This is a genomic window from Ramlibacter aurantiacus, from assembly GCF_016722895.1.
GTDB classification, from domain to species: Bacteria; Pseudomonadota; Gammaproteobacteria; order Burkholderiales; family Burkholderiaceae_C; genus Ramlibacter; species Ramlibacter aurantiacus.
Genome location: NZ_JAEQNA010000011.1, coordinates 1 through 47,737, shown reverse-complemented (window position 1 = coordinate 47,737; position 47,737 = coordinate 1). Strand labels below are relative to the sequence as shown.

The 47,737-nt window shown below is 68.6% G+C and carries 55 protein-coding genes and 2 pseudogenes; 22 read left to right on the top strand and 35 right to left on the bottom strand.

The features are described 5' to 3' along the window. Nucleotides 1-539, top strand: a 539-nt coding sequence (locus JI739_RS22125) for a hypothetical protein (protein WP_201686191.1), incomplete at its 5' end; no start/stop codon positions are given. A gap of 102 nt (nucleotides 540-641) precedes the next feature. After that, nucleotides 642-1,799 carry a hypothetical protein gene (locus JI739_RS22120; protein WP_201686190.1) on the top strand — a complete coding sequence of 386 codons (1,158 nt, stop codon included), beginning with the start codon at nucleotides 642-644 and terminating at the stop codon, nucleotides 1,797-1,799. 72 nt (nucleotides 1,800-1,871) lie between these two features. Here the strand turns inward: JI739_RS22120 and JI739_RS22115 are convergent, their stop codons facing one another. The 8 genes from JI739_RS22115 to JI739_RS22080 all read right to left on the bottom strand — a co-directional run bounded on the left by JI739_RS22115 (nucleotide 1,872) and on the right by JI739_RS22080 (nucleotide 8,933). After that, nucleotides 1,872-2,279 (bottom strand): hypothetical protein, encoded by a 408-nt coding sequence (locus JI739_RS22115; RefSeq protein WP_201686189.1) that lies wholly within the window; start codon nucleotides 2,277-2,279, stop codon nucleotides 1,872-1,874. After that, nucleotides 2,276-3,130, bottom strand: a complete 855-nt coding sequence (locus JI739_RS22110) for an alpha/beta hydrolase family protein (protein ID WP_201686188.1) — start codon at nucleotides 3,128-3,130, stop codon at nucleotides 2,276-2,278. The genes JI739_RS22115 and JI739_RS22110 overlap by 4 nt, the downstream gene beginning before the upstream one ends. A 52-nt stretch (nucleotides 3,131-3,182) precedes the next feature. Next, a complete protein-coding gene (locus tag JI739_RS22105; RefSeq protein ID WP_201686187.1) occupies nucleotides 3,183-4,223 on the bottom strand; it encodes a serine hydrolase domain-containing protein in 1,041 nt (346 codons plus the stop codon). 441 nt (nucleotides 4,224-4,664) lie between these two features. Next, nucleotides 4,665-5,960 (bottom strand): TRAP transporter large permease, encoded by a 1,296-nt coding sequence (locus JI739_RS22100; RefSeq protein ID WP_201686186.1) that lies wholly within the window; start codon nucleotides 5,958-5,960, stop codon nucleotides 4,665-4,667. A 1-nt stretch (nucleotide 5,961) separates the two neighbouring features. Then, nucleotides 5,962-6,456 (bottom strand): TRAP transporter small permease, encoded by a 495-nt coding sequence (locus tag JI739_RS22095; protein WP_201686185.1) that lies wholly within the window; start codon nucleotides 6,454-6,456, stop codon nucleotides 5,962-5,964. A gap of 18 nt (nucleotides 6,457-6,474) precedes the next feature. Continuing rightward, entirely contained in the window at nucleotides 6,475-7,470 is a 996-nt protein-coding gene (locus tag JI739_RS22090) for a DctP family TRAP transporter solute-binding subunit (protein WP_201686184.1), read from the bottom strand. 159 nt (nucleotides 7,471-7,629) lie between these two features. Beyond that, a complete protein-coding gene (locus JI739_RS22085; protein WP_201686183.1) occupies nucleotides 7,630-8,502 on the bottom strand; it encodes an alpha/beta hydrolase in 873 nt (290 codons plus the stop codon). Nucleotides 8,503-8,516: 14 nt separating this feature from the next. Beyond that, nucleotides 8,517-8,933 carry a cupin domain-containing protein gene (locus tag JI739_RS22080; RefSeq protein WP_201686182.1) on the bottom strand — a complete coding sequence of 139 codons (417 nt, stop codon included), beginning with the start codon at nucleotides 8,931-8,933 and terminating at the stop codon, nucleotides 8,517-8,519. A gap of 183 nt (nucleotides 8,934-9,116) precedes the next feature. On the opposite strand from JI739_RS22080, the pseudogene JI739_RS24630 reads away from it, so the two are divergent. The 5 genes and pseudogenes from JI739_RS24630 (at nucleotide 9,117) to JI739_RS22050 (ending at nucleotide 12,891) form a co-directional block, all read left to right on the top strand. Further along, a pseudogene (locus tag JI739_RS24630) lies at nucleotides 9,117-9,881 on the top strand (SDR family oxidoreductase). A 9-nt stretch (nucleotides 9,882-9,890) separates the two neighbouring features. Continuing rightward, nucleotides 9,891-11,234, top strand: coding sequence for an aromatic ring-hydroxylating dioxygenase subunit alpha (locus JI739_RS22065; RefSeq protein WP_201686180.1), 1,344 nt, complete (start codon nucleotides 9,891-9,893; stop codon nucleotides 11,232-11,234). Between the two features lies 1 nt (nucleotide 11,235). Further along, nucleotides 11,236-11,739: an aromatic-ring-hydroxylating dioxygenase subunit beta gene (locus tag JI739_RS22060; protein WP_201686179.1), complete on the top strand. Its 504-nt coding sequence runs from the start codon at nucleotides 11,236-11,238 to the stop codon at nucleotides 11,737-11,739. Further along, nucleotides 11,726-12,559 (top strand): DODA-type extradiol aromatic ring-opening family dioxygenase, encoded by an 834-nt coding sequence (locus JI739_RS22055; protein WP_201686178.1) that lies wholly within the window; start codon nucleotides 11,726-11,728, stop codon nucleotides 12,557-12,559. Before JI739_RS22060 ends, JI739_RS22055 begins: the two co-directional genes overlap by 14 nt. Then, complete coding sequence (locus JI739_RS22050; protein WP_201686177.1) at nucleotides 12,556-12,891, top strand: hypothetical protein; 336 nt, start codon at nucleotides 12,556-12,558, stop codon at nucleotides 12,889-12,891. The genes JI739_RS22055 and JI739_RS22050 overlap by 4 nt, the downstream gene beginning before the upstream one ends. Here the strand turns inward: JI739_RS22050 and JI739_RS22045 are convergent. Then, entirely contained in the window at nucleotides 12,803-13,483 is a 681-nt protein-coding gene (locus JI739_RS22045; RefSeq protein ID WP_201686176.1) for a GntR family transcriptional regulator, read from the bottom strand. The genes JI739_RS22050 and JI739_RS22045 overlap by 89 nt on opposite strands. Nucleotides 13,484-13,569: 86 nt before the next feature. Here JI739_RS22045 and JI739_RS22040 point away from each other — a divergent pair, with 86 nt between their 5' ends. Both JI739_RS22040 and JI739_RS22035 read left to right on the top strand, forming a co-directional pair. Beyond that, entirely contained in the window at nucleotides 13,570-14,286 is a 717-nt protein-coding gene (locus JI739_RS22040; protein WP_201686175.1) for an SDR family NAD(P)-dependent oxidoreductase, read from the top strand. Nucleotides 14,287-14,427: 141 nt separating this feature from the next. Beyond that, nucleotides 14,428-15,564, top strand: a complete 1,137-nt coding sequence (locus tag JI739_RS22035; RefSeq protein WP_236589976.1) for an ABC transporter substrate-binding protein — start codon at nucleotides 14,428-14,430, stop codon at nucleotides 15,562-15,564. Between the two features lie 65 nt (nucleotides 15,565-15,629). Here JI739_RS22035 and JI739_RS22030 read toward each other — a convergent pair whose 3' ends face one another. Continuing rightward, nucleotides 15,630-15,866 carry a PA2433 domain-containing protein gene (locus JI739_RS22030; RefSeq protein ID WP_201686174.1) on the bottom strand — a complete coding sequence of 79 codons (237 nt, stop codon included), beginning with the start codon at nucleotides 15,864-15,866 and terminating at the stop codon, nucleotides 15,630-15,632. Nucleotides 15,867-16,052: 186 nt separating this feature from the next. Between JI739_RS22030 and JI739_RS22025 the strand changes: the two genes are divergently transcribed. Continuing rightward, the gene (locus JI739_RS22025) at nucleotides 16,053-16,208 is read left to right on the top strand and encodes a hypothetical protein (protein WP_201686173.1); all 156 of its coding nucleotides are present in this window, start codon (nucleotides 16,053-16,055) and stop codon (nucleotides 16,206-16,208) included. Here JI739_RS22025 and JI739_RS24625 read toward each other — a convergent pair. Continuing rightward, nucleotides 16,170-16,429 (bottom strand): annotated as a pseudogene (locus JI739_RS24625) (hypothetical protein); the annotation flags it as partial. The gene JI739_RS22025 and the pseudogene JI739_RS24625 sit on opposite strands and share 39 nt — an antisense overlap. 292 nt (nucleotides 16,430-16,721) lie before the next feature. Here JI739_RS24625 and JI739_RS22020 point away from each other — a divergent pair. The 4 genes from JI739_RS22020 (at nucleotide 16,722) to JI739_RS22005 (ending at nucleotide 19,532) form a co-directional block, all read left to right on the top strand. Further along, nucleotides 16,722-18,080: a tannase/feruloyl esterase family alpha/beta hydrolase gene (locus JI739_RS22020; RefSeq protein ID WP_201686172.1), complete on the top strand. Its 1,359-nt coding sequence runs from the start codon at nucleotides 16,722-16,724 to the stop codon at nucleotides 18,078-18,080. 161 nt (nucleotides 18,081-18,241) lie between these two features. Further along, a complete protein-coding gene (locus JI739_RS22015) occupies nucleotides 18,242-18,658 on the top strand; it encodes an FKBP-type peptidyl-prolyl cis-trans isomerase (RefSeq protein WP_201686171.1) in 417 nt (138 codons plus the stop codon). Nucleotides 18,659-18,789: 131 nt separating this feature from the next. Continuing rightward, nucleotides 18,790-19,143, top strand: a complete 354-nt coding sequence (locus tag JI739_RS22010; RefSeq protein ID WP_201686170.1) for a DUF1428 domain-containing protein — start codon at nucleotides 18,790-18,792, stop codon at nucleotides 19,141-19,143. Next, entirely contained in the window at nucleotides 19,143-19,532 is a 390-nt protein-coding gene (locus tag JI739_RS22005) for a VOC family protein (protein WP_201686169.1), read from the top strand. Before JI739_RS22010 ends, JI739_RS22005 begins: the two co-directional genes overlap by 1 nt. 25 nt (nucleotides 19,533-19,557) lie before the next feature. Here the strand turns inward: JI739_RS22005 and JI739_RS22000 are convergent, their stop codons facing one another. From JI739_RS22000 to JI739_RS21990, 3 genes are all read right to left on the bottom strand, one after another. Beyond that, the gene (locus JI739_RS22000; protein ID WP_201686168.1) at nucleotides 19,558-19,926 is read right to left on the bottom strand and encodes a translation initiation factor Sui1; all 369 of its coding nucleotides are present in this window, start codon (nucleotides 19,924-19,926) and stop codon (nucleotides 19,558-19,560) included. Nucleotides 19,927-19,960: 34 nt separating this feature from the next. After that, on the bottom strand, nucleotides 19,961-20,629 hold the full coding sequence (locus tag JI739_RS21995) for a YceH family protein (RefSeq protein ID WP_201686167.1): 669 nt from the start codon (nucleotides 20,627-20,629) through the stop codon (nucleotides 19,961-19,963). A gap of 133 nt (nucleotides 20,630-20,762) precedes the next feature. Further along, nucleotides 20,763-20,981 carry a hypothetical protein gene (locus JI739_RS21990; RefSeq protein WP_201686166.1) on the bottom strand — a complete coding sequence of 73 codons (219 nt, stop codon included), beginning with the start codon at nucleotides 20,979-20,981 and terminating at the stop codon, nucleotides 20,763-20,765. A gap of 239 nt (nucleotides 20,982-21,220) precedes the next feature. On the opposite strand from JI739_RS21990, the gene JI739_RS21985 reads away from it, so the two are divergent. Next, on the top strand, nucleotides 21,221-22,030 hold the full coding sequence (locus JI739_RS21985) for a hypothetical protein (protein WP_201686165.1): 810 nt from the start codon (nucleotides 21,221-21,223) through the stop codon (nucleotides 22,028-22,030). A gap of 242 nt (nucleotides 22,031-22,272) precedes the next feature. Here the strand turns inward: JI739_RS21985 and JI739_RS21980 are convergent, their stop codons facing one another. Then, nucleotides 22,273-22,578 carry a GNAT family N-acetyltransferase gene (locus tag JI739_RS21980; RefSeq protein ID WP_201686164.1) on the bottom strand — a complete coding sequence of 102 codons (306 nt, stop codon included), beginning with the start codon at nucleotides 22,576-22,578 and terminating at the stop codon, nucleotides 22,273-22,275. Beyond that, nucleotides 22,578-23,543, bottom strand: coding sequence for a DUF5996 family protein (locus JI739_RS21975; RefSeq protein ID WP_201686163.1), 966 nt, complete (start codon nucleotides 23,541-23,543; stop codon nucleotides 22,578-22,580). Before JI739_RS21975 ends, JI739_RS21980 begins: the two co-directional genes overlap by 1 nt. Before the next feature lie 273 nt (nucleotides 23,544-23,816). Between JI739_RS21975 and JI739_RS21970 the strand changes: the two genes are divergently transcribed. Beyond that, nucleotides 23,817-24,374 carry an NADPH-dependent FMN reductase gene (locus JI739_RS21970; RefSeq protein ID WP_201686162.1) on the top strand — a complete coding sequence of 186 codons (558 nt, stop codon included), beginning with the start codon at nucleotides 23,817-23,819 and terminating at the stop codon, nucleotides 24,372-24,374. Nucleotides 24,375-24,548: 174 nt separating this feature from the next. Here JI739_RS21970 and JI739_RS21965 read toward each other — a convergent pair whose 3' ends face one another. From JI739_RS21965 to JI739_RS21950, 4 genes are read right to left on the bottom strand one after another with little or no spacing between them, the layout of a single operon-like run. Continuing rightward, nucleotides 24,549-24,983 (bottom strand): YciI family protein, encoded by a 435-nt coding sequence (locus JI739_RS21965; protein ID WP_201686161.1) that lies wholly within the window; start codon nucleotides 24,981-24,983, stop codon nucleotides 24,549-24,551. 41 nt (nucleotides 24,984-25,024) lie between these two features. Continuing rightward, a complete protein-coding gene (locus JI739_RS21960) occupies nucleotides 25,025-26,212 on the bottom strand; it encodes an AI-2E family transporter (RefSeq protein ID WP_201686160.1) in 1,188 nt (395 codons plus the stop codon). 35 nt (nucleotides 26,213-26,247) lie between these two features. After that, a complete protein-coding gene (locus JI739_RS21955) occupies nucleotides 26,248-26,991 on the bottom strand; it encodes a LytR/AlgR family response regulator transcription factor (RefSeq protein WP_201686159.1) in 744 nt (247 codons plus the stop codon). After that, on the bottom strand, nucleotides 26,991-28,028 hold the full coding sequence (locus JI739_RS21950; RefSeq protein ID WP_201686158.1) for a sensor histidine kinase: 1,038 nt from the start codon (nucleotides 28,026-28,028) through the stop codon (nucleotides 26,991-26,993). The genes JI739_RS21955 and JI739_RS21950 overlap by 1 nt, the downstream gene beginning before the upstream one ends. A gap of 77 nt (nucleotides 28,029-28,105) precedes the next feature. Here JI739_RS21950 and argH point away from each other — a divergent pair, with 77 nt between their 5' ends. From argH to JI739_RS21935, 3 genes are all read left to right on the top strand, one after another. Continuing rightward, nucleotides 28,106-29,515 carry an argininosuccinate lyase gene (gene argH / locus JI739_RS21945; RefSeq protein ID WP_201686275.1) on the top strand — a complete coding sequence of 470 codons (1,410 nt, stop codon included), beginning with the start codon at nucleotides 28,106-28,108 and terminating at the stop codon, nucleotides 29,513-29,515. Between the two features lie 76 nt (nucleotides 29,516-29,591). After that, nucleotides 29,592-29,978, top strand: a complete 387-nt coding sequence (locus JI739_RS21940; protein ID WP_201686157.1) for a response regulator — start codon at nucleotides 29,592-29,594, stop codon at nucleotides 29,976-29,978. 68 nt (nucleotides 29,979-30,046) lie between these two features. Further along, nucleotides 30,047-31,195: an alpha-hydroxy acid oxidase gene (locus tag JI739_RS21935; RefSeq protein WP_201686156.1), complete on the top strand. Its 1,149-nt coding sequence runs from the start codon at nucleotides 30,047-30,049 to the stop codon at nucleotides 31,193-31,195. A gap of 4 nt (nucleotides 31,196-31,199) precedes the next feature. On the opposite strand, the gene JI739_RS21930 is transcribed toward JI739_RS21935, so the two are convergent. The 10 genes from JI739_RS21930 to JI739_RS21885 form a co-directional block, all read right to left on the bottom strand. Beyond that, nucleotides 31,200-31,880 (bottom strand): class II aldolase/adducin family protein, encoded by a 681-nt coding sequence (locus JI739_RS21930; protein WP_201686155.1) that lies wholly within the window; start codon nucleotides 31,878-31,880, stop codon nucleotides 31,200-31,202. Then, nucleotides 31,877-32,794: a fumarylacetoacetate hydrolase family protein gene (locus JI739_RS21925; protein WP_201686154.1), complete on the bottom strand. Its 918-nt coding sequence runs from the start codon at nucleotides 32,792-32,794 to the stop codon at nucleotides 31,877-31,879. The genes JI739_RS21930 and JI739_RS21925 overlap by 4 nt, the downstream gene beginning before the upstream one ends. Beyond that, nucleotides 32,794-33,339: a VOC family protein gene (locus tag JI739_RS21920; RefSeq protein ID WP_236589974.1), complete on the bottom strand. Its 546-nt coding sequence runs from the start codon at nucleotides 33,337-33,339 to the stop codon at nucleotides 32,794-32,796. The genes JI739_RS21925 and JI739_RS21920 overlap by 1 nt, the downstream gene beginning before the upstream one ends. Nucleotides 33,340-33,368: 29 nt before the next feature. Continuing rightward, nucleotides 33,369-34,412: a CDP-6-deoxy-delta-3,4-glucoseen reductase gene (locus tag JI739_RS21915; protein WP_201686153.1), complete on the bottom strand. Its 1,044-nt coding sequence runs from the start codon at nucleotides 34,410-34,412 to the stop codon at nucleotides 33,369-33,371. Between the two features lie 11 nt (nucleotides 34,413-34,423). Then, complete coding sequence (locus JI739_RS21910; RefSeq protein ID WP_201686152.1) at nucleotides 34,424-35,290, bottom strand: VOC family protein; 867 nt, start codon at nucleotides 35,288-35,290, stop codon at nucleotides 34,424-34,426. Between the two features lie 24 nt (nucleotides 35,291-35,314). Beyond that, nucleotides 35,315-36,781, bottom strand: a complete 1,467-nt coding sequence (locus tag JI739_RS21905; RefSeq protein WP_201686151.1) for a 2-hydroxymuconic semialdehyde dehydrogenase — start codon at nucleotides 36,779-36,781, stop codon at nucleotides 35,315-35,317. Nucleotides 36,782-36,903: 122 nt separating this feature from the next. Then, nucleotides 36,904-37,935, bottom strand: coding sequence for a LysR family transcriptional regulator (locus tag JI739_RS21900; protein WP_201686150.1), 1,032 nt, complete (start codon nucleotides 37,933-37,935; stop codon nucleotides 36,904-36,906). A 61-nt stretch (nucleotides 37,936-37,996) separates the two neighbouring features. Then, complete coding sequence (locus JI739_RS21895; protein WP_201686149.1) at nucleotides 37,997-39,316, bottom strand: TRAP transporter large permease; 1,320 nt, start codon at nucleotides 39,314-39,316, stop codon at nucleotides 37,997-37,999. After that, complete coding sequence (locus tag JI739_RS21890) at nucleotides 39,316-39,894, bottom strand: TRAP transporter small permease subunit (RefSeq protein ID WP_201686148.1); 579 nt, start codon at nucleotides 39,892-39,894, stop codon at nucleotides 39,316-39,318. Before JI739_RS21890 ends, JI739_RS21895 begins: the two co-directional genes overlap by 1 nt. Before the next feature lie 27 nt (nucleotides 39,895-39,921). Continuing rightward, a complete protein-coding gene (locus tag JI739_RS21885) occupies nucleotides 39,922-41,004 on the bottom strand; it encodes a C4-dicarboxylate TRAP transporter substrate-binding protein (RefSeq protein WP_201686147.1) in 1,083 nt (360 codons plus the stop codon). A gap of 196 nt (nucleotides 41,005-41,200) precedes the next feature. Here JI739_RS21885 and JI739_RS21880 point away from each other — a divergent pair, with 196 nt between their 5' ends. After that, nucleotides 41,201-41,590, top strand: coding sequence for a YciI family protein (locus JI739_RS21880; RefSeq protein WP_236589973.1), 390 nt, complete (start codon nucleotides 41,201-41,203; stop codon nucleotides 41,588-41,590). 11 nt (nucleotides 41,591-41,601) lie between these two features. After that, a complete protein-coding gene (locus JI739_RS21875; protein ID WP_201686146.1) occupies nucleotides 41,602-42,462 on the top strand; it encodes an NAD(P)-dependent oxidoreductase in 861 nt (286 codons plus the stop codon). A 21-nt stretch (nucleotides 42,463-42,483) separates the two neighbouring features. Here the strand turns inward: JI739_RS21875 and dmpG are convergent, their stop codons facing one another. The 5 genes from dmpG to JI739_RS21850 are packed head-to-tail and all read right to left on the bottom strand — an operon-like array spanning nucleotide 42,484 to nucleotide 46,276. After that, nucleotides 42,484-43,515 (bottom strand): 4-hydroxy-2-oxovalerate aldolase, encoded by a 1,032-nt coding sequence (gene dmpG, locus JI739_RS21870; protein ID WP_201686145.1) that lies wholly within the window; start codon nucleotides 43,513-43,515, stop codon nucleotides 42,484-42,486. Between the two features lie 11 nt (nucleotides 43,516-43,526). Further along, nucleotides 43,527-44,459: an acetaldehyde dehydrogenase (acetylating) gene (locus tag JI739_RS21865; protein ID WP_201686144.1), complete on the bottom strand. Its 933-nt coding sequence runs from the start codon at nucleotides 44,457-44,459 to the stop codon at nucleotides 43,527-43,529. Nucleotides 44,460-44,476: 17 nt separating this feature from the next. After that, the gene (locus tag JI739_RS21860) at nucleotides 44,477-44,698 is read right to left on the bottom strand and encodes a tautomerase family protein (protein WP_201686143.1); all 222 of its coding nucleotides are present in this window, start codon (nucleotides 44,696-44,698) and stop codon (nucleotides 44,477-44,479) included. Between the two features lie 4 nt (nucleotides 44,699-44,702). Next, the gene (locus tag JI739_RS21855; RefSeq protein WP_201686142.1) at nucleotides 44,703-45,470 is read right to left on the bottom strand and encodes a 2-keto-4-pentenoate hydratase; all 768 of its coding nucleotides are present in this window, start codon (nucleotides 45,468-45,470) and stop codon (nucleotides 44,703-44,705) included. Further along, nucleotides 45,470-46,276 (bottom strand): 2-keto-4-pentenoate hydratase, encoded by an 807-nt coding sequence (locus tag JI739_RS21850; RefSeq protein ID WP_201686141.1) that lies wholly within the window; start codon nucleotides 46,274-46,276, stop codon nucleotides 45,470-45,472. Before JI739_RS21850 ends, JI739_RS21855 begins: the two co-directional genes overlap by 1 nt. Before the next feature lie 115 nt (nucleotides 46,277-46,391). Between JI739_RS21850 and JI739_RS21845 the strand changes: the two genes are divergently transcribed. Further along, complete coding sequence (locus JI739_RS21845; protein WP_201686140.1) at nucleotides 46,392-47,276, top strand: LysR family transcriptional regulator; 885 nt, start codon at nucleotides 46,392-46,394, stop codon at nucleotides 47,274-47,276. Nucleotides 47,277-47,737: the final 461 nt, after the last annotated feature.

The following is a 47,737-nucleotide window of genomic DNA, read 5'->3' as shown; positions in this document are numbered from 1 at the left end:
GTATCGTCTATTCGCAATTAGCAGCTGGTTCAGTCATCGATCTGGGAGCGGACGACGATGTCTTGAACCTCGAATGGAATGGCCTGGTCGCAGGGCTGCTGGACGGAGGCAGCGGAAACGACCGTCTGAACCTCAGCTGGATCACCCTGGATCTGACCGACACCAGCCAGGTGGCCAACTTCGAATCCTTCTATCTCTCCGGGGGCACCTACGGCATCGACCAGGCCCTGATCGACAGCGGCATGATCGTGGGTGGCGGCTCGGCCGTGCTGAACACGTCGGAGACCAGCCTCGACCTCTCGGGCTGGCAGTTCGGACCCAACTTCTTCTTCGGCACCACCAATTCCGAAGGCACCAGCTTCACCGTCACCGACTTGGCCACGGGCCTGAACGTGCGCGGCGGCGCGGGCAACGACTCGCTGCTCGCCCAAGGCTTTTCCTTCACGGAAATCCAACTGGTGCAGCTGCTGGATTCCGGCATCGAAACCGTCATCGATCAGAACGGAACCCACGGGATGAATACGGACCTTTTCGTGTGAGTGCCCGGTGTGTGCGGCATCGCTGCGGCCAGGCACGGCCGAACACTTGCGCCGCTCACGCACCGACACAAACGTCGTGCAACGAACCAAGGATGCACGTTCATGCACAAGCCTCTTCTGGCCGCCAGCCTCGCCGCTCTGTTCCTGTCCGCCTGCGGCGGAGGAGCAGGTTCCGAGTCGCCCGAGCGTTCGTTGGAACTGCGCTCGGTCAAGAACCCGTACGTTCCCGGCACGCCCGGCAAGCCGTCTTCCCCCGGCGCCCCGCAGTTCGCAGGCAAGCCGGTCGAACCCGGCCAGCCATTGACCAGATACAGGGTCCAACTGCTCCAGACCGTCGCGTCGACCGAGCATTTCGCGAACTCCATCAACGCGTCTGGGCAGATTGCCGGCCACGCGAACCTGGGCCCGGTCCGAGCGATCGTCTGGGAAAGCAACGGCCAGCCCAGGTTGCTGCAGGGCGGCTTCTCTTCAGTCGCTTTCCAGATCAATGATCGCGGGCAGGCGGCGGGCTTCAGCACCCTTTTCGGCGGTGAGAAGGCAACGCTCTGGGACACCGATGGAACCGCCCGGGAACTGCAGCTGGAGCACTGGCCCGGCAGGCTCAACAATTCTGGGCAGGTAGCAGGTTTCTCTCTGGAACCGATCACTCAAAGACAACAGGCGACTGTCGACTCGAATGGCACGGCAAACCGGCTCACGTGGACCATCCAAGGGCTGGAAGGTCTCGCGGTGCAGGCGCAGGCAAGCGTCGCCGGGAGCATCAACAACAACGGCACCGTCACCGGCAGCATCACGCTTGACCGGCCCTACCCCGTGATCTGGCGAGGCGGACAAGGGATTTACCTGGGTGCACTGGATGCCCAGTACGCGCGCGGATCGGCCACCGACATCAACGACAACGAAGTCGCTGTGGGCACCACCACCCTGACCACCGGGCTTGCCGTCGGCTTCCGCTGGAAGGACGGGACAATGACCCAGCTGGTCGGCCCGGCCGGGTACCCCTCCGTGACGCCGACCCGAATCATGGGCGACGGCCGAATCTTCGGATCGGCGAGCGCAGCGGATGGCAGCACCGTCGGAATCATGGGCTTGAATGGACCGATGGTGGACATCAACACTCTGCTGGATCGTTCAGACGCGACCACCGCCTCGACGCAGATCGAGTCGACCTCCGGCGCGGACGCGAACGGTCGGATTCTTGCGCGGGGATTGGTCAACGGCCAGTGGGGGGTGGCGTTCGTGCTGGTGCCCGTGCAGTAAGCAGCTCTGCGCGGGCTGCAAACCCGGAACCATCATGGAGGCGACCCGATCCGTACCCGCGGCAACGAGTGCTCATGGCTGTTTGGTCAGCACATACTCCGACTCCGCGCCCGTCGGCAGCCGATAGACGCCAAGCAACTTGCCGTCCTGCAGGCGGAATGCATGAGAGGCCTTTGCGCACCGGCCGCCTGGTGAGTAGTCGAACGTGAAGGACTCGCCGCTGCGTCGGACCTCGATCGGATCGAGTTGCTCGGAGCAACGCCAATTGGCGTTGTCCGGGCGCGTCTGTCGGATCTGTCCGCTGAACGGGTTCCCCTCGGTACTCGCGAAACGCAACTCAAGATCCCCGCTCGCGCTGGTGCTCTTGCTGGACCACATCCCGCTCCAGCGGCCTTGCAGGGCCTCGGCAGGCCCCTGCGACCAGGCCGCAACGGGAAGCGCGAGCAGGACGCAAAGCATTGACTTCATCTTCATCTTCATTTCGACTCCTGAACCCTGGCGAGGAACTGGCGCAGCACAGGCTGCCAGGCTTGACTCTCATAGAGCAAGCGGTGTCCGTCGCGGCTGGGGCCCGCCGGAAAAACCGCCATGGAGCCTGTGCCACCCGCGCCGACGAACGCGTCGAAGTTGCGCCTGCTGTGGACGAGGCTGTAGACGCTATCGTTCTCTCCATAGATCCACAGGCTTGGGCGCGGCCATTTCACTGCGGGCCGAAGCGGATCGGCATTGATCTGCTCAGCCTGCGGACACTTGTCCGTCATCCAACCACCCACGAAGTTGACCGCGGCGGCGACCTGCTCCGGGTGACGCGCACCGTACACCACGGCCAGGAAGCCGCCCCGGGACTGACCCGCCATGACGATGCGAGCCGGATCGATGTCGGGTCTCGTCCGCAGGTCTGCCATCACCGCACCGAGATCGTCCAGCGCTCTTTCCATGCCACTTCGCGCCGCGGCAGGCGCACAGGTGTATCCCGAGCCGTCCGCCGCCAGGCCCTCCTCATAAGCCCCGTCGGACTGCCCGCGCCCGCGGCGTTGCGGGAACGCCACCGCCCATCCCGCCTCATTGGCCCAGCGCGCGAACTGGTTGGCGATGAACGTCTCCCGGAAAACGGCCGGGTTGTCGCCGCGCCCCGTGGAGCCATGATTGAAAACGATCAACGGATGCGGCCCCTTGGTCAGCGGTTTGCTGAGGACCACTTCCAGCTGCACGGGTCTGCCCTGCTCCAGCCAGGGCGTGCTGATGCGCTCACGCAGCCTTTCCTGTGCGAAAGCGCCTGCGGCCACCGCAACGATGGCGGCAGAGAGTGCATGCCTCGCAATGATCGACAACAGGTGCACGATGGAGTGTGAACAACGAGTCGGCGCGATAGACCTTACCGCATCACGGCAACGCAGCCCATTCTCGATACAGATCGAAGACTTCCTCGGCGTTGTTCTCCAGGCTGCTGAACACGACGAGCATTCGGGCGTTCGAACGGTTCCAGGCAATCCGTTGCCCGCCGAAGCCCCACGCCCAATAGCTGTCGCGGTGCCGTGGGTTGTCCGTCCAGACGAAGTGGCCATAACCGTGGTGGAGGCTGAATCCGACGTTGCTCTTGTTCGCGATCTGCGTCCTCGTCGCCGCGCGCACGAAATCGCCGATGCATCCAGGTTGGCCCTCCTGCTTCTTCACCCACGCCGCGAATCGCGTCCAGTCCGGCAAGGTCATGCGGGCGACGGTCGGCGCGTAGGTGGTCCTGGACTTGTCTTGCCTGAGCGCCACCGGCCCCTCGATGCCGATCGCGGGGAGCACCCGCTCTTCCATGTACGTCGATAGAGGCTGTCCGGCTGCCGCTTCAACCATCAGCCCCAGCACGAAGGCATCCATCTCCTTGTACTCGAACGACTCACCAGGCTCCAACGCCTTGCCGAAGAAGCCGACACGCCTCTGGTTGACCAACGGCAGCAGATCACGCCATTGCCCCTGGCCGGCGTGGATCTGCCGGATCTTTTCCTGCACCTGCGGCGTCCCGGCAGCGTGGTAGCTGCCGTCCCTGATGCCCGAACTCATGGTGAGGAGATGAGCGACGGTGACTTTGTCATAGCCGGTTCCCCTGAGTTCGGGAACGAGTTCAGGCACCTCGGTCGTGGGCTTGAGCTTCCCGTCGCAAATGGCGTGGCCGACGGTCATCGCTGTCACTGTCTTGCCGAGGCTGTACCCGGAAAAACGCGTGGCTGGATGGGACGGCTCCTTGTAGGCGGACCACAGCACATGGTCTCCGTCCAGCAGGGCGATCGCCTTGAGGCTGGTACGAGCGAAGACCTGCCTGGCCTTGTCGATGACGGCGGATTCGGCAGAACCAGGCACCCGCGACAGCATTTCTCGAGCGGCCCCGAAACGGGGAGTGAGATGAAAGCCTTCCTGGAAGTACGCTTCCGTCAACAGCCTTTCATCCGGCGCTGCAAGAACTCCTGCGATGCGGGTCTGCTGGCACCACGCACCCGTCCCCGCAAGCACCAGCGACAACCATAGCCAACGCACCCCCATACCCCTCATTGCAGTCTCGTGTCCTTCTTGGTGATCAGCGATACAGACCTTTGCTGATCCACCGATCCGACTGCTGAGCTGGCCAGCTTAGTTTTGCGCTTGCCGGGCGTCAAGCAGGCATGGCGGCTACATTCGATATGAAAGTTGTATCAGAAGTGATCGACGGCCATCTTCCCGACACCCGGCACGGGCAACGGCTACTCGCCGGATGCAAACGGTGCGCCGCTCGCAAGTTGGCAGTCGCTGCAATGGCAGTTCGACATCGCCACCGGCGCACTCGCCAGATATAAAGGTCATGCGTTGTTCGAAGAAGCGGCGGCTTCCTCGGGGGCATGTTCATCCGGTGTATCCCGCCAGTCGGGGCAGCCACAGCACAAGGGGCGGGAACAGCACCAGCAGCAGCAGCACGCCCACCAACGGAATCAGAAACTTCCATATCTGCCCCATGATGTCCGCCAGCGGCACCCGCGCCAGCGAGGACAGCACGAACAGCAGCAGGCCGTAGGGCGGCGTGACCAGGCCGATCATGAAGTTGACGATGGCCACCACGCCGAAGTGGACCGGGTCGATCTCGAGCAGGCGCACCGTCGGCATCAGCACCGGCAGCACCACCAGCAGCAGCACGCCGGTGTCCAGGATGCACCCGAGCAGCAGGAACATCACGTTGGCCATCAGCAGGAACTGCAGCGCGGTGAGATCGCGCGCCTGGATCCAGCCCACCAGCGACTGCGCCAGCTGTTCGGCCGTTACCGCGTAGTTCACCACGAAGGCGCCGGCGATGAGGATCATGACGACGGCCGACTGGCGCATCGACTCGGCGAACACGGCGATCAGGCCGCGCCAGCCGAGCGCGCGGTAAACCACGCCGGCCAGCACCATGGCATAGAAGGCGGCCACCGCGGCGGCCTCGGTGGGCGTGAACACACCGGACCAGATGCCCCCCAGCAGCACCACTGGCAGCGTCAAGGGCAGCAAGCCGCGCCGCAGCGCCGCCCAGGCCGCGGCGCCGGCGGGGCGACCGGCGGCCAGCAGCCCCTCTCGCTTGGCCAGCAGCGCGATGGCCGCCATCAGGGCCAGCGCCATCATCAAGCCCGGCACGACGCCGCCCAGGAACATCGCGCTGACCGAGGTGCCGGTGAGCAGCGCATACAGCACCATGGGGATCGACGGCGGGATGATGGGCGCGATGGTGGCGGCCGCGGCCGTGATGGCCACGGCGAAACCGGGGCGGTAGTTGCCGACACTGCGCATCATGCGGATCGCCACCATGCCGGGGCCAGCGGCATCGGTGATCGCGCTGCCGCTCATGCTCGAGAACACGGTGCTGACCAGCACGGTCACCTGGCCCAGGCCGCCGCGCAGGCCCCCGACGGCCACGTCGGCGGCCGCCCACAGGCGCTCGCTGATGGTGCCGGCATTCATCACGTTGGCCGCCAGGATGAACATCGGGATCGCCAGCATGATGTAGCTGCGGTACATGGAGTTCATCACCTGGTCCGCGGCCAGGCCCACGTCCTGGCCGCTGGCCAGCAGGTAGGCCATGCCCGCCGCCAGCATCGAAATCGCCAGCGGCACGCGCAGCAGGGCGCCGGCGGCGAACACCGCCAGCAGGATGGCAAAGGCGATGCTCATCTCAATCGCCCACCTGCCTGCGCCAATGCGGCCCCAGCAGCTTCAGCAAGGCCGCGGCGAAGCGCACGATGACCGCCACGAAGAACACCAGGTAGCACGAATACACCAGGTCGAGCCGCCATTCGAGGACCGTGGTGCGCTCGCGCCACAGGAACATGATGTAGCTCCAGGTCCCGGGCAGGGCCACCAGGAACAGCCCGCCGAAGGCCAGCGCGCCGACGATGCCCATCGCCCGCCGCAGTCGCGGCGGCGCCGCGTTCCAGGCGATGTCGAAGGCCACGTGCTCGTCGTCGCGCAGCACCAGGGCGCCGGCAATGAACATCACCCACAGCAGCAGGATGATGTTCAGTTCGTCGGCCCACGCGAGCGGCTGATTCATGGCGTAACGCATGAAGACCGCGAAGAGGAAGACCGCGAAGATCCCCGCGAACAGCAGGGTCGTGATGAACTGGGCCAGCGCGCGCACGCGCGCCAGCGCCTCAAGCAGGAAGCGCACCGGGCCGCGACCTGCCGTTCAACGGACGGCCTGGATCTTCTCGCGCAGGCCAGGCACCCACTTGGCGGCCAGGCCGGACTCCTGGTACTGCTTTTCGACCGAGTTGCGGAAGGCCGCCACGTCGGGCGTGGTCACTTTCAGGCCGGCCTTGGTGAAGAAGTCGGCCAGCTGCTTTTCCTCGGCCAGGCGGCTCTCGTCGTTGAACTTCGCCGATTCGCTCGCCGCCTTGCGCATGGCGGCCTGCTGGGCCGGGCTCAACTTGTCCCAGAACGGCTTGGCCACCGCGTAGAACACAGGCTGCACCAGGTGCGAGGTCAGCACGATCTGCTGCGTGACCTCGTGCAGGTTGTTGTTCTTGGTCAGCGACATCGGGTTCTCCTGGCCGTCGACCGCGCCGGTCTTGATGGCCAGGTAGACCTCGGGCATGGCCATGGGCGTGGGGCTCACGCCCAGCCCCCTGCCCAGCGCCAGCCAGCCCGGCCCGCCCGGCATGCGCAGCTTCACGCCCGCCAGATCGGACGGCGCCTTCACGTCGCGCGCCTGGCGCAGGTTGACCTGGCGCGTGCCCAGGTAGGTCACCTCGATGATCTGGATTCCCATCTTCTGGGCCACCGCGTCGAAGTACTCCTTGCCGATCGGGCCGCGCATCACCTTGGTGACGTGGTCCCAGTCGCGGAACACGTAGCCGGCGCTGAAGATGCCGTACTCGGGCATCTGCTGCTCGACCTCGAAGGTCGTCATGGTGTTCATTTCCAGGTTGCCGCGCTGGATGGCCGGCACCTCGGTGCCCTGCCGGAAGAGCGAGCTGGCACCATGCACCTGCACCGAGACCTGCCCGGGAAGCGCGGCTTCCACCTTCTCCTTGAACATCACCATCGACTTGTGCAGCCAGTCGGTTTCCGCTGCCGCATGCGAGATCCGCATGGTGAGGTTCTGCGACCAGGCGGCGCCGCCACCCATGGCAATGGTGGCGGCGACGAGAAGGCGCGCCAAAACGGTTCTACGGTTCTTCACAACGACTCCTTGGCAAACAGCTGGGGGAAGGAAAACGAACGTGACGGCGCACGAGGCACGGGGCAAAGAGCCAGGGTAGGACCCGGCAAATGCCCTGTCAATGCAACAAACCTCGAGGTCGCCACCGGGAGATGATGCGGCGCGACGCTCATGGGTGGCCTACAGCCCCATCTGCGCGATCAGCGCGCGGGTGAGGGGATGCCGCGGGTCGGCGAGGTGCTCGGTCATGTCGAAGTGGTTGGCTCCGGGCACCGACACGTACTGCGCCTTGACGCCGTGCAGCCGCAGGTGGGCCGCGTACTGGAGCGACTGCCAGTGGAACAGGTCCGACTCCGCTTCGCCCACGGCGACCAGCGCCGGGCCCCTGGCCACGGGCGGGTGGTACATGGGGCTCACCTGCCTGGCCTCTTCGGCCGTGAGGCGCAAGTCGGCCTGCAGCAGCGAGTGGCGGTGTGGCTCCACGTCGAACAGGCCGCTGAGGGGCGCGGTGGCCTTGATCAGGTCGTTGGGCAGCCCCCAGTCCCGGGACCAGTCGGTCGCCGCGAGCATGCCGGTGAGATGGCCGCCGGCCGAGTGGCCGGAGACGAAGATGCGCGCCGGGTCACCGTGGTGGGCGGCGATGTGGCCGTGGATCCACGCAAGGGCACGGCGCGCCTGCGCCACGATGTCGGTGAGGCGCACCGACGGACACAAGTCGTATTCCAGGATCACCGCCGTGGCGCCGGCCGCGACCAGCGGGCCGGCGACCAGGCTGTAGACGGACTTGTCGAGGGCACGCCAATAGCCGCCGTGGATGAACACGTGGACCGGAGCGCCTGGCTTGTCGGCCGGAAAGATGTCCAGGCGCTCGCGCGGGCTTGCGCCGTAGGGAACGTCGAGCGAGCAGCGCAGCGCGGCCCGCACGTCGGCGCTGCGCTGGGCGGAGCGCGCCAGGTACTCGTCCATGTTGGGGACGGTGAAGCGGGGCAGATAGGCCAGGTTGATCCGGCTCACCTCTTCTTCGGTGGGCGGATCGGAGAGTTCCATCTTCATCGTCATCTTCATCGTCATTGCGCCGGCAGCCGGAAGCCGCGCTCGTCGGTCTTCACCCCTTCGCGGTAGTTCACGATCCGCTTGCGGGCCAGGTGGATTCCCAGCAGCTGCGTCACTTCGGTTCGGCTGGTGCTGAAGGAATGCCACACGTTCGCGCCCAGCTCCACCGAGTCGCCCTTGTGCAATTCCACCTTGTCCACGCCGCCGTCGCCGCGCTCGATGACGAATTCCGCCGAGCCCTCCATCACGATCAGGTACTCGATGTAGGGATGGTGGTGCACCGGCACCTCGTAGCCGGGCTGGCACGTCTGCAGGGCGGCGCGGATCGGCGTGCCTCCCTGCTCGTCGCCGATCAGGACCGCCAGGTTGCTCATGGGTCCGTAGGAGATGATGTCCTCGGGCCGCAGCCGCTGCACCTTGAAATCGCTCATCGCAGCGGCTTGCTCATGTGGGCCATGTCGATACGCAGGGACACGCCCTCGGCGGCAGTGGCGGGCCCGGCCGCACGGGGCGGCAGGAGGAGAAAGGGCTTGTTCATCCGGGATTTCCTTCACGGCCAGGGAATCGATGGCGTAGCATACTACCGTAGAATACTAACCCGCAAGAGAACGTCCATGGCACGACAGCTGGAAGGAAAGGTTGCGCTCGTCACGGGCGCGGCAAGCGGCATCGGGCACGCCGTGGCGCAGCGCTTCCTGGCCGAGGGAGCGCAGGTGGTGTGCTTCGACCGCGGCGAGGCGCGGCTCGAAGGCCACGGCGGATGGGCCTTCATCGCCGGCGACGTGCGCTGCGCGGACGACAACCAGCGCGCCGTCGAATTGGCGCTTTCCCGGTTCGGCCGGCTGGACATCCTGGTGGCCAATGCCGGCATCTACGACAACCGGCGCGCGTTGCGCGAGTTCACGCCGGCCGAACTGGCGGCCGGCTTCGACGAGCTGTTCGGCGTGAACGTCAAGGGTTACCTGCTGGGCGCGCTCGCGGCTGCGCCAGCGCTGGCGCGCTAGCGCGGCTGCATCATCTTCACCAGCTCCGTCTCGGGCAGCCACGCGGGTTTTGGCGGGCCCCTGTACGTGGCGGCCAAGCATGCGGTGAACGGGCTGACCAAGCAGCTGGCCTTCGAGCTGGCGCCGGACATCCGGGTCAACGCGGTGGCACCGGGCTACGTGCCCACCGGCCTGCGTGGGCTGCAGGCACTGGGGCAGCAAGCCAACCCGGTGGCGCCGGCGGCGGCCGACCTGCCCCTGCAGGCGATCGGCACGCCCGAGGACTATGCCGGCGCCTACGTCTTCCTGGCCTCCGATGCCTGCGCGCGCACGGCCACCGGCACGGTGATGACACTCGATGGGGGCGCTTCGGTGCGCGGCCCGCGCAAGAGCTGAGGAACCAAGATGCACGACCGAGAGACGACGCAAGACGCCCACGGGATGATCCCGCCGGCGGTGCCGCAGGAAGCCAGGATCGGCCCGTTCAGGGCGGGCGACCTGGTGGCACCCGACGGCTGCGCCGTGGACCGGCGCCTGTTCGTGGAGGACTCCGTCTACCGACTCGAGCAGGAGCGCATCTTCGCCAGGTGCTGGCTGTACGTGGGGCACGAGAGTGAGCTGCAGGGCAACGGCGCCTTCATCACCACCACCATGGGCGAGGACCCGGTGATCGTGGTGCGCGACCTGGCGGGCCGGCTGCGCGCGTTCCTGAACAGCTGCAGCCACCGCGGCGCCAAGGTCTGCCGCGCCGACAAGGGCGTGACCAAGACCTTCCGCTGCCCCTACCACTCCTGGACCTTCAGCACCGAGGGCCAGCTGATCTCGGTGCCGCGCCAGTCCTCGGTCTACGGCGAGGGGTTCGACCGCTCGCTGCTGGGGTTGCGCGAGGTGCCGCACGTGGACACCATCGGCGGCATGATCTTCGCCTGCTGGGACCCCGCTGCGCCCCCGCTGCGCGACTACCTGGGGGACATGACGTTCTACCTGGACCTGATGCTCACGCGCATGGAAGGCGGCACCGAGGCGATCGGCGGGGTGCACAAGTGGACCATCGACGTCAACTGGAAGATCCCTTCGGAGAATTTCGCGGGCGACCACTACCACGTGCCCTCCACCCACGGCGCGGGCGTCGAGATGGGCTACCGCAGTCCGCTCACCAACAACGGCTATTGCATCCAGACCGGCAACGGCCACTCTATCGGCAGCGAGCGCGGCGGCGCCCAGCAGGGCAAGGCGGTGCAGACCGGCTACGAGGACTTCATGGCCGACATGCGCGCGCAGCTGGTGGCGCGTTACGGCGAGGCCGCCTCGGCCTTCACGCCCATCGGGGTGGGCACGCTCTTCCCCAACTTCTCCTTCCTGGATTCGGCCCGCTTCCGCTCGTTCCGCGTCTGGCATCCGCGCGGCGTGGACAAGATCGAGGTGTATTCATGGTGCATCGTGGACAAGGCCATGCCGGCGGAACTGAAGGCCGCCGTGCGCAAGCAATATTCGCTGGCTTTCGGCCCGGGTGGCATCTTCGAGCAGGACGATGGCGACATCTGGCAGAGCGTGCAGGATGCGCTGCGCGGCCACGTCGGCCGGCAGGGGCGCTTCAACTACCAGATGGGCCTGGGGCGCGAGGCTCCCACCTCGCAACTCTACGGCCCGCCCTTTCCGGGCAGCTGCAGCGACATCCTGATGACCGAGGCCAACCAGCGTGCCTTCTACCGGCACTACGCGCGCCTGATGACCGACAAGGAGGCGTGACATGACCGAGCTCGTGAACGACAACGCCCTGGCCCAGGCGGTGGACGGCTTCTACCGCCGCGAGATCCTGCTGCTGCAGGACCGGCGCTACCGCGAATGGCTGGCACTGCTCGATCCGTCCATCGACTACCGCGTGCCGGTGACGCATGCCACGCTGGGCGGCCTGGTGCCCGTGGAGGACGGCCTGGGCTACTACGACGAGAACCTCGAGCTGCTGAAGGCCCGCGTCGCCAAGCTGGAGAGCAAGATGTCGTGGGTGGAGCAGCCGCCCTCGCGCCTTCGATATTTCGTGCAGACCATCGAGGTGGGCCGCACCGGCCACGGCACGGTCAGCGCGCGCAGCAACCTCCTGCTGCTGCAGTACCGCTGGAACATGGAGCAGCAGTTCAGCGGCGAGCGCACCGACACGCTGGTGGAGGAGCAAGGCGGCCTCAAGCTGCGCAAGCGCCTGGTGGTGCTGGACCGGCAGGCCCTGGGCAAGCAGGGCTTGAGTGTCTTCTTCTGAAATCATGCTGGTCGCCGCCACCGTCCACTTCCCCTACATGACGGCCTGGCCGGAGCGCGCTTCGGACGCGCACCGTGCCACCACGCTCGAGGGCTTCGCGCGCATGGGCCGCGCCTTCGCCGCCGCGCGGATCGACACCGTGGTCGTTCTCACCAGCGAGCACATCGTCAACCTGCAGCCGCGCATGGCCCCCGCCTTCGTGATCGGCACCGGCGAGAGCCATCCGGCGTTCCCGGAGCCGCAATTCAACCTGGCGCCTGTCGCCCGCCGCGGCGACCCGTCGCTGGCCGGGGAACTGGTGCAAGGCCTCTACGCGCAGGGGTTCGATCCCGCGCACTCCTGCGAACTGCGCCTGGACCACGGCACCACGCTGCCGCTGGCGCAGCTGCAACTGCCCACCGATATCGCGGTGGTGCCCTTGATCATCAACAGCATCTTTGCGCCCTTGCCGACGCTGCATCGCTGCCGCCAGTTGGGCGAGGCCCTCGCGGCGCTGCTGCAGCGCTCGGTGCTGGGGCGGCGCGTCGCGCTGCTGGCCACCGGCGGCATCTCGCACCGGGTGGGGCAGCCGCAGATGGAGCGCAACGACCCGGCGTTCGATGCGGACTTCCTCGCCGCGCTGCGCGAGGGAGACCTCGATCGCGCGTGCAGCTACCCGGATGCCCAGCTCGATGCCATCGGCAATGGCACCCACGAGATCCGCAACTGGATCGTCGCCGCGGCCGCGGCGCAGCCGCGCCGGCCTGACGTGGTGACGGCCATTCCGTATGCGCCGGGCTGGGACAGCGGCGTGTACCAGTTGCTCTGGGAGGAAGCGTGAACGCGGTCCTGACGCAGTTCCTGGTCGACGTCACGCGCGGCCACCGCAAGGCGGAGTTCGCGGCCGACCGCGACGCCGTGCTCGATTCGTCGATGCTGGACGATCACCTGCGCGCAGCGGTGCGCAGCGAGGACCTGGCCACGCTCTGGCTCGCGCAGGCCCATCCGATGGCGTTGATGTACTTCGCGCGGGCGCTCGGCTGGGACAACCCGCGCTACTACGCCTGCATCGAGCAGGCCGACGCTAGGAAATCCGCTCCAGCCGGCCGTGCTCCGCCAGCTGCGTCCGCGCCGCCACGAACGCATCGATCGAGCTCCCCACATGCTCGGTGATCAGGCGCTTCGCCCGGGCGCAGTCGTGGGCCTCCAGCGCGTCCAGCAGTTCGGCGTGCTCGCGCATCACGGTCTCGTTGCGCAGCGCGGTCACTCGGGTGCCGCTGGCCATCAGGTACATCTTGCCCCGCACGCTCAGCAGCTCGCGGCGGATCTGGCGCAGGCCGGCGAGCTCCGCCATCCGGATGTGGAAGGCCTCGTCGATGGTGTACATGTCTTCCTGGCTGCGCCCCTTGCCCTTGAGGATGGCGCGCAACTCGCGGATGTGCGCCGGCGTGGCCACCTCGCACAGGCGCGCCACCACCAGCTGCTCCAGCGCCACGCGCAGCAGGCGGATCTCCATGACGTCGTTCTCGTCGAGTTCGGCCAGGCGGTACCCGCGCTTGGGCACGATCTCCACCACGCCGTCCCGGTACAGGTTCAACAGGGCCTCGCGCACCGGCGTGCGCGACACCCCCAGCGACTCGGCCAGCGACGTTTCGGAGAAGAACTGCCGGCGCGGGATTTTGCCGTCGCGAATGGCGCGGCGGATCGTGGCGTACCCCTGCTGCGCAAGGCTTTCAGGACGGGTCAGGCTGGGGATCGAGGCCATCGAGGAAGAAGTCTGGTGACGGTGGACGCGCGGCTCGCCCGTGGTATGGAACATTCTACCGGCGCGGCCCGGTGCGAAAGGCGGTGATGGATCTCGGACTGCAGGACAAGGTGGCGCTGGTCACCGGGGCTTCGCGTGGACTCGGCCGCGCCACCGCGCAGGCACTGGCCGACGAAGGTGCGCGGCTGGTGGTGGTGGCGCGCGCCAGCGAAGAATTGAGTGCCCTGCAGGCTGCGTACAGCGGGCGCTGCATCGCCGTGCCGGGCGACCTGCACGACCCCACGCTGCCGCAGCGCGCCGTGGCAGCGGCACTGGAACACTTCGGGCGGCTGGACGTGGCCATCGTCAACACGCCCGGACCGCGCACGGTGCAGCCGCTGCAAGCGAGCGACGCCGACTTCGCAGCCGCCTTCGACACCGTGTTCTATCCCGCGTTGCGACTGGTGCGCGCCGCGGCGGCGCCCATGGCGCAGCGCCGGTGGGGCCGCATCGTCATCGTCTCCTCCACCAGCGTGAAGGCGCCCAAGCCCTTCCTGTGCCTGTCGGGCGCCGCCCGCAGCGCCCTGTGGAACTGGGCCAAGAGCGCGGCGCCGGACCTGTACGCACAGGGCGTGACGATCAACGCCCTCTTCGCGGGACCCCATGACACCGACCGCGCACGCGAGCTGGGCGTGAAGAAGGACAGGCCGATGGGCCAGCCGGAACACTTCGGCCGCTACGTGGCCGCCCTTTGCGGCGACGCCAGCGCCTTCGTCACCGGCACCGGCTACGTCCTGGACGGCGGCGAATCGACGGGGATCTGAAGACCGGGTGTTCGAGTCGATGGGCGCGGCTAGTATTCCACGGTAGTATGTTACGCAGACACGGCCGCTGGGCCGCCCTGTCTGCCGGTGGTGCCGCCCGCGGCGGTGCTCGTCTCGTGGCCTCCCTCGAAAGGAATTCGGATGAAAAAGACGGTTATGTGCCTGCTGCTCGCAGGTGTGTCGGCAACCCTCCAGGCCGAGATCGTCGTCGGGGTGTCGGCCAGCACCACCGGCCCGGGCGCGTCCCTGGGGCTGCATGTGCAGAACGCGGTGGCCATCCTGCCGAAGACGATCGCCGGCGAGCCGGTGCGCTATGTCGTGCTCGACGACGCGAGTGATCCGACCACCGGTGCCAAGACCGCGCTGCGGCTGGTCAGCGACGAACGCGTGGACGTGATCATCGGCTCGAGCACCGTGCCTGTCGCGTTGTCCCAGGGCGCGGTGGCCAACGATTCGCGCGTGCCCTTCCTCGCGCTGTGCCCGATCCCGATCGATCCGGCCCGCCAGTCCTATCTCTTCGCGGTGCCGCAACCCATCCCGCTGATGCTCGACGCGGTGGTCGAACACATGCACGCGAACAAGATCAAGAGCGTGGGCTATATCGGGTTCTCCGACTCGTGGGGCGACCTGAACTACAAGGGCCTGCAGGAGCTGACTGGCAAGCACGGCATCCAGGTCGGCAGCAACGAGCGGTATTCGCGTGGCGACACGTCCGTCACGGCGCAAATGCTCAAAGTGCTGGCGCCCAACCCCGACGCGGTGTTCGTCGGCGGTTCGGGAACGCCCGCCGCGCTACCGCAAATCGCCGCGATCGATCGCGGCTACAAGAAGCCGATCTATCACACGCACGGCGTGGTGAACGCCGACTTCATCCGCGTGGGCGGCAAGCGCTCCGAAGGGGCCATCGCCCCCACCGGCCCGGTCGTGGTGGCCGAGCAGTTGCCCGACGGCCATCCGCTGAAGGCGTCGGGGGTCGAGTTCCTCAAGAAGTACGAAGGTGCGTACGGTGCCGGCAGCCGCAACGCCTTCGCGGCCTATGCCTGGGACGCCGCCACCATCATCCAGGCTGCGGTGCCGGCGGCCCTGAAGGTGGCCAAGCCCGGTACGCCCGCCTTCCGCCAGGCGTTGCGCGACGCGATCGAGAACAGCAAGGACGTGAAGGGGACGCACGCGGTCTACAACATGAGCCCCACCGACCACTTCGGCGTCGATCGGCGGGCCCGCGTGCTGGTGCGGGTCGAGAACGGCGAGTGGAAACTGGTGCGCCAGGGGAGTTGAGAGCCCCATGGCTGCAGGGCAATCCGCGCGCCACGGCATGGCCGTGGCCGCGAGACCTGTCGGCTTCAGATGCCCAGCAGCTTCTTGGCCTCGCCCAATGCCGCCATCGACTCCGTGTGCTTGCCGGCCTTGTGGTGCGCTTCGCCCTCCGCGCGCAGCTTGGCGACCTTGTCGGCATTTTCTTTGGACAACTGCGGCTTGGTGCCCAGCTTGGCATCGATCGCCTTCATCTCGTTCGGGCAGTTATGGGCGAAGGCAGCGCCCGTGAAAGCAAGGCTGAGTGCAACGAGCAGGGTGCGCATGGGGTTCTCCTGAAAAGGGAACTGCACCATAGGCCAGCCCGGATGCGCCAGCCTCCGGGGCAACCCTGATGTCGAGCCGTCCTGCGTCGGCCAGCTCTGCCCCATCGAGCGCTTGAAACAATCGATTGCCCAGCTAGCCCGCCAAGCTGCACCGCCTAGCATGACCTCTTTGAACGAGGACCCATCATGGCCAAGCGCAAGCGCAACGAAGACAACAGCAAGCGACAGCAACCGGTGCAGCAGCAGCGGGCCGAAGCCGCGCGGAAAGCGGTCAGCCAGGCCAGGCGGAGCAAGAGCGTGGACTCATCCGCGGAGGCACGGCCGGCCGACAAAGAGAAGTAGCGGCCGAGGGCGGACGCCGCCCTTCCCCCACGACTTGTCTGCACGCGGCCGCCGAACCACCCGAACCTTGCCGCTGCCGCCGCCGCAGTACAGCAGATCGGTACCGTCGATTCGAGCCCGCTCACGCCCATCGGCCGGGGCATCTGACGGGGCATCTGCAGGCTCGCCAGCACCCGCCCGCTGTCCGGCTCGGTCCGACGCAACTCGCTCTCGTCACCTTCGAGGCGAGCACCTCACCCGGCTGCGGGTCGATCTTGTCGATGCGCGACTCGGCGATCTGCCATCGGCTTGCGCCAGGACGCAGCGGGCGCGCCCGCACCCATCAGGCGGCCGGCTCGACGGCCGGGCTTGCATCCTTCATCGCCATGCGGCCACGCGCCCTGCCCGTTTCAGCCTTCGTCCTGCAAGCGCCCGCCTCCTGGCTCGTCTACAAGCAGAACCAGCCGAGTCCCGGCTGCACCCATGACGAAGGGAGGCCCGAGTCCCGGCTGCACCCATGACGAAGGGAGGCCTATGAGAAAGCTATTGGCTGCGATCGCACTGCTGGGTTCCAGCATGGGCGCGGCTCACGCCCAACTTCCGCCGCCCGGCGGCACCTGCACGAACATGGGTGCGATCACCGTCCCCGGGGCCGAGAAGCAGGACGCGATCTGCCTGGCCGACCTGAGCACCCGCTACCTCGTCGCCATGAACCGGACCGACGCCAGCGACTGGGGCGCCTTGCACTCGCAGCAGACCCGCAATCCCGCCGGCGCCGTGCCCGGCATCCAGATCGACGGCTACTTCCCCGACACGAGCACCAGCAACGGCTATTTCGGCTGGTTCCACGATGCGCAGTTCGTGATCCGCCTTCCGGACCACTGGAACGGCAAGCTCGTGATCACCGGCGCGCCCGGCGTGCGGCGGCAATATGCCAACGACTACCTGCTGTCCGACTGGTTCGTCGCGCGCGGCTATGCCTACGCGTCCACGGACAAGGGCAACAACGGAACCAATTTCCAGAACGACGGCGCGGCGCCCGGCGATGCCATCGCCGAGTGGCACCGCCGCGTGACCGAGCTGACCCTGGCGGCCAAGGACGTGGTGCGACAGCGCTATGGCAAGGCGCCCGCGTACACCTACATGACCGGCCTGTCCAATGGCGGCTACCTCACCCGGTACGCACTGGAGAACCACCCGGAGCTGTACGACGGCGGGGTGGACTGGGAGGGCGTGCTATGGCGGCCCGAGGGCCCGAACCTCTTCACCTACCTGCCGACGGCACTCCGGAGCTACCCTGCGTACAAGGCGGGCGATGGCGGCGCGCACGAGGCCATCCTCTCGGCCGGCTTCGCGCCTGGCTCCGAGTTCCTCTGGGACCATCACTACGGCGTGTACTGGGACCTCACCCAGCGCACCTACCGCGAGGAGATCGACCCGGCGTACGACGGCGCGCTGAACGCCGGCATTCCGTTCTGTGCCTCCGGCGTGCCCTCCTGCGACGCCGACTATGACTACGCGAGCAGGCCGCCGGAGGTGAGGGACGCCGTCGCGAAGATCTCCCTGACCGGCCGCATCGGCAAGCCCATGATCACGCTGCACGGCACGCTGGACGCACTGCTGCCCATCGCCACCAACTCCGATCACTATGCGCAGATGGTGAAGAAGGCGGGGCGCGGCCAATGGCACCGCTACTACGTGGTCGAGGCGGGCAACCATGTCGACCAGCTGTACGACCTGTTTCCCGACCAGCTGCGCCCCATCAGCCCCTGCTACCGCTCCGCATTCCTGGCCCTGGAGCAGTGGGTGGAAAGCAAGGGCCAGCGCCAGCCGCCGCCCGACAAGCTGCTGCCGCGCGAGGGGAACGACCTGGCCAACGCGTGTCCGCTTTGAATCGAGCCGGCTGGCCGGCCATGTGCATGCGTGCCGGCGTGAAGGCAGCGAGCCAGTGCTGCATGGTGGTTCAAGCCCGCCGCGGACCACGGCATCATCCGGCTTCGCCCGGGCCCGTCGCCTCAATACACCCCTTCGTCTTCCGTTCTTGAAAGCACCCCATGAACAAGCCCTATCGCTCGCACGCGCTCCTCGCACTGCTGGCCTTCGCCGCCGGCACCGCCCTTGCGGCTGGCCCGTCCGCCACCGACACCCTGCCGGGTGGCATCGTGGTCAAGCACCTCACCGTCGGCAAAGGCAAGAAGCCCTCCGCGACCGACACCGTCGAGGTGCACTACCGCGGCACGCTGGCCGACGGCAAGGAGTTCGACAGTTCCCACAAGCGCGGCCAGACCGCCAGGTTCCCGCTGAACCGCGTGATCCCCTGCTGGACCCAGGGTCTGCAGCGCATGTCCGTCGGCGGCAAGGCCGTCCTGACCTGTCCGCCGTCGATGGCCTACGGCGAGCGCGGCGCGGGCGGCGTGGTCCCGCCGAACGCCACGCTGACCTTCGAGGTGGAACTCGTTTCGATCCAGTAGCCGCCGTCGCCAGGCGGGAGCTGCAGCACAGGTTAGCGCCTTTCGTTACAACCAGGTGTCGAGAACCGCCCCACTCGATCGTCGTACCCTGGATGGCGTGACATTCGCGCGCCGCACACAGGAGAACGCACATGAATTACGTCGACGGCTTCGTGATCGCCGTACCCACCGCGCAGAAGGAGGTCTACCTCCGTCATGCCAGCACTGCCGCGGAAGTCTTCAAGGACGTCGGGGCCCTGGAGCTTGTCGAGTGCTGGGGCGACGACGTGCCCGAGGGCAAGGTCACTTCCTTTCCCATGGCCGTCCAGCGCAAGGACGACGAGACCGTGGTGTTCTCCTGGATCACCTGGCCGTCCAAGGCCGTGCGCGACGATGGCATGAAGAAGTTCATGGCCGACCCGCGGATCCAGCAGATGAAAGAGATGCCCTTCGACGGCCAGCGCATGATCTTCGGCGGCTTCCAGGTCATCCTGGAGAAGAAGTGATGCTGCAGGCCTCGCCGATGTATGCGTACATTCCGGCCAAGGACATCGCACGCGCGCGCCGGTTCTACGAAGACCAGCTGGGGCTGCGGCCCAGGGAAGAGACGAACGGCGGTGTCGTGTACGAGTTCGGCGGCGGCACGGCCGCCTTCCTCTACCCCACGCCGAATGCCGGCACGTCGCAGGCCAGCCAGGCCTTCTGGTCCGTGCAGGACGTGGACGCGCAAATGCAATGGCTCAAGTCGCGCGGTGTCCGGTTCGAGACCTATGACGACATGCCCGGTGAACGCAGCCCGCAGGGAGCGATCACCGCCGGCGGAGCCAAGGCAGCCTGGTTCAAGGACCCTGAAGGCAACATCATGGCGCTGATCCAGGCCTTGCCGACGAGTTGAACCCGGCTCCGGCGGCATCGGCGAACTACCCGCCAGCCCGCTTCACCTTGAAGCCTTGGGCCGAGAGCAGGGCCACGAGTTTGTCGCCATGGTCCCCCTGCACTTCAACGACGCCGTCCTTCACGGTGCCCCCGGAGCCGCACGCGGCCTTGAGCTGCCTGGCCATCTTTTCGAGGGAGCCCGAATCCAGAGCGAGGCCTCGGATGACTGTCACTGCCTTCCCACCGCGTCCCTTGATCTCCCGAGAAATGCGGACGATTCCGTCGGACGCCGAGGAGGACGTGCGCGAGGTCGTTGCGCAGGCGCACAGCGCGACGGCCCTGCGGCAACCGGGACACATACGGCCTGAGTCGGTGGAATAGACGAGGCCGCCGACGGACTGGCGAGGCTTCATGGATCACGATTGTTGTGCAAGCCCGGTCGGGGCATCAGGAAGATCCATCGATCCCCAGCTCGGAGCAAACACGGCCCAGTAGCGCCTTCACGCCGGCAAGCTCGGCCTCGAGTCGCGCCACATGGGCCTTCAGGGCCGCGACCTCCCCCAGCGACAGGTCGTCCGTGCCGGCACCCACGCGGCCTCCGGTTTCGTCGCCTGCGGGATCACCGCCCAGCAGGTGTGTCCATCGGCTTTCCCGTGCGCCCGCAAGCCGCGGAAGCTTGCGGACAAGCGCGCCGGCCGGGCGCTCGGCCAACTCCTCCAGGAAGGCTTCCACGGACGAGATGTCGGCGAAATTGTGCATGCGCTCCGACGCGATCCGAAGCTCGCCTGGCGTTTGGGGTCCTCGAAGCATCAGGACGGTGAGCAGGATGATCGACTGGGAGGGAATCTTCAGCACACCGTCGAGGTTGTGCCCGTAGCGATAGACGCGTCCGCCGCTCGACTCGGTCACGAGGCTCAGGGCCTTGAGGCTGTCCAGGGTGGCCTGAGCCTCGGCATCGGAGATCTCGAGGATCGGGTTGCGGCTCGTCTTCTGGTTGCATCCGGAGACCACGGAGTTGAGCGTCAGCGGATAGCTGTCGGGCACCGTACGTTGCTTCTCGGACAGCACACCGAGAACGCGAGTTTCAAGCAAGGAGAGCGCGCGAAGATTGGACATTGGATCGCAATGTACCCCGCGTGCGGGTGCTTCGACCCGGCGTAGAGCGTCTCCATCCTGGTCGAGTCCCGCCTTCTCTCCAGCACGAGGCCAGATCGAAAGGGTCTGCTTCTGGCGGGAAGCGGCTATCCCGCTACTTTCCGACGACAGCGGCAAGCTCCCACTCGCTGCTGAGCTCGTCCAGCCGCAAGATGTAAACCCCTTCGGCCGTCTCCACTTTCCACCAGCGCCGGTCACTGCCAAACCAGCGGTCGGTGACAGCGCGCACTTCCACACGCCTGGCGCCGAACCAGATGACCGCTGGATCGCCAACACCGTTCGCATCGGACGCGATGCATTCCACGCGGACCATGGCGGCACGGTAGCAGCGGTCCGCTTCCGACCGAAGCAGCCGTCCCGAGGCCGAGGTGCGAGTTGCCGGTGCATACCGTCTTTCTGCATGCGGGCCATCAATCGTGGCGGCAGGATGGACTTCAGCCGCAGAGCCCGTCCGTGCGCTTGCGCCTCTCGGCAGCTCCGGCTTGATGCACCTCAAAGTGCTTGCGCCCGGGGTGACTACCCTTCACCTGCATTCAGCAAAGGAAGCACAGCATGTCCAAGCGGAACAAGTCGCTCCTGGTGGCGCTGGCGCTGTACGCGGCATGGACGGCGGCGACTTGGCTGCTCGAAGGTCGAATCCGGACGTTCACGCGCCCCGGCGCCGTGACGGACCGCCTCGTCTACGCCGTGGCAGGAAACCTGGTGCTTGGAGTTGCGCTCGGTTCTGCGTGCATCGCGTACCTCGTCCACCGGGGCGCCGTCGAGGCAGTGTCCGCAGGCTTCGGGACGGCCAGGCGCACGATGGTGGCGGCGGCTGCGGGGCTGGTGATCGGCGCGGCCGCCTACGTCCTGCAGGGCGCCCCGTCGCTGGACCCGGTCGTCGTGCTGAACGGCTTCAGCCAGGTCTTCGTCGTGTCCGCGGCAGAAGTCGTCGTCTGCTGGTGCGTGGTCGGGTCCACCGTGGAGGCCGCGGTATCGAGGTCGAGGACACTCGTCGCGACGGTGGTCGCCGCACTCGTGTCGGCGCTGCTCTTCGGCGCCTATCACTTCGCCCACAGCCCGCCTTTCAACACATGGGGCATGGTCACCCTGCTGTCCGCAGTGGGTTTGGTCACCGGCGCCTTCTTCTTCATCAGTCGTGACGTCATCGGCACCACGATCTTTCACAACTTCCTTGGAGTGTTCGGTGTCCTGAAGGCCCTGGAAGCAGCAGATGCACTGAGCTCGTTCGAGCGCGTGCAGCCGCAACTCGTTGCCACGGCAGGTCTGACGCTGGCGCTCCTCGTGGTCCTGCAGGCGGTGGTACGGCGGCAACAACTTCGCGGCGGCAGAGGTGCGCTCGCTGCTCGGGGATCCGCGTAGGCGGCGGCAGCGGCGCCGGCCGCGCACGATGCAGATGGCTGCTCCTGGCCGTCAGCGGCTGCGCACGAGCGACTACGGCAATTGGCGGTGTGCCGTTCGTACCCCCGGATCGACTTGATCATCTGCAACGTGATAGATCACTTCGTCGGCAACATCGCAAGTGCGAGCACTGCGCGGCGTCGGAAACGGTCCAGGCTTGCCAGCGCCCTCATTTCCACCGAGTTCGGGTGTGGCGTTCGCAATCAGCGCTTCAGCACGTCCTGCCATTCGGAGTGGCGGGCAATTTGAGCCTTGGCAAACGGGCACAGCGGGATCACGACGCGCCCCTCCCTCCGCGCGTCTTCCACGCCGCGCCGCACCAGCGCCAGACCAACTCCGCGGCCGCGCAGCGCGTCCGGTACGCCGGTGTGATCGATGATGATCATCCGTTCGCCAGTGCGCGAATAGCTCATCTCGGCTTCGTGGCCGTCCAGCCGCACCACGTACCGACCCTTGGACAATCCCTCTTCCCGTGCGATCGTGAAGCCGTCTTTCGGCATTTCGGTCATCACCGTTGCTCCTTCTGTTCCCCAAGAGCCTGGAGCGCGCGCGGTTGGCGTGGCTCTCCGATCGCGCATTCGAGTGCGCTGACATTCCAGCCGCCGAGGTCGGCGGCCGCTCGGTAGGTGCTTTCCAGGAACGCCATCAGCGCCGCTTCCGGATCGGCGGCCTGCCGCACCGCGTGGTACGGCAGAAGAAACTCACCAAGTTCCTTGCTGTAAAAGGCGCCCTCGGGCTCGACGTGCGCTTCGGCAAAACCGGCCGGAGCGGGATACGCGTAGGAGTAGAAGGCCGGGTAGTCGATCGGACCGCCGCCCGGCCAGAACCCGGCAGAGGACACCTCATGGCTGTAGGCTTCGCGCGTGACGTCGTCGGGCAGCGCGTGGATGCCGCCCGGGTGCATGGGCGCGGCTCGCCCGGAGAAGCGCGTCACCGCTAAGTCAAAGCTGCCCCAGAACAGGTGCACAGGGCTGGCCTTGCCCAGGAAGCCCGTGCGGAAGCGCTTCAATACGCGGTCAGCCAACACACTCGCGCGGAAGAAGCGGCTGACGGCATCGCGGTCGTATGGCCGCTCGGCGCGATCCTCGACAAAAGGCACAGCGTCCGGCACCTCGTTCGGCCGGCCGTGGAGAGCGGGCGTGGCCCCCAGCTCGCCGAGCAGTCGGAGGAAGTGCGCGTGGAAATCGGCTACCGACATCGGGCCAAGGGCAAATCGCGCCATCCTCCCGTCGGTCGCTGCGCCCACCACCGCGTGATCGACGAGGTCGAGGGTGATCTCCACTCCGCTCGGTTCATCAGGCACGAGCGAGGTGGTGAAGCCGCGCGCATTCACATAGAGCGTTGCCTGCCAGGAATGGTTCTGCCAGGGAGCCCGGGCGAAGCGGTACTTGCCGATCATCTGCGCGTACAGGTGCAGCGCCGAACAGGTTTCGCGCCAGGGCGGATAAGGTATGGCGGGCCAAATCGGACTCATGCGTCTGCCTTTCGTGCGTGGGACGCCAAATTGAGGCCGGTCCGCCCGATACCCGGGGGCGGTGCGTGATCGGCGTCGCGCAAATCGTAAACGAGACGAGGAACGAGACGAGATTCCGCGCCATAGCGGGCCAAGGATGCGGCTGCTCACCGACCTGGCTGCGCGTCTGCGGGAAACGCGACCGGGGACCTCATCCGCGCGAGGCGGCGTATCGTTCCATGCATGACCGACGCTCAGGCATCGTCGTGAACACTGCAGTACAGAAGGAGCCCCATGACCACGATTCTCGGCCTCTCCGGCAGCCTGCGCTCGGGCTCATACAACACCGCGCTGCTGCGCGCCGCGGCAGGCCTGATGCCGGCGAGTGCGACGCTGGACATCGCGACCCTGCACGGCATCCCGCTCTATGACGGAGACGACGAAGCGCGCGACGGCCTTCCGGCGGCCGTGCAGAAGCTGAAGGAGCGGATCGTCGGCTGCGACGCCCTGCTGTTGGCCACGCCCGAATACAACAACGGCATCCCGGGCGTGATGAAGAACGGCATCGACTGGCTCAGCCGCCCCGCATCGGACATAGCGCGGGTGTTCGGCAACCGTCCCGTCGCCGTGATCGGCGCGTCGCCGGGTGGCTTCGGCACCATCCTCGCGCAGAACGCCTGGCTGCCCGTGCTCCGCACGCTGGGCACGCGGCCCTGGTTCGGTGGGCGCCTGCAGGTCTCGCGCGCGGGGCAGGTGTTCAGTGATTCCGGCGAGATGGTGGACGAGAAGATCAAGGCGCAGCTGCAGCAGTTCCTGCAAGGCTTCGTCGCGTCGCTGCAGCCGGGCTCCTGACGGCCACGACTGGATTTCGCAGGTCCCTCCTGCATCACCCCGGCCCGAGCCATGAAGAGCGATCACGCGTCTTTTCCCCGAGCCCATGGCGCCACGCTCGCAGCCCGCCTCGACGCGCGACAAGTAGCACGTGGACGCTCAGGTTGCTCGCGATCCCTTGGTTCGCAACCTGTGTCATCCGCCCCCCGCCCGCCCCTGCACCTCGCGGCGCAGCCGCTCCTCCTGCTCGCGCAGCTCCGGCGTCAGCGCCTCGCCGAAGTCCTCGGCCGAATAGATCTGCCGGATCTCGATCTCGGAGTCGGTGCGCATCGGATTCGGGCACTTCTTCACCCAGTCGATCGCTTCCTGCAGCGAAGCGCACTTCCAGATCCAGAAGCCGGCCACCAGCTCATTGGTCTGGGCAAACGGCCCCTGGATCACCCGCCGCTCCTGGCCCGAGAACGCGACCCGCGCGCCGCGCGAGCTGGGATGCAGGCCCTCGCCCGCCTCCATCACGCCGGCCTTCACCAGCTCCTCGTTGAACGCGCCCATCGCGGCGAATTCCTCGGGCGTGGGCATGACGCCCGCCTCGCTGTCCCGGGTCGCCTTGACCATCACCATGAATCGCATCTCGGTCTCCTGTCGATTGGATGGGGGACGTGCGGCGGCGCTCACTCGCTCCCCAGCAACTCCCCCACCGGCTTCAATTCATCCACCCGATCGCACACGGCCTTCACCACCATCATGATCGGGATGCCCAGCAACAATCCCCACACGCCCCACAGCCAGCCCCAGGCCAGCACGCCGATGAACACCGCCACCGCGTTCATGCTGTTGGCCTTGCTGGTCAACCAGGGCACCAGCAGGTAGCCCTCCAGCGTATTGATCACCAGCGACACGGCCCCGATGCCCATCGCGGCCTGGATGTCGCCGAACTGCAGGAAGGCCACCAGTGCCGCGCCGCCCGTGACCATGATGGCCCCCACATAGGGCACCAGGTTCAGCACCGCCGCGGCCACGCCCCACACGGCCGCATGTTCCATGCCCATGTACCAGAACACCGCCGCCGTGGCCACGCCCACCAGCAGGCTGGCCAGCAGTTGCACGAGCAGGTAGCGCTGGATCTGCACGTTGATCTCGTCCAGCGCCTGCACGGTGAGTTTCTTGGTGCTCAGGCCCGGCCCCGCGATCTTCACCAGCTTGCGGCGGAAGGTGTCGCCCGAGACCAGCAGGAAGAAGGTGAGGAAGGCCACGATCACGATCTGGCCGAGGAGCGCGACCAGGCCCAGGGTGCCGGTCCAGATGTGGTCGCGGATGTTGAAGGGCGGCTTTTCGACCACGACGCGCTGCACGTCGCCGGGCACGGGGGGCGGCGGTGTTCCGTTCGGCGTGGCGGCGCGCTCGATCTCGTTGGCCGCCTGCTGCACGGTGTCCAGCGGCGTGGGCTGCGCCTCGCCGCGCTTGCGGATGGCCTCGGCCATGCGTTCGGCCGCGTCGGGCAAGCTGTTGATCAGCTGGTTGGCGTCGTCGCTGAGCGACCATGCCAGGCCGGCCAGGCTGCCCAGGATGGACAGGATCAGCACCCCCGCACTGGCCGCGCGCGGGATGCGCAGGCGGGCCATGCCGTCCACCACCGGGGCCAGCGCGTAGAAGAACACGAAGCCCAGCATGAGCGGGATGAAGAAGGCACTGGCCAGGTGCAGCACGGCCAGCACCGCCAGGGAGGCCAGCACCGCCAGCGCGATGTTGCGCGGGTCGGCCGCGGGGTGCAGCACCACGCCGGGCGGCTGCTTCGGATCGATGGTGTCAGGCGGTGGGACCTGCGCCAGAACCTCGTCCACTTTCTTGTCGGAGTCCATGGGTGTTCCTGTTCTTCAAGGAAGCCCCTTCTCCCTCAACGCGTGAGCGCCTCCCGCACGGCGACCAGTTGCCGGCGTGACACCGCCAGCACCTCGTCCAGCCCGTCGAGCCGCACCGCCCAGCCCTCGCCCTCTTCGGGGTCGTCGTGCCGCTCGAGCGCGCGCAGCGCGCGACGGGCGACCAGGGCATTGCGGTGGATCCGCAGGAAGAGCGCACCGTGCCGCTCTTCCAGTTCGCTCAACGAGTCATCGGCAATATAGCTCCGGCTTGCCGTGCGAACGGTCACGTACTTGAGTTCGGCCTTGAAATAGATCACCTCCGACAGCGGAAGCCGAACAATCTGACCCCGGTCCTGGATGACGATGGTTTCGGGCGCCACCGCAGCCCCGCCGCGCATCGCCAGCAGGTGCCGCTCGACCTTCTGCAGGGCCTGCTGCAAGCGCTCGGTGCGCACCGGCTTGGTCAGGTAGTCCAGGGCGTCGAGGTCGAAGGCGCGCAGCGCGTGGTCGCTGTGTGCCGTGACGAAGACCACCGGCGGCGCCTCGGGCAGACGGCGGATGGCGGCCGCCAGCGCCAGGCCGTCGGTCTCGGGCATGCGCACGTCGAGCAGCGCCAGGTCGAAGTGCTGGCGGCGCAGCCAGTCCATGGCCTGGGCCGCGTTGCCGGCTTCGGCAGCCACCTCGGCCGCCGGCGCGCGGCACTCGCCCAGCAACCGGCGCAGCCGCGAACGTGCCAGCGTTTCGTCGTCGACCAACAGCACCTGCAACGGCGGGAGCATCAGGCGGGCACCTCCAGCCGCACCTGGTAGACCCCGTCCTGCAGCCCGCTCTGGAACAGGGCATGCACGTCGTGCATCAAACGCAGACGCTCGCGAACGTTCTGCTGCGCCAGGCCCAGGCCCGCATCGCCCTGGCCGGCCGGCACGGTGTTGGCTACCTTCACCACCACCGCGCCGCCGCGCCGCTCGGTGCTGATGCGAAGCCGTGCGCCCTCGGCGCTGGGCTCCACGCCATGCTTCACGGCGTTCTCGACCAGCGGCTGCAGCACCAGCGGCGGCACCCGTGCGGCGCCGGCGCGAGGGTCGAGCGACCACTCCACGCGCAGGCGGTCGCCGAAGCGCACCTGCTCGATGTCCAGGTAGCGGCGGGCCAGGTCCACCTCTTCCGAGAGCGACACCGCTTCGCCAGGCTCGGCCAGCGCGTGCCGGAACAGATCGGCCAGGTCTTCGAGCACGGCTTCGGCCCGCGCCGGGTCTTCGCGCACCAGGGCCGCGGCCGTGTTGAGGGTGTTGAAGAGGAAGTGCGGACGGATGCGCGCCTGCAGTTCGGCCAGCCGGGCCGTGGTGTCCGCCGGCAGGCGGCCCTTGCTGCGCCACGCCAGCGCGGCGACGAAAGCCCAGGCCATCAGGCCCCCGGTCGCGCCCGAGGCAAGCCAGGGCGAGGCCCCCCCGGCCCCGCCCATGAACCAGACCATGGCACAGCCATACAGGCCCGCCACCACCCCCAGCGCCGTGCCGAAGGCCTGCTGCACGACCAGCGGCAGGCGCGCCAGCACGCGCTTCAAGCTGCAGGCCACCAGCAGCCACAGCAGGATGGCCGCCAGTGCGCCCCCGCCCAGGAAGGCGGCGCGGGCCAGCCAGTCCATGAAACCGCTGGAGACGAACATCGCGCCCACCCAGACCACGGCTTCGCCGAACAGCACCGTGCGCAGCACCACCCCCGCATGGCAGGCGTCGAACACCAGCGGCCCAAGCGCGGGTGGCGACGCCCGGCCGGGCAAGGTGGCGAAGCTCGATAAAATTTCGGGTTCCCTCATCGGAGCGTCCGCGGGCGGACCTCTTCCTTCTTCATCGTCGGTTGGACTGACCAGCCTCGATTATTCCCCCTATGTCCATCAGCCAACTCGATCAAAAGTCCCAAGCCTGGTCGGCCCTGTTCTCCGAGCCCATGAGCGAGCTGGTCAAGCGCTACACCTCCAGCGTGGGCTTCGACAAGCGCCTGTGGCGCGCCGACATCGACGGCTCGCTGGCGCATGCGCAGATGCTGGCCGCGCAGGGGATCATCTCGGGGCAGGACCTCACCGGCATCGAGCAGGGCATGGCCCAGATCGCCTCCGAGATCGAGCGCGGCGAATTCGACTGGAAGCTCGACCTGGAAGACGTGCACCTGAACATCGAGGCACGCCTCACCGCGCTGGTGGGCGACGCCGGCAAGCGGCTGCACACCGGCCGCAGCCGCAACGACCAGGTCGCCACCGACGTGCGCCTGTGGCTGCGCGGCGAGATCGACCTCATCGCCGACCTGCTGGCCGGCCTGCAATCCGCCCTGGTCGACCTGGCCGAGCGCCATGTCGAGGTCATCCTGCCCGGCTTCACGCACCTGCAGGTGGCGCAGCCGGTGAGCTTCGGCCACCACATGCTGGCCTATGTGGAGATGTTCGCGCGGGACGCCGAGCGCCTGGCCGACGTGCGCCGCCGGGTCAACCGGCTGCCCCTGGGCGCCGCCGCGCTGGCCGGCACCAGCTACCCGCTGGACCGCGAGCGCGTGGCGCAGGTGCTGGGCATGGAAGGGGTGTGCCAGAACTCGCTGGACGCGGTGAGCGACCGCGACTTCGCCATCGAGTTCACTGCGGCCGCCGCGCTGGCCATGGTGCACGTGAGCCGCCTGTCCGAGGAGCTGATCATCTGGATGAGCCAGAACTTCGGCTTCATCGAGCTGGCCGATCGCTTCACCACCGGCTCGTCGATCATGCCGCAGAAGAAGAACCCCGACGTGCCCGAGCTGGCGCGCGGCAAGACCGGCCGGGTGGTCGGCCACCTGATGGGCCTGATCACGCTCATGAAGGGCCAGCCGCTGGCCTACAACAAGGACAACCAGGAAGACAAGGAGCCGCTGTTCGACACCGTCGACACGCTCAAGGACACGCTGCGCATCTTCATCGAGATGGTGGGCGGCATCACGGTGCGGCCCGAGGCCATGGAACGCGCGGCCCTGCGCGGCCACGCCACGGCCACCGACCTGGCCGACTACCTGGTCAAGAAGGGCCTGCCCTTCCGCGACGCGCATGAGACGGTGGCCCATGCGGTCAAGGCCGCCAGCGAGCGCGGGCTCGACCTGGCGCAGCTGCCGCTGGCCGAGCTGCAGCGCTTCCACGCCGCCATCGAGCAGGACGTGTTCGAGGTGCTGTCGCTGCGCGGCTCGCTGGAGGCGCGCAAGGTGCTGGGCGGCACGGCGCCCGACCAGGTGCGAGCCCAGATCGCACGCCACCGGGGGCGGATCGAGGGTCCCGGCAACAGCATGTAAGCTGCGCCGGCACCTCCAATTTGCATACGAAAATCCTCCCCGTTTCCCCGAGCGCACCCCCGCGCACCGCGCACCGATGACCCAGAGCTACACCCCGGCCGTACAGGCCGCCCTCCACGTGCTGGTGGTCGATGACAACCACGATGCGGCGGACACCCTCGCCGAGGTACTGGAAATCATGGGCTGCCGCACCGCCACCGCCTACGACGGTCTCGAAGGCTTCGAGAAGGCCGAGCAGTTGCGTCCCGACGCGATCGTGCTCGACCTGGGCATGCCGCGCCTGAATGGCTACGAGGCCTGCGAGCGCATCCGCGCCCAGCCCTGGGGCCGCGAGCTGCGCGTCGTGGCCGTCTCCGGCTGGGGCCAGCAGGACGACCGCCGCCGCAGCATGCAGGCCGGCTTCGACGCCCACCTGGTCAAGCCCGTCGCCCCCGAAGAACTGCTGGCCCTGCTCGAAAAATAGGCGCGGGCCCCAGGCACCGTGGCCCTGGCGAGCTAGGATCGGCCGCGCTACAGCTGCCAGGAGACCCCGTGCCCGTCATCACCCAGATCGAAGACCTGCGCGTGCTCGCGCAGCGGCGCATGCCGCGCATGTTCTACGACTATGCCGACTCCGGCTCGTGGACCGAGAGCACCTACCGCGCCAACCAGGCCGACTTCCAGGGCATCAAGTTCCGCCAGCGGGTGGCGGTGGACATGACCGGGCGCAGCACCCGCACCACCTTCGTCGGCCAGCCGGCCGCCATGCCGGTGGCCATTGCGCCGACCGGCCTCACCGGCATGATGCACGCCGACGGCGAGATCCTGGCGGCACGCGCGGCCAAGAAGTTCGGCATTCCGTTCACGCTCTCGACCATGAGCATCTGCTCCATCGAGGACGTGTCGCGCGGCACCGATGGCCACCCGTTCTGGTTCCAGCTCTACGTGATGCGGGACCGCGAGTTCATCGGCAACCTGATCGACCGGGCCAAGGCTGCCAACTGCTCGGCCCTGGTCGTCACGCTGGACCTGCAGGTGCTGGGACAGCGGCACAAGGACATCGTCAACGGCCTGTCGGCCCCGCCCAAGCCCACGCTGCGCAACCTGCTGAACCTGGCCACCAAGCCGCGCTGGTGCCTGGGCATGCTGGGCACCCGGCGCCGCCAGTTCGGCAACATCGTGGGGCACGTCAAGGGCGTGGAAGACATCGGCTCGCTGTCCGAATGGACCGCCAAGCAGTTCGACCCCACCCTGTCGTGGCGCGACGTGGAATGGATCAAGCAGCGCTGGGGCGGCAAGCTGATCCTCAAGGGCATCCAGGACGTGGAGGACGCACGCCTGGCGGTCGAATCAGGCGCCGACGCGCTGGTGGTGTCCAACCACGGCGGCCGCCAGCTCGACGGCGCGCCCTCCTCCATCTCGGCCCTGCCCCAGATCGCGGCGGCGGTCGGCGACCGCATCGAGGTGCACATGGACGGCGGCATCCGCTCGGGCCAGGACGTGCTGCGCGCCGTGGCCCTGGGCGCCCGCGGCACCTACATCGGCCGCGCCATGCTCTGGGGGCTGGGCGCCATGGGCGAGGCCGGCGTCACGCGCGCGCTGGAAATCATCCACAAGGAGCTGGACGTCACCATGGCCTTCTGCGGCCGCACGGACATCCAGCAGGTGGACCGCAGCATCCTGTTGCCAGGGACCTACTGACCCTTCAGCCGAGTTCAGGGTCGCCGGCCACCAGCCAGGCCCACATGCGCTCGAAGATCGCGCCGTCGCGGGTGGCGCGGCGCGCGCACTCGTCCGCCGACAGGACCTGCGACGACAACTCCAGCCCGGCACCCAGCACCGCGAGTTCCAGCCGGGCCGCGTCCTCCAGGTACCAGGCGAGGGACGCCGCGACCGGCAGGCTGTCGGCGGCGGTGACCAGGCCGTTACCGCGCATGACGATGGCCGGCGCCTGGCCCATGGCGTCGACCACGGCGGCGGCGCGGGCGTCCTCGCGCACGAGCTGCGGGTCGTTCCACAGCGCAACCCCGGCGCCGAAGTAGGCCCCCAGCCCGTGCCGGGCACGCGGGACGCGGCGCGCAGTGCCCAGCGCCATGGTGGCCGGCGGCATGCTGCGGGTCACCGCCCCCACATCGGGCCGGCGACGGTAGACCTGCTGGTGCAACCGCACCTCGCCCAGCACCCCTTCGGGCAAGGGCCCCTGCACCGGCACCACCCATCCGTCCTCGCCGGGGGCGATCAGGCCCATGGGCCTGGGCGCGCAGACCAGGAAGTGATCGGCATCCAGCCGCTTGCTGCAATGGCCATACGCATGCGCCAGCCCGTGGCGGCCCAGCGCACGGGCGGCCAGCCGCACTTCCAGCTGGTCGGCGGCATTCGCCTTCACGTGGCGGGCTCCGCCGCGATCGAGAACTCGAACTCTCCGATGTTCTGGATCCACTGGCGCACCACGTCGCCCGGCTGCAGGAACACGCCGCGCCCCATGCCCACGCCCGCCGGCGTGCCGGTGAGGACCAGGTCGCCCGGCTGCAGGGTGATGCGGGAGGACAGCTGCGCCAACTGGTCGCCGATGTCGAACAGCATCTGCGAGGTGTTCGAGTCCTGCATCAGCTCACCATTGACCCACAGCTTCATCGCCAGGTTCATGGGGTCGCCGATGAAGGCCTGCGGCGTGATGGCCGGGCCGATGGGGCAGGAACCGTCGAAACTCTTCTGGCCGATCCAGTCCCACTTGAAGGGCGATTCGCCCGCCACGCCCTCCCGGGCGAACGCGTCGCGCGCCGACAGGTCGTTGGCCACGGTGTAGCCGGCGATCACCTCATGGGCGCGCTCGCGCGGCAGGTTGCGGCAACGCTGGCCGATCACCACGGCCAGCTCGATCTCCCAGTCCAGCATGCGCGTTCCAGCTGGCGCCGACACCTGTGCGCCAGGGCCGGCGATGGATGGGCCCGATGCCTTGATGGCGAACCAGGGCTTGTAGCCCTTGCCCTTGGGGTCGCGCTCCAGCGGCATGCCGCTGCGGGCGCTCATCTCGTCCACATGATCGAGATAGTTGGCTCCGGCGAAGTAGATGGTGCGCGGGTTGGGCAAGGGCGCCACCAGCTGCGCACCGGCCACCGGCTCGCGCTCGCGCAGCTTCGCAGGCAGCCCGGCCAGCTGGGTGCTGGCCTGCGTCCAGTCGTCCAGCACCTCCTGCATGGCGCCGTAGCGCCCGGACGCGTAGATCCGGCCGTCGAGCAGCAGGCCCGTGCGGACACCGGCGTCGCCGGCGCTGCGGTAGCTCACGAGCTGAATCGTCATCACGCGGTCTCCACGCGGATCGCGAGCTCGTCCTCGCGCTCGAAGTTGCGTCCGTCGGCCATGGCGAAGCGGTCGCCGAAGTCGAAATAGTCGTCATGCAGGAAGCCGTTGGCATAGTGCTGGACCTCCCACCAGTTGTGGTCCAGGTCGACCAGGTAGAACGAGTACACCCCGTGCATGTCCTGGGGCTTGCCGACCTGGCGGATGCCGTATTCGTCCTTCAGGCGCAGCGCGTCGGCATGGGCGCGATCGACCTCCTCGCGGGTGGCCACGTCCACGCCCCAGTGGTTGAGCATGTTCACCGGCTTGAGCTGCTCGCCCACTTCCACGCAGACGATGTGGAAGCGCATCCCCAGGCGAACGGCCATGGCGGGCTTGCCGTGGCGCACGCACTCCAGCCCCAGGAACTCTTCGTAGAAGCGGCGCGTCCTGACCATGTCGTAGCACTCCAGGGTGCCGTGGCTCAGGCAGAAGGGCTTGACCGCGGAGGCGCGCTGCGTGGGCGGCAGCGGCACGCGGCAGTTGGCGGGAAGCAGGTCGGTCATGGCGTCTCCTTGTGACGTGGGCAATGCATTCAGGCGCCCGCCTTTTCGCGGGCCGTGAGAAACGAATCGGCGAAGAAGTCGTCGGGCGACAGGCCGCAGCGCTCGCTGAAATCGTGCCGCGCGGCCTCCACGACCACCGGCGATCCGCAGGCATAGACCTGGTGCCCCGACAGGTCGGGCAGGTCCTGCATCACGGCCCGATGCACGAAACCGTGCCGCCCTTCCCAACGGCAGTCCGGGCTGGCTTCGCTGAGCACCGGCACATAACGCAGCCATTCGTGCTCGCGCGTCCACTGCTCGCACAGCTCGTGCATGTACAGGTCGGCGCGACGGCGGCCACCCCAGTACAGCGTCACCGGCCGCTGCAGCCCGCGCCGGATCATGTCCAGCAGCATCGACTTGATGGGTGCGAAGCCGGTGCCCGCGGCCAGCATGACGATGGGCTTGTCGTTCTTCTCGCGCAGGAAGAACGAGCCCAGGGGGAACTCGATCCTGTGCACGTCGCGCGGCTGCATGGTGCCGAAGACGTGTTCGGTGAACGGCCCGCCCGGCACGTGCCGCACGTGCAGCTCGAAGGAGCGCACACCGTCGTTGCTGGGCGCGCTGGCCACCGAGTAGCTGCGGCGCGAGCCGTCCGGGCGCAGGAACTCGACGTACTGGCCGGCCCGGAACACCGTGGGCTCGTTCATGGGCAGGCCCACCTGCAGCACCATCACATCGGGCGCCACGCGCTGCATCTGCAGGATGCGCGCCGGCATGAACTTGGCGCGGATGGCCTGGCCGGCATCGATCTCGCCCACCTCGATCACCAGGTCCGAGCGCGGCCTCGCCTGGCACAGCAGCGAATAGCCGCGCCGCTTGTCTTCCTCGGTCAGGTACTTGGGATGCACGGCGCCCCAGTCCACCGCGCCCGCGACGATGCGGCCGCGGCAGGTGTTGCACACGCCCGAGCGGCAGCTGTAGGCCATGAACAGCCCCGCCTCCAGGCCGGCGCGGAGCACCTCGGTGTCGGGGTCGCAGGCAAAGCGGTGGCCGCTGGGCTGCAGGGTGATGGTGTAGGTGTCGCCAGCCACGGCAGGTCCTTTCAGCTGCGGAACTCGGGGATATCGGGCTTGCTGCCCCACATGCAGAAGCCGGTGGGGTCGAAGGGGAACTGGCGCGGCCGGTAACCGGCCTCGACGTCGGCCGCCGTGATGCTGCGCACCCCGGTGGAGTACTCGTACACCAGCCCGTCCGGTCCCTCGAAATACAGGAAGCGCGCGCCGGAAGTCGGATGCCGGCCCGGGCCGAACACGATGCGCACGCCGCGCTCGCGCAGGAAGTACCAGGAGCGCATCAGGTCGTCGATGCCCTCGACCTGATGGTTGATGTGCTGGATGCCGCTGCGCGTGGTCGGGAACAGCGCGATCTTGTGGTGCACCTCGTCGATGCGCAGCAGCGGCGCCTCGCCGATCCAGTCGCTGACCTGGGCGCTGCACATGCGGGTCCAGAACTGCTCGTCGCGGCGGCTGTCGGTGGTGCACAGGCCCACGTGGCTGAAGCCGGTGATGCCGGCGTCGCGCCGGCCGTGGTAGCGGCGGCCCGAATGGCCAGGCCTGAACACCAGCTCGATCTGCGTGCCGCTGGGCTCGCGGAAGGCGATCATGGCCCGCACCCGGCGCGCGTCGCGCTCGGCGTCGCTGCCGTAGCGCACCGGCATGCCCGCGCGCTCCAGCTGGGCCGCGGCCTGCTCGATCTCCTCGGGGCTGCCGGCCTCGAAGGCCACCACGTGGTCGCGCGGGTCGCCCTCGAAATACACCAGCGTGTGGTCGCGGTCGTCGGACTTGAAGTACACGGCGCCGCCGTCCCGGCGCGCGATGTCCAGCCCCAGGATGTCGGTGGCGAAGCGGGTCGCGTCCTCCAGGTTGGAGACGCCCACGCGGCAATAGCGGATGTCGTGCAGCTTGATCATGGCGGGGGCCTTCGCACGAATGCTTCAGAGCTTGACGCAGACATTGCGCAGCTCGGTGTAGAACTCCAGCGAATGCACCCCGCCCTCGCGGCCGATGCCGGAGAGCTTCGATCCGCCGAAGGGCGTGCGCAAGTCGCGCAGGAACCAGGCGTTGACCCAGCAGATGCCCACCTGGATCTGCGAGGCGACGCGGTGGGCGCGCTGCAGCTGGGTGGTCCAGACGGTGCAGGCCAGCCCATAGTCGGTGTCGTTGGCCAGGCGCACGGCCTCCTCCTCGGTGTCGAAGGGGCGCACGTGGCAGCAAGGGCCGAAGATCTCCTCGCGCACCACCGGATGGTCCTCGGGCAGGCCGGTCCAGATCGTGGGCTGCACCCAGGCGCCGTCCTGCAGGTCGCTGCCGACGTCGGGCACGCCGCCGCCGGTGACCACGGTGGCGCCGCCCTCGCGCGCGAGGCGGTAATAGCCCAGCACCTTCTCGCGGTGCTGCCGGCTGATCAGCGGGCCCAGCACGGTGGCCGCGTCATCGGGCCGGCCGATCTGCCAGCCCTCCACCTTGTCCTTGAGCGCCTGCACGAAGCGCTCGAAGATGGGCCGCTCCACATAGACCCGCTCGGTGCCCAGGCAGACCTGGCCGGTGTTCTCGAAGGCGGCCTTGGCGATGCCCTCCACGGCGGCATCGAAATCCGCATCCGCGAACACGATGCCCGCGTTCTTGCCGCCCAGCTCGAAGGACACCGGCCGCACCCGGTCGGCCACGCTGCGCATGATGGCCGCGCCGGTGCCGGTCTCGCCGGTGAAGGTGACCGCGTCGATATCGGCATGCCGGGTGAGCAACTCGCCGGCCGAACCCGGGCCGAAACCATGCACCACGTTGTAGACCCCCGGCGGCACGCCCACCGTCTTCATCACCTCGCCCAGGAGGGCGGCGGTGCTCGGCGTCTCCTCCGAGGGCTTGACCACCACGGTGTTGCCGCAGGCCAGCGCCGGCGCCACCTTCCAGGTCATGAGCAGCAGCGGCAGGTTCCAGGGCGCGATCACGGCAATCACGCCCTTGGGCACGCGCAAGGCGTAGTTCAGCGCCCCCTTGCCGTCCGGCGTCGCCATCTCGAAGAACTCGCCGGGCACGTTCTTCACCACGTCGGCGAACACCTTGAAGTTGGCGGCGCCGCGGGGAATGTCCAGCCGACGCGCCAGGCTGTGCGGCTTGCCGGTATCGGCGACTTCGGCCTGCAGGAAGTCGTCGAAGCGGCGCTCGATCTCGTCGGCCACCGCGTGCAGCAGCTGCGCCCGCTGCGCCAGCGGCATGCGGCCCCAGGGCCCGCCCAGGGCGGCGCGGGCGGCGCGCACGGCGGCGTCGACCTCGGCGGGCCCGGCCTCGGCCACGCGCGAGACGAGCGAGCCGTCCACCGGCGAGCGGTTGTCGAACCAGCGGTCCGAGCCGCCGGCCAGGTACTCGTTGCCGATGAAGTTCAAGGTGGTGGGAGGCGTCATGGGGCCGCGCGCTGCGTCCAGGAATTCGATGCACCCGATTCTGGTCAGCGGCCCGCACGCTGGCCAATTGAGTCATGGAATCCGGACCATTCAGGTCCGTGATGGGACGGCAGCCCGGCCGCTCAGTCGCTCAGTCGCTCACTCGCGCAGTCGGCGGAAAGCGCATCCTCGGCCAGGCAGGCTGGCAGCTCGCACGCCGCCGTCGCCCGCTCGGCTGGCAACGCGCCATCGGCGCCGGAGAAGGCGAACAGCTTGGCCACCCGGCGGCGCAGCCAGACGATGCCCGGGTCGTGGTGGAAGCGCTGGTGCCAGTACTGGCTGATCTCGAAGCCCGGCATGTCGAAGGGCGTGGGAAACACCCGCACCGGGGTCACCTCGGCACAGGATTGCGCGAGCCGGCTGGGCAGGGTGGAGATCACGTCGGTGGCGCCGACGATGCGGGTGAAGCCCAGGAAATGCGCGGCCCGCACCAGCACCTGCCGCTGCACGCCCAGCGGCTCCAGGGCCTGCGCGATCGCCCGTTCCTGCACCGCGTGGCCGCCGCCGCGCGGCACGTAGGCCGCATGCGGCAAGCGGGCATATTCGGCCAGGCCGAGGCTCTCGCCCACATGCGGGTTGGACTTGCGCACCACGCACACGTACTGCTCGCGAAACAGGCTCTGGACGTGGAAGGGCCCCTGGAAGTCCTCGAAGTAGCCGATGGCCAGGTCCACGTCGCCGCGGCTCATGGCGGCCTCGCGCTGGGCGATTCCCACCGGGGCCACGGTGTCGACGCACACGCCCGGCGCCTCGCGCTGCAGGTCCTCCAGCAGGGCCGGCAGCATCACCATCTGGCCGACGTCGGCCATGTAGATGCGAAAGCGCCGGTCGGACGTGGCCGGGTCGAACCCGCTGCGGTGACCCAGGGTGCGCCGGATCTGTTCGATGGCCTCGCGCAGCGGCGCGGCGATGTCCTCGGCCATGGGGGTGGGCATCATGCCCTCGGAGGTGCGCACGAACAGCGGGTCGCCCAGCGCGCTGCGCAGGCGGTTGAGCGCATTGCTCACCGCCGGCTGGGTCAGCGCCAGCTGGGCCGCCGCCTGGGTGGTGCTGCGGGTTTCGAGGACGGCCTCGAAGACCAGCAGCAGGTTCAGGTCGATCCGCGAAGCAGCCATCCGGCGATGCTAGCCGGCGGGGCCGCGCTGGAGAAAGCGGGATAGCCCCTAGAGCACTGCACTAGAGGCGGGCCAGCGTGGTGCTCAGGGCCGGGAAGGCCACCAGCACGGCCAGCAGCACCAGCATGGCCAGCACGAAGGGCATGGCGCCGGCGAAGATGTCGCGCGTGGAGATCCCGCGGTCGTCCAGGCTGCTCTTGACGGTGTAGACGGAAATACCGAAAGGCGGCGTCAGCAGCCCGATCTCGACCGCCACGATGGTGACGATGCCGAACCAGATCAGGTCCATGCCCATGGTGGTGGCGATGGGCAGCACGATGGGCACCAGGATCAGCAGGATCGAGACCGAGTCCAGGATGCACCCCAGCAGCAGCAGCAGCGCCACGTACAGCGCGATGAAGCCCCACCAGCCGAGCTGCGCGCCCACCACCAGGTCGGCCAGGGCCGCCGGCAGCCCGCTGAGCGCGAGCATGCGGGCGTACAGCGCGGCGGCCAGCACCAGGAACAGGATGGACACCGTGACGTGGCCGGTCTCCACCAGCACCTGCCAGACCCGGCCAGCCGACAGCTGGCGGCGCAGGGCAGCGATCACCAGCGCACCCGCGGCGCCCACCGCGCCCGCCTCGGTGGCGGTGAAGAGGCCGCCGTAGATGCCGCCCAGCACGACCACGATCAGGGCCACGATGGGCACGCCCTTGCGCAACAGGGCCAGCACGCCGTCGTTCACCAGCGCCGCAGGCGCCTGGCCGCCGGCCGTGGCATAGAGCTTGCGCGGCCACCAGCGCGCCATGCCCAGGATCATCAGCGAGAAGACGACCGCCAGCAGCAGGCCCGGCACGATGCCGGCCAGGAACATGCGGCCCACCGACTCCTGGGCCAGCACGCCGTAGATGATCATCAGCAGGCTGGGCGGAATGAGCATGCCCAGCAGCGAACTGCCGGCCACCACGCCCACGGCGAAGCGCGGCTGGTAGCCGTGCCGCACCATCTCGGGCACCGCGATCTTGGTGAACACCGCCGCCGAGGCGATCGACACGCCGGTCACCGCGGCAAAGGCCGCATTGGCACCGACGGTGGCCACGCCCAGGCCGCCGCGCACGCGGCGGAAGATCCGCTCGAACACGTCGAAGGTGTCGCGGCCCAGTCCGCAGATGCTCACCACCATTCCCATCAGCACGAACAGCGGCACCACGCCGAAGGCGTGGTCCTGCAAGGCATCGGTCGCGGTGGCGGCCACCATGCGCGCGGCCAGGCCGCCGTCCTTGAGCAGCACGATGCCGGCGAAGGACACCAGCCCGAGCGCGATGCCGATGTGCATGCCCAGGATCACCGCCGCCAGCAGCGCCAGCACCGATATCAGTCCGACTTCCATGCCGCCCATCACGCATCTCCCCCGGTGGTCGCCGCGCCATCCCATTCGAGCAGCGCCAGCAGGGCGAACTGCAGTGCCGTGCAGGCCGAGCCCACCAGCACGATGCCGACCACCGGCCAGGTGGGCGCGGTGAACACGCCTTCCACGCCGATGAAGTCACCCGAGGTCCAGGACTTGGCGAAGGGCGACAGCGTGGCCGCGAAGACGATGGCGCAAAAGAAAAAGCCGCAGGCGTGCAGCAGGGCCTGCAGCAGGGCCGCGGCGCGCGGGCGGCGCCGGCGCAGGCCGTCGATGAAGATCTCGGCCCGGCTCAGGCGCCCGTGCCGCAACGCCGCAGGCAGCTGCAGGAACACCACGGCCACCACCCCCAGCGCCACCAGCTCGGTCACGCCGGTGATGGGGCGGCTGAGGAGGTTGCGCGCCGCGACGTCGGCGCAGACCAGCAGCATCATCGCGGCGATCAGCAGCGAGCCCAGGCCGCTCAGGGCATCGAGCAGGCGTCCGAAGACAGGGGCGTGCCAGCGGCGCCGGCCCGGCGTTGCCGCGGCCGGCGGCGTCAAGGGTTCGGTCATGGTGGGGGAGGCCATCGTGCGCTCCGGACCCAGGGACGCGGATTACCTGTCCCAGTCCCGCGTGGGGCGCACGCCGAGCTTGCGCACTTCGGCCATGTAGGTCGCCAGTACCTGCGAGCCGGGCTGGTTCCGTCGGTCCAGATTCTTCGCCCAGTCCTGCGCCAGGTTCGGCAGGCCGCGGATCCACTGCTCGCGGTCGGCCGCCGGCAGCGACGTGACCTTGACCGGCGGGTTCTGCGACTGGCCGCGCTGCACCATGGCCTTGAGCGCGCCTTCACGGCTGCGGAGCATGGCATCGCCCAGCTGCTTGCCGTAGTCGGCCGCCGCCGACTGGATGGCCTCGCGCACCGGCGGCGGCAGCTTGGCCCAGGTGTCGCGGTTGACCGCGATCGCGCCCGAGAGGAACGAGCCGAGGTCGGCCTGGGTGATGTAGGGCGTGACCTCGTCGAGCTTGATGCCCACCGCACCCGAGGCGATGGAGATCGCGCCGTCGATCACGCCGGTCTTCACGTCGTTGTACATGGTCGGCAGCGCGGTGTTCACCGGCACCACGCCAGCGCCGCTGGCCAGCAGCGCAATGGCGCCGGCCGCGCCCAGCTTGCGGCCCTTGAGATCGGCGATGCCGTTGACCGGGAAGCTGGTGTAGAGGTCCAGCGTGTCGGCCGCCGTGGCCGCCAGGAAGACCACGTTGTTCTTTTCCCATTCGGCCTTGAGCGCGGGGGTGCCGGGCACCATGCGGTTGAAGACCTCGATGATGTGGCGCGGATCGCCGGTCAGCGCGGGCGCGTAGCTGGACACCTGGGTCAGCGGCAGCTTGGCGCCCTCGGTGGCGGCGAACACCCAGCCGATGTCGACCATGCCCTCGCCGACGGACGTCAGCGTGGCATTGGCCTTGTACAGCACGCCGCCGTAGGCCTCGCGCCAGACCACCTTGTACGGGCTGCCCGCGGCGGCCAGGCGCTTGTTCACCTCAGGCTGCAGGTAGGACTGCATCAGTCCCACCCAGGGCACCACCGTGGGGTGGCTGGAGCCGATCGTGAGGTTGACCGTCTGCTGGGCCTGCACCGGCAGGGTGACGGCGCAGGCGACGGCGGCCAGGAACAGGCAGCGACGTGCAGAATTCATCGGGAGTCTCCTTTGGTCTTGTGGTCGGAACCGGAACGCAGCGTAGACGGGGCGCGCGACCCGGGCCACTCAAGATCACGAATACGCGCCATCAAGCCGGTGAATGCCGGGGCGGCCCGGCCGATTCACCGCCGTGATGGCTTGCATTTCCAGGAATGAGTGGCGCCGCCGCCGGCGCGGGCCTAGGGTTCGCACGATGAACCATGCCACCACCCAGGAGCAGCTGCGCCAGCTCACCGAACCCATGGCGAACCTGCCGCTGTACGTCGCGCTGCGCCGCACCATCGACGCCGCCCTCATGACGCCCGAGCTGCTGCTGGAGCACCTGCGGTGGATGGTGCGGCAGGAGGCGCAGGGCACGATCTTCGCGTCGGGTCCGTTCGACCAGCCGGGCCGGCCGCGCGGTGCGGTCGGCGGTCTCACCGTGCTGCGGGTGGACGATGAGGACGCCGCGCGCCGGCTGCTGGCGGACGACCCCTTCATCCGCAGCGGCGCGGTCGATTTCGAACTGCGGCGGTGGATCCTGATGGAAGGCAGCCCCGACCTGCAGGTGCGCCTGTCCGGCCAGCCGGCTGCGGACCGTTGAAGGAGCTGGCGATGGACCCCGCAGAGCGCGTCGGAATCCTGGGCCTGGGCGGCATCGGCATGGCCATCACGCGCCGGCTGGTGGCCGCCGGCCTCGCACCCTGCGGCTTTCGCCGCAGCGACGCGTCCAGCTTCGCTCAGGCCGGTGGCATCGTCTGCCTGTCGGTGCCGCAGCTGGTGGAACAGAGCGACGTGGTCATCAACACCGCACCGGCCGGCGCCATCGACTCGGTGCTGCGCGCGGTGGAGGCCGGTTGCGCCGAGGTGCGCGGGCGCGTGTTCATCGATGCAGGCGTGGGCCCGCTGGAGGTGCGCGAGCGCCAGCAGCGCGAGCTGCAGGCTGCCGGCGCCTCCATGCTGGACGCCCCGGTGATGGGCAATCCCGCCCTGGTCGATGCCGGGCAGGGCGTGTTCTACGTCAGCGGCGATGCGAAGGTGTCGCAGCGCGTGCGCCCGTTGCTGCTGAAAATCGCGGCGCAGGCGCCGCAGGTCGGCGCCTTCGGCGCCGGCACCCAGCTCAAGCTGGCCTCCAACCTGCTGCTGGCGGTACACACGGCGGCGGCGGCCGAGGCGATGGCCCTGCTCACCCGCGCGGGACTGGACCCGGCGCTGCTGCTGGAGAACCTGCCGCCGATCGCCCGCTCGGGCGTGCTGGCCACCCGCGGCGCCGCCATGGCCAGCGGCCGCTACGACGTGGGCGGCGGCTCCACGCAGGCGCTGCTGGAGGTGATGGAGCGCATCGCCGGCGACGCCCGCATGCTCCAGGCGAAGGTGCCCATGCTGCAGGCCGCGATGCGGCAGTTCGAGGGGGCGGTGGAGGCGGGGCATGGCCAGGTCGATACGCCTGGCGTGATCCGGGCCTGGCTGACCTGAAGGCAGGGCACGGGCGGCTGCTCACCGCGGCTGCGCCTCCTGCTGGCGCAGCAAGTCCAGCGCCACGTCCACGATCATGTCCTCCTGCCCGCCCACCATGCGGCGGCGGCCCAGCTCCACCAGGATGTCCACGGTCTTCAGGCCGTACTTGCGCGCCGCCGCCTCGCTGTGCCGCAGAAAGCTCGAGTACACCCCCGCGTAGCCCAGGGCCAGGGTCTCGCGGTCCACGCGCACCGGCCGGTCCTGCAGCGGACGCACGATGTCGTCGGCCGCGTCCATCAGCTTGTAGAGGTCGCAGCCGTGCTCCCAGCCCAGGCGCTCGGCCGCCGCGACGAACACCTCCAGCGGCGCATTGCCCGCGCCCGCCCCCATGCCGGCCAGGCTGGCGTCCACCCGGTCGCAGCCCTCCTCCACCGCGACGATGCTGTTGGCCACGCCCAGGCTCAGGTTGTGGTGCGCGTGCATGCCGGTCTGTGTCTCGGGCCGCAGCGTGTCCTTGAAGGCGCGGAAGCGCTCGCGCACGTCGTTCATGCCCAGCGCACCGCCCGAATCCACCACATAGCAGCAGGTGGCGCCGTAGCTCTCCATCAGCTTGGCCTGCTGCGCCAGCGCCTGCGGCGAGCTCATGTGGCTCATCATCAGGAAGCCCACCGCTTCCATGCCCAGGTGGCGCGCGAATTCGATGTGCTGGCGGCTGATGTCGGCCTCGGTGCAGTGCGTGGCCACCCGAACGATGCGGGCGCCGGCCTCATGCGCTGCCTTCAGGTCGTGCACGGTGCCGATGCCCGGGATCAGCAGCGTGGCGATCTTGGCGTGCCGCAGCACGCTGGCCACCGCCGCGATCCACTCCAGGTCGGTGTGCGCGCCGAAGCCGTAGTTGAAGCTGCCGCCCTGCAGGCCGTCACCGTGCGCGACCTCGATCGAATCGACCCGCGCCTCGTCCAGCGCGCGGGCGATCCGCATGGCCTGCTCCACGCTGTACTGGTGGCGGATCGCGTGGCTGCCATCGCGCAGCGTCACGTCGGAGATATAGATCTTCCGGCCGGGGTTCATGTCGTGCTCCTTCAGGCGCGCCGCATCTTTTCGGCCATGCGCTCGGCCGTGCGCAGCGCGGCGCTGGTCATGATGTCCAGGTTGCCGGCGAACGCCGGCAGGTAATGCGCCGCGCCCTCCACCTCGAGGAAGATGGAGGTCTTCAGCCCGGCCAGGTCCTCGCCCACGCCAGGCACCTTCAGGCCCTGCACCGGGTCGAACTGCACGCGCTGCTTCAGGCGATAGCCGGGCACGTAGGCCTGCACCGCCGCCACCATCTCGGCCACCGAGGCCTCGATCGCCGATTCGCTGCCAGGCTCGCTGAGGGTGTAGACCGTGTCGCGCATGATCAGGGGCGGATCGGCGGGGTTGAGGACGATGATGGCCTTGCCCTTCGTCGCCCCGCCGACGACCTCGATGGCGCGTGCGGTGGTCTCGGTGAACTCGTCGATGTTGGCGCGCGTGCCGGGCCCGGCCGAGCGGCTGGAGATGCTGGCGACGATCTCCGCGTAGCGCACCGATGCCACGCGATGCACCGCCGCCACCATGGGAATGGTGGCCTGGCCGCCGCAGGTCACCATGTTCACGTTGCGCGCATCCAGGTGCTCCTCGCCGTTGACCACCGGCACGCAGTACGGGCCGATGGCAGCCGGCGTGAGGTCGATCATCCGGATGCCGGGCCTCGCGCGGCGCAGCACGGCTTCGTTGTCCAGGTGCGAGGCCGCGCTGGTGGCGTCGAACACGATGTCGATGTCGCCGAACGCGTCCATCGCCACCAGGCCCTGCACGCCGTCCGCGGTGGTGGGCACGCCCAGGCGCGCCGCCCGGGCGAGGCCATCGGAGGCCGGGTCGATACCCACCAGGGCGCCGGCGGCGACATGGCGGCCATGCCGCAGGATCTTCAGCAGCAGGTCGGTGCCGATGTTGCCGCTTCCGATGATGGCGGCGCGCAATGGCTGGGGCATGGATTCCTCCGGAGGGATCAGTTGGAAGCGGAATCGGGCGAGGCCGCTGCCGGGCGCCGCTGCGCCATGGTCCGCGTGCCCACGCTCCAGTGGCTGGGCGGGTATTCCTGCACCAGCACGCGCACCGACTCGAGCGGCGCATCGAGGCTGTCGGCGATGGCCCGCGCCACGTTCTCGATCAGGCGCGCCTTCAGTTCGGGCGAACGGCCTTCCAGGATGCTCAGGTGTGCGATCGGCATGCCTTCACTCCCGGACGGAGAAACCGGCGGACCCGAGCCGCTCCATCTCGATGGAGACGTACTGGCCGGGCTTGATCCATTCGGCGCTGGTGGCGCCACCCGCCATCACGATAGCGCCGGCCTGCAGCGGCTCGCCGGCCGCCGCGGCCAGCCGCGCGGCGGCCACCAGGGATCGGATCGGGTGGCCCAGGATCGCCGCGGTGGAGCCGACCTGCACCGGCCGGCCGTCGATGCACAGCGCCAGGCCCAGGTTGCCGAAGTCGCCGCGTGGATCGGACCAGGGACCGATCACGAAGCCGCTGGACGAGGCGTTGTCGGCGATCACGTCCGTGAGGGTGAAGCGGAAGTCTCGATACCGGGAATCGATGATCTCGATGGCCGGGGCAACCGCTTCCACCGCGGCCAGCGCCTCGGCGGCGCTGGCATCGCCGGGCAGCGGCCTGCCCAGCACGAAGGCCAGTTCGGGCTCGGCCCGGGCATGCACGTAGCGCGCCGCGTCCACGGTGCCGCCCTCCTCCACCCGCATGGCGTCGGTCAGGCGGCCCCAGATCACGTCCGACAGGCCCATCTGGGCCATCTTGGCGCGGCTGGTGAAACCCATCTTGACGCCGACGCGGCGTTCGCCGCGCGCCCCGCGCAACGCCAGCGATTCCGCCTGGATGGCGTAAGCCTGCTCGAGCGACAGCTTGCCCTCGGGGTCGATCTGCTCGACGGCGGTGGCTTGGCGGGCGGCATCGTCCAGCAGCCTGGCCAGTTCCTGCAGGTGGTCCATCACGCATTCCCCTCGAACACGGCGCGCACGCTGCCCAGGCCATGGATGCGGGCGTCGAACACATCACCCGGCTGCACCGGGACCATGGGGCCGAGCGCCCCCGAGAGCACCAGGTCGCCGGCCTTCAGCGGCGCCCCGAGCGCGGCCAGCGTGCGCGCCAGCCAGACCACCGCGTTCAGCGGGTGCCCCAGGCAGGCCATCCCGGCGCCGGTGGCGGCCGGCTCGCCGCGCCGCTCCAGCACCATGCCGCACATCCGCAGGTCGAAGGCGTCGAGCCGCCTGGGCGTCGCCCCCAGCACGTAGGCACCGGCGGAGGCGTTGTCGGCGATGGTGTCCACCAGCCGGATGTTCCAGTCGGCGATGCGGCTGCCCACGATCTCGACGGCCGGCAGCGCGTAGTCGATGGCACGCAGCACATCGACATGGCCCGGCCGCTCCTGCGCCAGGTCGCGCCCCAGCACGAAGGCGATCTCGGCCTCGACCTTGGGCTGGTGCAGCCCGCGCCAGGGCACGGGCTCGCCGTCGCCATAGCCCATGTCGTCGAACAGGGTCCCGTAATCGGGCTCGTCCACGCCGAGCTGCGCCTGCACCGCGCGCGAGGTCAGGCCGATCTTGGCGCCCACGATGCGGCGGCCCTGGGCCTGGCGCTCGCGCGTGTTCAGCCGCTGGATGGCGTAGGCACCCCGGGTGTCCAACTGGGGCCAGCGTTCGCGCAGCGGCTCGATGAAGCGTCCGCTGGCGCCGGCCTCTCGCAGCTCGCGCGCGGCCTGCGCCAGCTCGGCATCGGACAGGGCTTGGTCGGGCATGGGTGGAAGGCTCCTGGTGGTTCGACGGCGGCACTATCGGCCAGGCCACGGCCGGGTGTCCAATACGGATTTGCGCCGCCGCCATACCTTGGCGGTATCAAACCGGGAGCCCCCATTGGACCTGCGCCAGCTGCGTTACTTCGTCGCGCTTGCCGACGAGCGCCACTTCGGCCGCGCCGCCGAGCGCCTGCACATGGCCCAGCCGCCGCTCACCCGCGCCATCCGCGGACTGGAGGACGACATCGGCGCGGCGCTGTTCCTGCGCACCCCGCGCGGTGTGGAACTGACCGAGGCCGGCCGCGCGCTGCTCGACGAGGCGCCGCAGATCCTGGCCATGGTGCGGCGCGCCGAAGACAAGGCCCAGCGCGCCGGCGCCGGCATGCTGGGAACCATCGACATCGGCATCTACAGCGCGGCCCTGCTGAACACCATTCCGCGCGTGCTGTCTGCCTTCCGGCGCGAGCGGCCGCAGGTGCGCATCCGCCTGCACAACCTGACCAAGGCCCAGCAGATCCAGGCGCTGCACGAGCGGCGCATCGCGATGGCCTTCAACCGGCTGGTTCCCGAGGAACCGGGCATCGCGGTGGAGGTGATCCTGCGTGAGCCGGTGCGGGTGGCGCTGCACGAATCGCACCCGCTGGCCACGCGCCGTGCCATCCCGATCACCGCCCTGGCCGACCAGCCCATGGTGCTGTACCCCAACGTGCCCATGCCCGGGCTGGCGCAGCAGGTGATGCAGGCGTTCCAGGCCGAGGGCGTGAAACTGCGCGTCGAGCAGGAAGTGGAGGATGTCTACACGGCCATCGCCCTGGTGGCGGGCGGCTTCGGCTGCTGCATCACCACCGCCTCCGCCGCCAGCCTGCAGCCACCCGGCGTGGTTTACCGGCCGCTGCGCTCGACCCATCTTCGCGACATCGATCTCGCCTGCCTGTACCGCCAGGGCGACGATTCGCCGGTGCTCAAGGCCTTGCTGAAGGTGGTGCGGGCGCAGCGACGGTAGCGACAAGGTGGACAGCAGGATCTTGCTGCCGGGGACGTTTCCGGTGCCGGGGTGATGAGCCCTCCCGGGACAGCTCTCCCGACACACCAGCTCCGGTCGCGCTGAGCCTGTTCAAGGGCTGGCGAAGGAGGCTTCGACAGGCTCAGCCCGAACGGGGGGATGCTGGAGGGCTCGCGTGGCTGGGCTTCGCCCGGCGCTCGGCACCTCACCTCCGTTCGCCCTGAGCCCGTCGAAGGGCTCGCGAGGGACGGCTTCGACAGGCTCAGCCCGAACGGGGAAGCTGGAGGGCTCGCGAGGGAAGGCTTCGACAGGCTTGTATGGTTCGTAGCTCGACAACGAACCATCAAGAAAGGAGCAAGGTGCCGGAGTGGAGGGACATCGACAGGCATCGGCGAACAAAGCCCGTTCGACCGACACATTGAGTGAAAGCCCCACTCTGGCACCGAGCGTCGATTAGGAAC

Excerpts from the sequence above, each read along its gene's own strand:
- JI739_RS22045 (WP_201686176.1), bottom strand. The coding sequence starts at position 13,483 with ATGGCCTCGATCCCCAGCCTGACCCGTCCTGAAAGCCTTGCGCAGCAG.
- JI739_RS21975 (WP_201686163.1), bottom strand. The coding sequence starts at position 23,543 with ATGAGTCCGATTTGGCCCGCCATACCTTATCCGCCCTGGCGCGAAACC.
- JI739_RS21985 (WP_201686165.1), top strand. The coding sequence starts at position 21,221 with ATGTCCAAGCGGAACAAGTCGCTCCTGGTGGCGCTGGCGCTGTACGCG.
- JI739_RS21955 (WP_201686159.1), bottom strand. The coding sequence starts at position 26,991 with ATGCTCCCGCCGTTGCAGGTGCTGTTGGTCGACGACGAAACGCTGGCA.
- JI739_RS22100 (WP_201686186.1), bottom strand. The coding sequence starts at position 5,960 with ATGAGCATCGCCTTTGCCATCCTGCTGGCGGTGTTCGCCGCCGGCGCC.
- JI739_RS21890 (WP_201686148.1), bottom strand. The coding sequence starts at position 39,894 with ATGGCCTCCCCCACCATGACCGAACCCTTGACGCCGCCGGCCGCGGCA.
- JI739_RS21905 (WP_201686151.1), bottom strand. The coding sequence starts at position 36,781 with ATGACGCCTCCCACCACCTTGAACTTCATCGGCAACGAGTACCTGGCC.
- JI739_RS21980 (WP_201686164.1), bottom strand. The coding sequence starts at position 22,578 with ATGACCGAAATGCCGAAAGACGGCTTCACGATCGCACGGGAAGAGGGA.
- JI739_RS21940 (WP_201686157.1), top strand. The coding sequence starts at position 29,592 with ATGACCCAGAGCTACACCCCGGCCGTACAGGCCGCCCTCCACGTGCTG.
- JI739_RS22025 (WP_201686173.1), top strand. The coding sequence starts at position 16,053 with ATGGCCAAGCGCAAGCGCAACGAAGACAACAGCAAGCGACAGCAACCG.
- JI739_RS21965 (WP_201686161.1), bottom strand. The coding sequence starts at position 24,983 with ATGCGATTCATGGTGATGGTCAAGGCGACCCGGGACAGCGAGGCGGGC.
- JI739_RS22035 (WP_236589976.1), top strand. The coding sequence starts at position 14,428 with ATGAAAAAGACGGTTATGTGCCTGCTGCTCGCAGGTGTGTCGGCAACC.
- JI739_RS21920 (WP_236589974.1), bottom strand. The coding sequence starts at position 33,339 with ATGACCGACCTGCTTCCCGCCAACTGCCGCGTGCCGCTGCCGCCCACG.
- JI739_RS21865 (WP_201686144.1), bottom strand. The coding sequence starts at position 44,459 with ATGCCCCAGCCATTGCGCGCCGCCATCATCGGAAGCGGCAACATCGGC.
- JI739_RS21910 (WP_201686152.1), bottom strand. The coding sequence starts at position 35,290 with ATGATCAAGCTGCACGACATCCGCTATTGCCGCGTGGGCGTCTCCAAC.
- JI739_RS21995 (WP_201686167.1), bottom strand. The coding sequence starts at position 20,629 with ATGTCCAATCTTCGCGCGCTCTCCTTGCTTGAAACTCGCGTTCTCGGT.
- JI739_RS21850 (WP_201686141.1), bottom strand. The coding sequence starts at position 46,276 with ATGCCCGACCAAGCCCTGTCCGATGCCGAGCTGGCGCAGGCCGCGCGC.
- JI739_RS21895 (WP_201686149.1), bottom strand. The coding sequence starts at position 39,316 with ATGGGCGGCATGGAAGTCGGACTGATATCGGTGCTGGCGCTGCTGGCG.
- JI739_RS21880 (WP_236589973.1), top strand. The coding sequence starts at position 41,201 with ATGAACCATGCCACCACCCAGGAGCAGCTGCGCCAGCTCACCGAACCC.
- JI739_RS22000 (WP_201686168.1), bottom strand. The coding sequence starts at position 19,926 with ATGAAGCCTCGCCAGTCCGTCGGCGGCCTCGTCTATTCCACCGACTCA.
- JI739_RS21970 (WP_201686162.1), top strand. The coding sequence starts at position 23,817 with ATGACCACGATTCTCGGCCTCTCCGGCAGCCTGCGCTCGGGCTCATAC.
- JI739_RS21855 (WP_201686142.1), bottom strand. The coding sequence starts at position 45,470 with ATGGACCACCTGCAGGAACTGGCCAGGCTGCTGGACGATGCCGCCCGC.
- JI739_RS22080 (WP_201686182.1), bottom strand. The coding sequence starts at position 8,933 with ATGAGCGATTTCAAGGTGCAGCGGCTGCGGCCCGAGGACATCATCTCC.
- JI739_RS22065 (WP_201686180.1), top strand. The coding sequence starts at position 9,891 with ATGCACGACCGAGAGACGACGCAAGACGCCCACGGGATGATCCCGCCG.
- JI739_RS22015 (WP_201686171.1), top strand. The coding sequence starts at position 18,242 with ATGAACAAGCCCTATCGCTCGCACGCGCTCCTCGCACTGCTGGCCTTC.
- JI739_RS21900 (WP_201686150.1), bottom strand. The coding sequence starts at position 37,935 with ATGGCTGCTTCGCGGATCGACCTGAACCTGCTGCTGGTCTTCGAGGCC.
- JI739_RS21950 (WP_201686158.1), bottom strand. The coding sequence starts at position 28,028 with ATGAGGGAACCCGAAATTTTATCGAGCTTCGCCACCTTGCCCGGCCGG.
- JI739_RS22115 (WP_201686189.1), bottom strand. The coding sequence starts at position 2,279 with ATGAAGATGAAGATGAAGTCAATGCTTTGCGTCCTGCTCGCGCTTCCC.
- JI739_RS22010 (WP_201686170.1), top strand. The coding sequence starts at position 18,790 with ATGAATTACGTCGACGGCTTCGTGATCGCCGTACCCACCGCGCAGAAG.
- JI739_RS22085 (WP_201686183.1), bottom strand. The coding sequence starts at position 8,502 with ATGAAGATGGAACTCTCCGATCCGCCCACCGAAGAAGAGGTGAGCCGG.
- JI739_RS21990 (WP_201686166.1), bottom strand. The coding sequence starts at position 20,981 with ATGGTCCGCGTGGAATGCATCGCGTCCGATGCGAACGGTGTTGGCGAT.
- JI739_RS22040 (WP_201686175.1), top strand. The coding sequence starts at position 13,570 with ATGGATCTCGGACTGCAGGACAAGGTGGCGCTGGTCACCGGGGCTTCG.
- JI739_RS21960 (WP_201686160.1), bottom strand. The coding sequence starts at position 26,212 with ATGGACTCCGACAAGAAAGTGGACGAGGTTCTGGCGCAGGTCCCACCG.
- JI739_RS22005 (WP_201686169.1), top strand. The coding sequence starts at position 19,143 with ATGCTGCAGGCCTCGCCGATGTATGCGTACATTCCGGCCAAGGACATC.
- JI739_RS21885 (WP_201686147.1), bottom strand. The coding sequence starts at position 41,004 with ATGAATTCTGCACGTCGCTGCCTGTTCCTGGCCGCCGTCGCCTGCGCC.
- JI739_RS21925 (WP_201686154.1), bottom strand. The coding sequence starts at position 32,794 with ATGACGATTCAGCTCGTGAGCTACCGCAGCGCCGGCGACGCCGGTGTC.
- JI739_RS22060 (WP_201686179.1), top strand. The coding sequence starts at position 11,236 with ATGACCGAGCTCGTGAACGACAACGCCCTGGCCCAGGCGGTGGACGGC.
- JI739_RS21860 (WP_201686143.1), bottom strand. The coding sequence starts at position 44,698 with ATGCCGATCGCACACCTGAGCATCCTGGAAGGCCGTTCGCCCGAACTG.
- JI739_RS22030 (WP_201686174.1), bottom strand. The coding sequence starts at position 15,866 with ATGCGCACCCTGCTCGTTGCACTCAGCCTTGCTTTCACGGGCGCTGCC.
- JI739_RS21875 (WP_201686146.1), top strand. The coding sequence starts at position 41,602 with ATGGACCCCGCAGAGCGCGTCGGAATCCTGGGCCTGGGCGGCATCGGC.
- dmpG (WP_201686145.1), bottom strand. The coding sequence starts at position 43,515 with ATGAACCCCGGCCGGAAGATCTATATCTCCGACGTGACGCTGCGCGAT.
- JI739_RS22020 (WP_201686172.1), top strand. The coding sequence starts at position 16,722 with ATGAGAAAGCTATTGGCTGCGATCGCACTGCTGGGTTCCAGCATGGGC.
- JI739_RS22120 (WP_201686190.1), top strand. The coding sequence starts at position 642 with ATGCACAAGCCTCTTCTGGCCGCCAGCCTCGCCGCTCTGTTCCTGTCC.